Raw genomic sequence first — 57671 nt, 5'->3', positions numbered from 1 at the left:
CGTGGTGCAGCGCGTTGATCCGATACGCGCGCAGCACGTCCGCATCCCGGATCGGGGCGTTGCGCCACCGATAGTAGGGCTGGCGAGCGAGCTTCAGAACCCGGCACGACACCGAGACGGGGATGCCGTCCGCGGCGAGCTCAGATACGAGCGGGTACGTCATTTTGGGGAGCCACCGAGTTTCAGGTTCGCCTGCGACAGATACGCCGCCGCCCGCCGGAGAACCTCGTTCTCCTGCTCGAGCAACCGGACCCGCTTCTTCAACTCGCGAGCCTCGGCAGTGTCCGCAGCCGTCTGACCGGGACGGTTGCCGTCCTCGACGTCTGCTTGGCGGAGCCAGTTCTGCAGGGTTGCTTCGCTGATGCCGAAGTCGACGGCGATCTGTTTGATGGTGACGCCGCTTTCGCGGCTACGAGCGACCGCGACGACATCCTCGCGGAACTCTCTGGGATAGGGACCGGGCATGATGACATCCTCCCCGTCAGCGCCTCGCGGCGCTAACGATCAGTTGTCACCGATCCGTTCCTCACGCCCAGTAGCGGTGGTGTCCGGTGAGGGCTCCCCTTACGGGCATGCGATCTGGGCTGACGCCTGTGACCGAGTGTTCAGTGCCTGCTGTATAGTTCAGTCCATGCTGACTATTGCTTCGCGTCTCGACGTGATGAACCGCCTGGGTCGCGCACTGGCCGACCCCACTCGATCCCGGATCATCTTGACCCTGCTCGACCATCCCGCTTACCCGGCGGAACTGGCCCGAGATCTGGACCTGACACGCCCGAACGTGTCCAACCACCTGGCATGCCTGCGCGATTGCGGGATCGTCGTCTCCGAGCCCGAGGGTCGTCGGACACGATATGAGATCGCCGATTCACACCTGGCGCAGGCGCTGACGGCACTGGTCGATGCCATCCTGGCAGTGGACGAAGACGCCCCGTGCATCGATCCCGCCGGCTCGCTTCCCGGATGCGACGCAGCTGGGGAGGGCGCATGATCCTCACCTCGGTCTTGCAGGCGATGGGCCTGTTCGTAGCGACCAACATCGACGACATCATCGTGCTCTCCCTCTTCTTCGCTCGAGGGGCCGGCCAGCGCGGTACTACCGCCCGTATTCTGGCCGGGCAGTACCTCGGGTTCGCCGGCATCCTCGGTGCCGCGGTCCTGGTGACCATCGGCGCCGGAGCCTTCCTGCCCTCGGCAGCCATCCCGTACTTCGGTCTCATCCCTCTGGGCCTCGGCCTCTGGGCCGCATGGCAGGCCTGGCGCGGAGACGATGACGACGATGACGACGAGGCCAAGGTTGCCGGCAAGAAGGTCGGCGTGTGGACAGTCGCAGGCGTCACCCTTGCCAACGGCGGCGACAACATCGGCGTCTACACCCCTGTCTTCCTCAGCGTGGAACCTCTCGCAGTAGTCGCCTACTGCATCGTCTTCCTCGCGCTCGTCGCGGTCCTGGTGGCCCTGGCAAAGTTCGTCGCCACCCGCCCCCCGATCGCCGAAGTGCTCGAACGCTGGGAGCACATCCTCTTCCCCATCGTTCTCATCGGCCTCGGCATCGTGATCCTCGTCAGCGGCGGAGCCTTCGGACTCTGACGTAGCGGCAGCGATCCAAACGGCCCCGACCGGGCGCACCCCTCTCGGTTCAGACCGCGACACCCCCGGTTTTCCAGCTGTTGCCTAAGTAGTAGACAGGTTCTACTCAGGCGTTCCCGACTAGTCCTTCCGATGAGTAGCCATGCCCAGGATTGCGGGAGAGATGTCAGGGAGAGGCTTCCTGGCCTCTTGTGCGTAGGCGGTAATGGCGTATCCCGGGAGCCCTCTCGTGTAGCTGGAGGCTGAGAGGAGCCGCTGTGCATCCGGCACGGAGGTGCCGGGGTAGGCCATCTGAGCGAACCATGTAAGCCGTTCTGCCGTGTTGGGGCGCTTCCAGATTTTCGCAGTGTTCTTCCCAATGGCACGCCTACGTTCTGCGAGTGCGTGCCGCGGACTGCGTAGCTCACTGTTGACGCGCTCGCCGTCACGCCTCTTGTTCACTGCTGAGCTGACTGGCTCTAGGTGTGTGGGCAGGATGCAGAAGCGGGAACCGCAGAGGTGGTCAAGCTCCAGGCCTGCATCTACGTAGTCCACCAGGGCCGTATAGGTGAATCGATAGGGGAGCCATGAGTAGCCGTAGTTGATCTTCCCGCGCCACTTACGCTTACCCTGTTCCTCTTTGGTGAGTTGCCACTCCAGGCATCCTCCGGTGGGCCTCACATTCTCAGCCGCCTTGAGGAGTAGTCTCTCCAGCTCCTCCGGTTCGCTCCACAGGTAATCGCGTTCATGCCTACGGCAGTAGCCGCGCCTATTGATTATCAGCTTGTTCCACTGACGGAGATTCCGGCACCCCTCCCAGGAGCATTCAAAGGCTTGCCCGCGTCTCTTCTGCTCATAGTGAGGGTGGCACAGTGTGGGCGGGTTTGGATGCTTCTTTGTCGGCTTGTGAGCGCGAGTCCGGCCGGGCCTGCCGCAGTCGGGCATCTCGCATTGCTCGGCTAGAGCCTTCGGCCTGCCCCGCGATTAGTCATGTATGCACAAAACCTCCAAGATGGAATCCGTCATATGCAGGTGATATAATACGCCGCCCCTCGTTTTCGGGGATCGTATTATATGCACTTGCCTATTCAGTGTCAAATTGGGTCCTGGTGTTCCCACACTGAGACCTCCGCCATCCCTCAGTTCTATGCCGGGTAATATGAGTAATCCGTGTACACCGACTACCCGTTCTACGAGGGCTGAGCGGGCCGCTTCTCCCCCGCCCCGCTCCGTCCCACCCACGTTGCTTGGGCGAAGAATTGCCGTCCCAGCGCCTTTAGCACGCTCATACGGCAATTCTTCGCCCAAACAACTACGGGATCAGCTCAGCTGACCGCCACCAGGCTGATCCCGACGACGACCACCGCCGCCCCGGCGACGCGTCGCACCGGGTCCGGCTCCCTGAACAGCCACCAGGCCAGCAGCGCCCCGATGACGATCGAGGATTCGCGCACCGGCGCCACCACGGCCACCGACGTAGTGGTCATCGCATAGAGCACCAGCACATAGGCCAGCGGCGACAGGGTAGCGATGATCCCCACCTGCCGCCGGTCCGACCACCAGGTCGGCCCGATCTGCGCCCGCTTGCGGATCACCCAGGGCAGCATGACCAGGCTCTGCACCGCGCCGCTGAGCCCGAAGTAGAGGATCGGTTCGATGGCCAGGTCATTGACCGAATAGTTGTCCCACAGCGTGTAGGCGGCGATGGCCGCACCGGTGGCCGACCCGTAGAGCATCCCGGTGCCCAGGCCTGAGGCCCGCTGGAAGAGCCTGCGGCCGGTGACGATCAGGATCCCGCCGATGATCACCAGCCCGCCCACCAGCGCCAGCGTCTCCGGACGCTCTCCCAGCAGCGCGACGGCGACGACGACGGTCAGCACCGGCCCCACCCCGCGGGCCACCGGGTAGACCACGCCCAGATCCGCCTTGCGGTAGCCCGTCTGCAGCAGCATCGCGTAGGTGATGTGAAGCAGCGCGGTGATCGCTGCCGCATAGAGCAGCTCCCAGCCGTAGCTGTCCCCGCGCATGATCAGCAGCGTCAGCCCCACCGGCAGGCACAGCACCGCACCAGCGCTGTAGTACATCCACACGAAGACCGTGGTGTCCCCGCTGGAGCTCTTCGCGGCGATGTTCCACAGCGCGTGGGCCACGGCCGCACCGAGGACCATCAGAAGTGCCAGCGTGCTCACTGGGCATCTCCGTCCAGCGTCAGCGCCGCACAGAGCATGTCGACCACGGCCAGATGGGCGATCCGACTGGAGGACTCCACCAGGTGCTGGGCCGCCGAGACTCCCATGGCGACCAGCGGCACATCCGCCACCTTGGCCAGCGTGGAGCTGCCGAAGCTGGTGATCGCGATGACCTGCGCGCCGCTGCCCTGGGCGGCCTGGACGGTCTCCAGCGTCTGGCGGGTCTCACCGGAGTGGCTGACGGCGAGGACCGCATCCTCGGCGTCGAGCTGTCCGGCCAGCAGGACCGCGGAGTAGCTGTCGGCCGAGTGCTGGACGGTGAGCCCGTTGAGGGTGAGCCGGAAGGCGGCGTCGGCGGCCACGGCCAGCGAGGTCCCGGAGGATGCGAGCAGCACCCGCCTCGCCCCGGTGAGCAGAGTCCCGGCGCGCTCGATGTCGGCAGGCTCCAGTGTGGAACGGGCGGCCTGGAGGCTGCGGATATGGCTGGCACTGATCAGGTCGATGACCTCCTGAGCGGAGCCGGCCCGACTGATCTGGGCCTCGGGCTGCTCGTCTGCCGCCGAGGACCGCGCCAGCGCCAGACGCAGGTGGGGCAGCCCGGTGAAGCCGGCCGCACGGGACGCGCGGACCACGGTTGCCGCGGAGACATCAGCGCGGGCGGCCACCTGCTGGGCATTGGCGTTGAGCACGAAGCTGGGGTCCTCGAGGCACAGTTCGAGGACGCGCTGATGAGCGGGTTTCAGCCCGGGGAGTTGGGAGCGCAGCTGCAGGAGGAAGGAGTCGCCGTCGGCCATGTTTCAGATCATATCAGCGACACTGCAACGTCGTTTCGAGCCGTCGGAGACCCTCGTCACCAAACATTACATATGTATAGTTTGGTGCTAGGCTGGTGCCCACCCGGAACCCTCCGGATAGGACGGCTCGCTGCCGATATGTCCCAGGCAGCCGGTTCTTCTCCTCGGCCGCACTGCGCCCCACCGTCCCGCGCGGCTGGCCGAGAAAGGTAGAGGCGACGATGTCTTCGCAGTCCACCGACTCTGTCCAACAGCCCTCAGCACAGCCGACACCCCAGCCCGACGCCGAGCAGTCCCGGCCGCTGCGCCGCAGCGGCATCAAGCCCTGGTTGGGCCTGGCCACACTGGTGCTGCCGGTGCTGCTGATCTCCATCGACATGACGGTGCTGGGCTTCGCCGTGCCGTATCTGAGCGAATCCCTCTCCCCCACCGGCAATCAGCTGCTGTGGATCGTGGACATCTACGGGTTCATGATCGCCGGCCTGCTGGTGACCATGGGTTCCCTCGGTGACCGGATCGGCCGGCGTCGTCTGCTGATGATCGGCTCCGCAGCCTTCGGGGCCGCCTCGGCCGTGGCCGCCTTCAGCGTCTCCGCGGAGATGCTCATCCTGGCCCGTGCCCTGCTGGGCGTGGCCGGTGCGACGCTGATGCCCTCGACGCTCTCGCTGATCCGTCACCTGTTCCCGGACCAGCGGCAGCGGATGATCGCCGTGGCCGTCTGGGCCTCGGCCTTCTCCGCCGGCGCGGCCTTCGGCCCGATCCTGGGCGGCCTGCTTCTGGAGCACTTCTTCTGGGGCTCGGTCTTCCTGATCAACCTGCCGGTGATGGCGCTGATCCTGGTCTGCGTGCCGCTGCTGATCAGCGAGTCCAGGGACCCCAACCCGGGCCGCATCGATGCACTCAGCGTGCTGCTCTCTCTGGCGGCGATGCTGCTGAGCGTCTACGGCATCAAGAAGCTGGCCGAGGGTGATCTGGCCGCCGTGACCTGGGCCTCCCTGATCATCGGCCTGCTGGCCGGCGCGCTCTTCGTGCAGCGCCAGCGCCGGTTGGCCCACCCGCTGATCGACCTGAGCCTCTTCGCCGTGCGCAGATTCCGTGCCGCGATCACCGCGAACTTCATGCTGGTCTTCGCCATGGTGGGATCGCTGTTCTTCCTCTCCCAGCTGCTGCAGCTGGGGTACGGGATGAGCCCCTTCGACGCCGGCCTGGCGCTGGTGCCCGGACTGGTCATCTCTGTGCTGGCCAGCTTTGTGGTCATCCCCATCGCCAAGCGCTGCTCGCTGCGGGCAGTGATCAGCACCGGCATCGTGATCGCGATGTCCGGATTCCTGGTGCTCACCCAGATCCCGACCACCGACGGGATCCTGCTGGTGCTCATCGCCTTCGCGCTGCTGGGGCTGGGCATGGGCCTGGCTGAGACGCTGACCAACGACGCCGTGCTCACCGCCGCTCCCCCGCAGCGAGCCGGTGCAGCCTCCGCGATCTCTGAGACCGGCTACGAGCTGGGCGGCGCGCTGGGAGTCGCCGTACTGGGCAGCGTGCTGACTCTCGGTTACCGCACCGGAGTGCAGAACGCCGAGCTGGACGGAGTCAGCGGATCCGCCGTCGAGGCCGCCTCCGAGACTCTGGGCACTGCCACCGCCACAGCGCAGGGACTGGAGCCGGGACCCGGCGAGGCACTGCTGGCCGCCGCACAGTCTGCCTTCGTGGACGGGGTCCAACTGACCAGCGCCATCGCGGCGGGCATCATGGCCCTGGCGGCGGTCACTGTATTCGTGCTGCTGCGTGGAGACCGTGGACGGGCTTCGGCGCCTGCAGAGTGACGAGGCCGTGGGCCGCAGATCGGCCCGGGGTAGGTTGAGCGGTAAGGGCCGGAAGTGCCCTTCCCGCCCCGTTCCATGACCGGAAGGATCGCTATGTCTGCCGTCGTCGTCACCGCCGTGTTCCACCCCAGAGAAGGCCGGAAGCAGGAGCTGGCCGACGCCATGCGCCGCGGCATCGAAACCGTCCACACCGAGTCCGGCTGCGAGCTCTACTCCATCCACGACGCTGAGGACGGCACGATCACCATGATCGAGAAGTGGTCCTCGGTCGAGGAGCTGGACGCCCACGGCGACGGCGAACCGGTGAAGACCCTGCTGGCCGACATCGAAGAGCTCGTCGAGAGCGGCCCCACTGTGACCCGCATGTACCCGCTGCCCCGCGGCGCTGCAGAACAGGGAGCTCTCTGAGCCTCTCCCCCTGTGGTGGATCTCCCTGTGGCGGAGTCCGCACACAAAACCGGCCCCCGGTCTCGCAGTGAGCGAGTCCGGGGGCCGGTCTGTGTCGGTTCAGACAGAACCCACGAGCTCCGGGTCCAGCGGGACCGCTGGTTCGCCGGGCTCGGAAAGCCTAGAAGACTTACAGGGGGGTGACGTTCTCAGCCTGCAGACCCTTGGGGCCGCGGGCGGTCTCGAACTCAACCTGCTGGTTCTCCTCGAGGGAGCGGAAGCCGGAGGAGTTGATCGCGCTGAAGTGCACGAACACGTCGTCGGAGCCGTCCTGGGGGGCGATGAAGCCGTAGCCCTTTTCAGCGTTGAACCATTTAACGGTGCCAGTGGCCATGATGTTTCCTTACTATTACTTGCTACGCACCGATCTCACGATGCTTATTCTGTGCCTGACCTGGCCGGGCAGGCACAGAGTTCTGTGCGGCCACTCACCTGAAGAGGGCGGAACCCTCTGAAGCGTCATGACGTACAAGCTTCATCCTACGCTACTGACCCCGGGTCACATAACCCTCTTCCGCCAAGAATTCCCAGGCGACGTCCGCCGGCTCCTCAGCGACCGACTGCACCGATAACCTTCACAGGCGGTCAGCGGCCGGGTCAGACCTCAGGAACGACCACTTGGAACGCCTCAGACCGCAACCGCTGACTCCAGGCCCTGCTCCTCCTCGTCACGGGCCTCCTCCGAGGCGGGCTCGAACCGGACCATCATGGCCTTGAAGCCCGGAGTGTTGGACTCGCGGGCCACCAGGTCACGGTGGACCAGGGCGTTGGCCTCCGGGTAGTAGGCGGCCACGCAGCCGCGCGCCGTCGGGTAGGCCACCAGACGGAATCGTTCTGCCCGGCGCTCCTCCCCGCGGAACATGGAGACCACATCGACCACGTCACGATCGGAGAAGCCGGTCTGGGCCAAGTCGTCCGGGTGGATGAGGATGACCCGGCGGCCGCCCGAGATGCCGCGGTAGCGGTCGTCCAGACCGTAGAAGGTGGTGTTGTACTGGTCATGCGACCGCATCGTCTGCAGGACCAGGTACCCCTCCGGCGGGGTCAGGTACTCCAGCTCGCGCACGGTGAAGCCGGCCTTGCCGTCCGCTGTGGCGAAGGAGCGCTGATCCCGCGGCGGGTTGGGCAGCACAAAGCCGTACTTGTCCCGGACCCGCTCATTGAAGTTCTCAGTGCCGGGAACCACCCGGGAGGCGTGATCACGGATGACGTCGTAGTCGTCGGCCATCGCTTTCCAGCCCACCGCATGATCCGGGCCCAGCGCGGCCTCGGCCATGCGGGCGAGGATCACCGGCTCAGCCAGCAGGTGATCAGAGATCGGCTCCAACCGGCCCTGGGTGGAGCTGACCACGGACATCGAGTTCTCCACGGAGAGGAACTGCGCTCCGCCGGGGTGCTTGTCATCCTTGTCCGAGCGTCCCAGCGTGGGCAGGATGATGGAGGTCTTCCCATGGACCACGTGAGAGCGGTTGGGCTTGGTGGAGATGTGCACGGTCAGGCCAGTCTTCTTCAGCCCGGATTCCATCAGGGCGGTGTCCGAGTTGGCCATGGCCAGGTTTCCGCCCAGGGAGACGAAGACATCGATGTTGTCATCGGCCATCTGGTACATGGATTCGGTGGAGTCGTAGCCGTGCTCGCGCGGGGACTCGATCCCGAACTCGGCGTCGAGCTTCTCCAGGAACCCTTCGGTGGGCTTCTCCCAGATGCCGAAGGTGCGGTCGCCCTGAACATTGGAGTGGCCGCGGACCGGGCAGGCGCCGGCTCCGGGCTTTCCGAAGTTGCCCTGCAGCAGAAGCAGGTTGATGATCTCCTTGATGGTGTCCACCGAATGCGGCTGCTGGGTGATCCCCAGGGCCCAGCAGAAGATGGTGGCCTTGGACTTCGCCAGCAGCTCACCGATCTCCTCGATCTCGGCACGCTGCAGGCCGGTGGCCTGCTCGATCTCGTCCCAGTCCAGCTGGGCCCGGGCGGCCCGGTACTCTTCGAAGCCCTTGGTGGAGGATTCCACGAACGCGCGGTCGACCACGCTGCCGGGGTTCTCCTCCTCCTTGCGCAGCAGGATGTGGCCCAGCGCCTGGAACAGCGCCTGATCTCCACCGACCTTGATCTGCAGGTATTCGTCGGAGATCCGGTCCCCCTTGATCATGCCCTGCGGGGTCTGCGGGTCCTTGAAGCGCATCAGCCCGGCCTCCGGCAGCGGGTTGACCGCCACCACCTTGCCGCCGTTCTTGCGTGCCTCGGCCAGAGATCCGAGCATGCGCGGGTGGTTGGTGCCTGGGTTCTGCCCGACGACGAAGATCAGCTCGGAGTTCTCGATGTCCTCCAGAGAGACAGTCCCCTTGCCGATCCCGATGGTCGGGTTCAGGGCTGACCCGGAGGATTCGTGGCACATGTTCGAGCAGTCCGGCAGGTTGTTGGTGCCCAGGCTGCGGGCGAAGAGCTGGTACATGAACGCCGTCTCGTTCGCGGTCCGGCCCGAGGTGTAGAAGGTGCAGCGGTCAGCGGTGGTGGCCCGGATGTGCTCGCCGATGGTCTCGAACGCCTCGGTCCAGCTGATCGGGGTGTAGTGAGTCTCGCCCTCGCGCACGATCATCGGATGGGTGATCCGGCCGGACTGGCCCAGCCAGTACTCGGTCTTCTGCTCCAGCTCGGCGATCGAGTGCTGGGCCCACCACTCGGGGGTGGCCACTCGTTTGGTGTTCTCCTCGGCGAGCGCCTTGGCGCCGTTCTCACAGAACTCGACCTTCTTGCGGTCTCCGGTGACAGACTCCGGCCAGGCGCAGCCGGGGCAGTCCACGCCGCGGTCCTGATTCACGCGGAACATGGAGCGCACCGTCCTGCTGAGCCCGCCCTGGGTGAGGCCCCGCTGGAAGGAGACCTTCACAGCTTTGATCCCGGCCGCATAGTCCTTGGGGCCGCTGACCTTCAGCTTCCGCTCATCGATGTCTTCAAGCTCAACAGTGTGTCCGCGCACGTCATCGTGGCTGCGTCCCTGGTCATCCATACCGAGATTCTAGCGCCCGGCGATCCCTTGGAGGGAAGCATCCTGCTCACAGACACGGTGGGCGTGGGTGTAGAGGTTCACGCTGCGGCCGCGGGAGAAGCCAGCCAGGGTCAGCCCGGAGCGCTCAGCCAGATCAGCGGCCAACGACGACGGCGCCCCCACCGCGCTGAGCATCTCGATGCCGGCCAGCGCGGCCTTCTGCACCAGCTCGAAGGAAGCCCGCCCACTGACCTGCAGGACAGTTCCGCTCAGCGGCAGCTCACCGGCGGTGAGCGCCCAGCCCACCACTTTGTCCACGGCGTTGTGCCGGCCCACGTCCTCCCGCAGGCAGAGCAGCCGGCCGTCGCCGTCGAACAGCCCGGCGGCGTGGACTCCTCCGGTCTTCTCGAAGATGTTCTGGCTCTCCCGCAGCGTGTCCGGCAGCTGCAGCAGCGTCTCAGCGCTGATGTTCAGCGAGGGCCCCTCGGGCGGGCCTGGGGGAAGAGTCTTCTCCACAGCGTCGATGCTGGTGGTCCCGCAGATGCCGCAGGCCGAGGTGGTGACCACGTTGCGCCGCTCGCGGATCGAGGTGCGCATGGAGACCAACAGAGGGTCCAGGTCGGCGTCGAGGACGTTATAGGTCTGGTTGCCCTGCTCGTCGGTGCCCGCGCAGTAGCGCAGCCCCCGCAGCTCCTCGGGGCTGCGCACGATCCCCTCGGAGACGAGGAAGCCTGCGGCCAGCTCGAAGTCATGGCCGGGGGTCCGCATGGTGACGGAGAAGGGCTCTCCGCCCAGACGGATCTCCAGGGGCTCCTCGGCGGCCAACGTATCCGCGCGGGTGCGCGTGGTGACGGCACCTGTCTCCTGGTCCCGCAGCAGGCGGGTGACCTTCCTGCGCTGTGTGAGGCGTCCCATCAGCTTCTCCTCTTCGGCGGGCCGCCCTGCGGCGGCTGACTACTCCTGTCGGAACGGCCCGGCACCTTCAGGCATTCCACCTGGTCTCCGACGGCCAGGCCCTCAGCGGGCACCACGACGAGGACCTCAGCCTGGGCCAGGCCGCGCATCATATGAGCCTGGGCATGCTCCAGCGGGTGCACCAGAGGCTCCTCGTCACCGACGCCGAGCCGGGCGGGCACCAACCGCACTCCCCCACGCCCGCGTCGGGCCGCCCCGGAGATCTCCGCCGCGGCCTGAGCCCACAGCGGCTCAGCCTGGGACCGGGCCGCCAAGGCCGCGATCAGGGGCAGCCCCAGCACGGTCAGTGCGGCGAAGCCGGCCAGCGGGTTGCCCGGCAGTCCCAGGACGTAGGTGTGGCGCTGATCTGCAGGTCGCTGTTCTGCAGGTTGCTGTTCTGCAGGTCGTTGGTCTGCGGGGATCCGGGCGAACAGCGCCGGGTGGCCCGGCCGCATGTCCACGTGACTGACCAGGATCTCGGCCTCCAGCTCGGTGAGCACCGGGCGGAGGGTATCGGCACGGGAGGCGGCCGTGCCTCCGGTCGTGATGATCAGATCGGGTGCCGGTTCGGCAGCGGGCTCAAGGTCGAGGAGCCGACGCAGCTCCGCCGGGTCGTCGTCGATCCGGTGCATGCTCTCCAGCTGCGCCCCGGCCTCATGCAGCATCGACGGCAGGGCCAGTCCGAAGACGTCGCGCACCTGCCCCGGCCCCGGGAGCCCCGAGGTGATGACTTCGGAGCCGGTGAGGATGAGTCGCACCCGCGGGCGCGGCACCACGCGGAGCGCGTCATAGCCGGCGACGGCGGCCGCTGCGGTCCCCGCCGCACTGAGCTCCTCGCCGGAGTCCAGGAGCAGATCCCCCGCGGCGGCCTCCGCCGCGACGGGACGGATATTGCGGCCGGGTTCCAGGTCCGGGGTCTGCTGGGCGAGGCTGAGCCTCCCAGCATCCAGACGAGCATGCTCCGAGCGCAGCACAGAGACGGTCCCCTCAGGCACGGGGGACCCGGTGACGACGCCGACTGCCTCCCCCGCCGCCAAGGGCGCCAACAGGGTGCTGGGCCCCTCTGCCCCCTGGGAGCGGGCCCGCCAGCAGGGGTCTTCCGCGTCCGGCACCGGCAGCGGTGCGGCCAGGGCCCACCCGTCCATGGCCGAGGTGGCCACATGGGGCACATCCAGCTGGGCGCGGAGCGGCTCGGCGAGCACACAGCCGAGAGCCTCCTGCAGCGGCACGGTCCGGGCCGGAAGGGCGGGCGAGGAGGCTGCAGTGCTGCGCGCGTGATCGAAGGAGGCCATCAGAGGACCCGCAGACGGCGTCGGAGGCTCATCCCACAGCCTGCGAGCGGCGCTCCAGCAGCTGCTCAGCCACACGGGAGGCCGCGCGGACCGCCTTGTCGTAGTCAGCCTGGCCGGAGGCCTCAGCCAGCCCGGTCACGTAGCCCACCAGGAAGGTGGTGATGGGGGCCGAGGGGCGCACGATGGTGTGGGCGGCCTGTCCGGCGAGCTTCAGGAGCGCATCGATGTCGATCTCGACGTCGTCGATCTCCAGGTGGTGCGTCAGCTCTCTGACCCACAGTTCGATCGCCTCGCGGGTCGCGTCCGGGGTGCTCTCAGCCATCGTCAGTCTCCTCACAGGGGGTCTCGAGAGGGTTCCGCACCAGGTTCTCACAGGTCGGCAGGCCGGAGCGGCCCGCAGAGGACAGTGCTAGCGCTGTGGCGCTACTCACCGCCTCAACCCAGGAGGAGAGGACTCATGTCCGCAGCGGCACCAGCGCGCTCTGCTCCCATGCAGAAGATCACCGCCGGCCCGAGCTTCAACAGGTGGCTGATCCCGCCTGCGGCTCTGGCCATCCACATGTGCATCGGTCAGGTCTACGGCGCCTCGGTCTATCGCGACGCGATCCAGCTCCACTTCGGTGCCAGCCATACCGCGATCGGCATCATCTTCTCTCTGGCCATCGTGATGTTGGGCCTCTCCGCCGCGCTCTTCGGCAGCTGGGTGGATCGCAACGGTCCGCGGCGGGCCGTCCTGGCCTCCACCGCCTGCTGGGTCTCCGGCTTCGTCATCGGCTCCGTCGGCATCTTCACCGAGCAACTGTGGCTGCTCTACCTGGGCTACGGCGTCGTCGGAGGAATCGGCCTGGGCATCGGCTACATCGCACCGGTCTCTACGCTGATGAAGTGGTTCCCGGACCGTCCCGGCATGGGCACCGGGATGGCCATCATGGGCTTCGGCGTCGGTGCGATGATCGCCACGCCGCTCTCCAGCTTCTTCATGAACCTCTACAACGGTGGGGCTCCCGCCGACGGTGAGGTCCACTCCGGGTCCTCGGTCGGCCTGCTGTTCCTGACACTGGCCGCCCTGTATCTGTGCATGATGCTCTTCTCGGCCTGGATCGTGCGGGTCCCCGCCCCCGATTGGACGCCGGAGGGCTTCGACCCCTCCCAGCGGAAGCAGAAGAAGAACGTCTCCCAGAACAACGTGCGGGTCAACACTGCCATGAAGACTCCTCAGTTCTGGCTGCTCTGGGTGATGCTGTTCGTCAACGTCACCGCAGGCATCGGCATCCTGGAGCAGGCCAACGCCTTTGTGCGTGACTTCTTCCGCGACGGCGACGGCAACTCCGCTGTGGCGCTGGCCGCGGCCGCCGGCTTCGTCGCCTTCCTGTCCCTGACCAACACACTGGGCCGGTTCGTCTGGGCCTCCACCTCGGACAAGATCGGACGCAAACCGATCTATACGATCTACCTGGGCCTGGGCGCGCTGCTGTACTTCTCCCTGGCCACCTGGGGCAACAGCTCCATGGCGCTGTTCATCGTGCTGGCCGGCATCATCCTGTCCTTCTACGGGGGCGGGTTCTCCACCGCCCCGGCCTACCTGCGCGACCTCTTCGGGACCTTCCAGGTGGGTGCCATCCACGGCCGTCTGCTGACTGCCTGGGCCGCCGCCGGAGTGGCCGGCCCGCTCATCGTCAACGCGTTCCTCGACGCCGCAGGCGGCGAGCCCGGCACCCTGACCGCAGGCGACTACCGGCCGGCCCTCTACACGATGGTCGCCCTGCTGGTGGTCGGGTTCATCGCCAACCTGCTGGTCCGCCCGGTGGCATCCAAGCACCACGTGGAGAATGAGCCCGAGGGGGCCGCGCAGCAGTCCGACGCCGAGGACTCGGAGAAGGCCAGTGCGCGTACCTCCGTGGAGCCTGCCGGCAAGCCGGCAGTCCCTGTACCGGTGGCATGGATCGTGGTGGGGATCCCGATCCTCTACGGCCTGACGTACACCTTCATCAACGGCATCGAGCTCTTCCTGAACTGAGCTCAGCTCCGTGCCCAGGGGCCGGAGTCTCTGTCAGCTGCCTGCCCTGCACAGGGCACAGCGCTGCAGAGGCTTCGGCCTCATCTGTGTCCGTGGACGTCCAGGCGATATGCGTCCTCAGGTGTGTCTACGTCGGCGCCGAGTCCCTCAGGCATCTGCGGATGCGCAGCCTCGATGCCCTCGAGCATGATGCGCAGCGGCCGGCCCTCGGTCTGGGCCGCAGTGATCTCGTGGGCTCGGGCCCGCAGCGCCCGTTCCGGGATGAGCGAGGCCAGCAGCTGCAGCCGACCGGTGCCGTCCTGCGGGATCACCGCCCGGTGGCCGGCCTGGCCCAGCTGGGGCAGGAGCCAGTCCAGCAGCGGCCCGGGATCCACGACGTCGACAGCGGCCAGCAGGATCCTCGGCGTTGCGGCTGATCCGGCCGCAGTCGGCCTGGTCTCAGCCGATCCGGCCTCGATCGGTCCGGTTTCGATCGGCTCGGTCTCGATCGGCTCGGTCTCGATCGGCTCAGCCCCGCTGAGCCGCCCTGCCTGCTCCAGAGCGAGCATCCCGGCCCGCACTGCCGCAGCCGGCCCGCCCAGCGGCGGGTCCTCCCGGGTCAGCAGCACCTGCGGGGGCAGGTCTGCACGCAGCTCCTCGGGGCCCACCACCACCGCGGGGATGTCCCGGCGGAGCAGTTCAGCGGTCCAGTGGTCGAGCAGAGTACGCTCTCCGCGGCGCAGACGGGCCTTGTCCACCCCGCCGAGGCGCCGGCCCCCGCCTCCGGCCAGGAGCACAGCCCGCAGATGCCGCGGAACGTCGGCCGAAGCTTCCTGAGCAGCCTGATCAGAGAGTGGCTGTGCTGGTCCCGAAGGCGGTGTGGTCAATGAAGGGCCTCCACGATTCGTAGGGTGCATCGAGCTCCTGCGGAAGCCACATGTGCTGGGTGGGTGCGGTCGGCGTGGTGGTGAGCTTCCAACCGAGCTGGTCGAGGGTCTTATCGCCCTTCTTCACGTTGCAGGGGCTGCAGCAGGCCACCAGGTTCTCCCAGCTGGACTGGCCTCCCCGGGCGCGCGGGACCACGTGGTCCACTGTGCCGGCCGGGCGTGAGCAGTAGACGCAGAGCCGACGGTCCCGCCGCAGGACGCCGCGGCGCGATGGTGAGCTGGGCCGATGGCGGGCCACCCGCACATAGCGATGGAGCAGGATCACCGCCGGCCGTGGGATGAGAGCCGAAGGAGAGACGATCGGCGTGCCCTCCTCTGCGAGCACACTGGCTTTGCCGCGCATCACCAAAAGGGCGGCGCGGCGTGAAGACACGACGCTCAGCGGCTCGTAGCCGGCGTTGAGCACCAATGCACGCATGTCCGGTCCTCCCTGACATGGGAGCCAGAACCAGCCGGAACCCTCAGCCGAGACCGAGGATGGGGCCGGTGCGGCGCCCTCCGTCATTCTGGACTAAGGATAGGACGAAATCGTCCACAGCCAAATTCGCACGACGCCGCCAGCATGGCGGAACATCTGTCCGGACACAGAAGAAGCCGCGAGCCCGGCTCCCGGAGGAACCAGGCTCGCGGCCCGAAATCTTCAGTTATGCGCTGCTGCGCGGAGCGGCTGGCCGCTCAGGCGCGGTAGTAGCCGCTCGGGCTGTGCCAGCTCTCGTGCAGGCCGTGCAGTCGCACGCCGCCGGAGGAGGTGGCGGAGATGACCTGGCCGTTGCCGACGTAGATGCCACCGTGACCGTTACCGTTCGCGAGCACGATGTCGCCGGGCTCCGGGCTGCTGACGGAGGTCAGCGAAGCGGCCATCCCGTGGGTGGTGCGCGGAACGCTCTTGCCAGCCTGGTTGTAGGCCCAGTTGATGAGGCCGGAGCAGTCGAAGCCTGCAGTGGTGGTGCCGCCCCAGGAGTAGGGGGTACCCACGCCTGCGTAGGCTGCGGAGACGATGGAGCCGCCGCCGGCCGGAGCGGATGCCGGCTCGGGCTCGGGCTGGGTCTCAGCTGCAGGCTCAGCCTGCTGGGCGGGAGCCTGCTCAGCCTGCTGGCCGCCCTGGGCCTGCTGGGCGGGAGCCTGCTCAGCCTGCTGGGCGGGAGCCTGCTCAGCCTGCTGGGCGGGAGCCTGCTCAGCCTGCTGGGCGGGAGCCTGCTCAGCCTGCTGGCCGCCCTGGGCCTGCTGGGCGGGAGCCTGCTCAGCCTGCTGGCCGCCCTGGGCCTGCTGGGCGGGAGCCTGCTCAGCCTGCTGGCCGCCCTGGGCCTGCTGGGCGGGAGCCTGCTCAGCCTGCTGTGCCGGGGCCTGCTGTGCCGGGGCCTGCTGAGCGGGAGCCTCCTGCTGGACAGGAGCCTCCTCCTGCTGCGTGGCGGGCTGCGGGGCGACCGGCTCCGGCTCGGGCTCCGGCTCAGGTGCCGGAGTGGAGGAGACCACCGGGCGGTCGAAGGTCAGCTCGGCACCCTGGGACGCGGTGACCGCGACGTTGGAGCTGCTGCTGGCGCGCTCCACGGACAGGTCGGACTGTGCGACCTGGAGCGTGGTGACCTCGCGCCCCTGAGAGTCATCAGCTGCGGCGTTGGCTGCGGCGCCGGAGGTGATCACCAGGCCGGAGGTGGCCATAGCCACGGCTGCGCCACGGCCGACGGTGCCGGCGTTGTTGGCCACAGCGCGTGCGATGGACGGCTTGGCCTGACGGCGGCGCTCACGGCGCGAGACGAAAGTCTGAGTGTCTGTCACTTCTGGAAACCTCTCCCTGTTCGGACGAAGCTGCTGGCGTGGAGTTCCAAGCTGGGATGCTTGTCTGCTCCAGGTCCTGTCATGACCGCTGGCTTCGCCCCCTGCCTTGCGGTAGTTGCGAACGACCCCGATCGGCGGCAGGTGGCAAGTCCCGACCGGAGGAGCTCAGGCACCATGTCTGTCCTGAGCACGAAAACGACTGTATAACGGATCGATATAAATGTCACGCTGAGGTCACGACGCGTGTCTCACAACCGTCTCCCCCAGCAGGGAACACCACTCGAGGCACTTCTGACCTGGGGTTTTGGCAGCCACAGGCCAGATAACAGTTCGTTACAGAAGGGCCCAGCACTCCGCCGCACGGCCGTCCTGGCTCATTTTCGTACGGCGCATCGCACCCCAGAACGGCGATAATCACAGACAAGTCACAGCTCCGGCCGGCCGCCGGAGGGAACGTCACACCTGAGGCTCGGCGCGCTGCTCCGCGACGAAGATGTGCTGAGCGACCTCCAACGGCAGCTCGACCTCCAAAGCTTCCGTGTCCCCACCGTTCTCTGCCGGGGTGACGACCAGAGTCACGTAGGCCTCTGAGAGCTCGCCCACCTCCACCTGGGCACCGGGGCGCAGGCCGGCGTCGAGCAGCTGCTCCAGGACCTCAGGCTCCACCTGGATGGACTCGGCCAGGCGCTGCACGGCCCACAGTCGTCCTCCTCCGTGGCCGCTGTCCTCAGCCGCCTGGCGCAGCGTGGTCAGCGCCAGACCGGCGACGTCGGCGCTGCGCGGCAGGCCCAGCTTCTCCAGCCCCGGGATCGGATTGCCGTAGGGGGACTCCACCGGGCTGTCCAGGATCTCCACCAGACAGCGCTCCACCCGCTCGGACATCACGTGCTCCCAGCGGCAGGCCTCCTCGTGGATATAGGGCCAGTCCAGACCGATCACATCGGAGAGCAGACGCTCGGCCAGGCGGTGCTTGCGCATCACCTGCACGGCCAGATCACGGCCGGTCTCGGTGAGCTCCAGGCGCCGCTCCTCGGTCAGCTGCAGCAGCCCGTCGCGCTCCATGCGGGCGACGGTCTGGGAGACGGTCGGACCGGAGTGCTCCAGGCGCTCCGCGATCCGCGCACGCAGGGGCACGATGCCCTCCTCCTCGAGATCGAGGATCGTGCGCAGGTACATCTCCGTAGTATCGATAAGATCGGTCACGAGACCAGCATATATATAAGGAGTATCGATGCCTGCTGAGCGGGTCACCATCCCGAGCGAACTGCTTCCCTCCGACGGACGCTTCGGCGCCGGTCCCTCCAAGGTCCGGCCCGAGCAGGTGCAGGCGCTGAACGACGCCGGCCGCACCCTGCTCGGCACCTCTCACCGTCAGGCCCCGGTGAAGAACCTGGTGGGCGAGGTCCGTGAGGGACTCCACACCTTCTTCCAGGCGCCCGAGGGCTACGAGGTGGTGCTCGGCGTCGGCGGCTCCACCGCCTTCTGGGACATCGCCGGATTCGGCCTGGTCGAACAGAAGGCCCAGCACCTCTCCTTCGGCGAGTTCGGGTCCAAGTTCGCCAAGGCCACCGATGAGGCCCCTCACCTGTCGGACTCCAGCATCCTGAAGGCCGAGCCGGGGACTCGTCCGCAGCCCCAGGCGGAGTCCGGAGTGGACGTCTACGCCTGGCCGCACAACGAGACCTCCACCGGTGTGGCCGCAGAGGTCGCCCGAGTCCAGGGCGCCGACGCCGGCTCGCTGGTCCTGGTGGACGGCACCTCCGCCGCCGGCGGACTGGCGGTGGACGTCAGCCAGACCGACGCCTACTACTTCGCCCCGCAGAAGAACTTCGCCTCCGACGGCGGACTGTGGCTGGCCATGATGTCTCCGGCAGCCCTGGAGCGGGCCGAGAAGCTCGCCGCCGAGCGCTGGATCCCTGACTTCCTGAGCCTGACCACGGCGATCGACAACTCGAGGAAGAACCAGACCTACAACACCCCGGCCCTGACCACTCTGGTGACCCTGGCCGAGCAGGTCCGCTGGCTCAACACCTCCGGGGGCATGGACTTCGCCGCGGCACGCACCGCGGACTCCGCCGGTCGGGTCTACGCCTGGGCCGAGGCACACGAGCTGGCCACGCCCTTCGTCCGGAAGACCGAGGACCGCTCGAACGTCATCGTGACCGTGGACTTCGACGACCGCGTCGACGCCGCCGAGATCGCCTCCACCCTGCGCGCCAACGGGATCGTCGACGTCGAGCCCTACCGCAAGCTGGGGCGCAATCAGCTGCGCATCGCCACCTTCGTCAGCATCGAGCCCGAGGACGTCTCTCAGCTGCTGAAGGCGATCGACTACGTGCTGGAGCAGCAGCGCTGACCTGCTGAGACCTTCCAGCCCTCGGCCGCGAACCTGGGCCCTGAGGTTTGATCAGATAGTGTCGCCACAATCCCTGTCTCGCCGGGAATGACGGCCCTATCTGATCAAACTTCGCGCGCAGGCGAGGAGCTAGGCAGAAGCCGGCTCGGCGTCGGGCACGACGTCGCCCAGCGCCTCCTTCTCCTTCTCGTTCATCCGCTCGGCCCACGGGACCCACGGGGGCGCCAGCAGCGCGTCCTCGCCCGGCAGCAGCCCCAGTTCGCAGACCGTGACCTTCTTGGTGCGCGGAGCCCTCGCCACGGTCACGTACCACTCCCAGCCGCGGTAGCCGGGCTTATCGGCGGCGAACCGGTGGGTCAGCAGCCGGTCCTCCTCCGGCACGGCGGACACATGCGGGCCGATCTGCTCGATCGGCGCGATCTCCTTCAGCGCCTCCAGCGCCAGCTGGGTGGCTTCGGCGAGGACGGCGTCCTTCTTCGGCTTGGGCATGAGGTTCCTTCAGCGCTCAGGCGTCGAAGTCGTCAGCGACGCGGCGGAGCATCGCTGCGATCTTCTTCGACTGCGCGGACTGGGGGTAATGGCCGTTGCGGAGCTGGCCGGTGGTGTTGTCGAGGAGGGTCACCAGGTCCTGGACCAAGGTGGCCATGTCTTCTGCGGGGGTCCGCTTGGCCCGCGCCACAGAGGGACCGTTGTCGAGGACCCGTACCGAGAGGGCCTGCTTGCCGCGACGGCCGTCGGCGATGCCGTACTCCATGCGGGTCCCAGCCTTGACGGTGACACCGGCAGGCAGGGCCGAAGAGTGCAGGAAGACTTCCTGCCCGTCGTCGGAGGTCAGGAATCCGAAGCCCTTCTCGGCGTCGAACCACTTCACTTTTCCGGTCGGCACGTTCGTTCTACCTCGTTCTGGTCGGTCTCCCGCCACGGTGACGGGGATGATGGTGGAGCTTCAAGACTACCGCCGCGGCGCCTCAGGGATAGAATCGGGGCATGTCCCGTTCTGCCCGTGCACTGCTCCTGGCCGGTGTGGCCATCACCGCGGCCTCCCTCCTGGCCCTGGTGGCGATCCTGGGGCTCTACTTCGCTGAGGCCGACCCACATCCCGGCCTCTACTTCACAGCGCTGTGGGGCTTCCCCCTGGGCTTCACCCTGATGATCGCCTACATGCTGATGGCGATGAGCCGGCGCCGCCGTCGCCGCACCGCTCTTGGATGAGTCGCACCACCACTTTCGGTCTGACCGAGCTGACCGCCCACTGTGCTCGCCTGGACGACGCCGGGCTGGCCGATCTGCTCAGGGCGCGCCCGGATCTGCTGAACCCCACTCCGGCGGATATGACCAGCCTCGCCGCCCGCGCCCAGTCGGAGATGAGTCTGCGGCATCTGGTCCAGCACCTCGACGCCGGGACCCTGCACCTGCTCCAGGCGCTGAACCGCGGAGAGTCTGCGGCCGCTGAGGCCGACTCTGACTCCGCCGCCTTCCTGCGGCGCGCCGGAGTCCTGCTGGAGGTCGGGGGCGAGCTCGCCCTTCCGGCGAATCTCCCCCACGTCTTGGAGAACGTCCCCGCCGGCCCCTCTGCCGCGCCGCAGCCGGGGTCGAGGCCGGTGATGGCCGCCCTGGTGGAGAACGCCTCCCTCGCGGCGATCTCTGAGCTGCTCAGCGAGGTCGAAGACCTCCTGACGGCTCTGGAGGAGAGCGCGGCGGCCACGCTGCGCACCGGCGGCGTCGGCATGCGGGAGCTCAAGCGCCTGACCGTGGCCCGCCGCGGGGAAGGCACCCCCAAGGACCCGGAGGTGGGTGAGACCGGCTGGCTGATCGAGCTGGCTGCCGCGGCCGGGCTGATCGAGCCCGACGCCGACTCCGGACGGTGGGCCCCCACGCGTCTGGCCGCCCAGTGGCGCCGCGCAGGCCGTCATCACCGTCTGCAGCTGCTGGTCTCGGGATGGCTGCTGGCTCCGCGGTCCCCGCTGCTGCTGCGCGGCCCGCACCCCTCAGCCCGATTGGCCCCGGTTCTCACCCCGGAGCGCCAGCGCGGCGACGCCCCGGCCCTGCGGGATCGGCTGCTGCGCACTGCCGAGGAGCTGACCGACCCCAAGCCTGCCGAGCTCTACACCCTGAACTGGCCGGATGAGACCGAACCCGGCCCACGCGCCTTCTCCGGACCCCTGCTGGAGCAGCTGGCCTGGGACCGACCGCTGCTGACCGCCCGGACCCAGCATGTCCTGCTGCCTATGGTGCGGGAGGCCGAGCGGCTGGGCCTGCTGGCGATGGGCGCGCTGACGGCCGCAGGTCGCGCCGCGCTGGAGGATGCCGATCGGCTGGCCGCCGGGGAACCGCCGTCGTCGTTGAGCGCCCACCTGGAAGCCGCCCTGCCGCCGCTGGTGGAGACCGTGCACCTGCAGTCGGATCTGACCGCGGTGGCCACCGGCACGCTCTCCCCCGGAACCGCACAGGCCTTGGGCCAGCTCGCCCGGAAGGAGACCCGCGGCGGAGTGCCGACCTACCGCTTCAGCGCCGATTCGGTGCGCGGAGCCTTGGAGGGCGGGTGGAGCCCCGAGGACATCCGGGACTTTCTGACCAGCCACAGTCTCAGCGAGATGCCCTCGCCGCTGAGCACCCTGATCGACGACGCCGCCCGCACCACACCCAGCGTGCGGATGGGTGCCGCGGGGGCCTGGGTCGTGGAGCCGGACCCCCAGCTGCGGGCCGCACTGCTGGCCCAGCCGGAGCTCAGCGCCCTGGGTCTGCGGCATCTCAGCGGAGAGGTCCTGGTCTGCGAGGCCTCCGCGGAGCGGCTGCGCAGCGCCCTGCGCCGGGCCGGGATCCGCACCTCCGAACCCGAGAACGCCCCTGCTGTGACCGCCCCGGGAACCCTCTCCGCGCGAGCTGCCGCCGGTGGTGAGGCGAGCGCGGCCGAGCCGACCGGCACCGGCTCCTCCCCCGCCTCCGCGGCGGCCTGGCAGCTGACCGCCTCACCCTGGCAGCAGTCCCCGGTCCGTACGGTGACCCCGCAGATGCTCGCCCGGAACCCGGAGGTGATCGAGCGCGCTCTGGCCGCTCTGCGCTCCGACGGATCCAGGACTCGGGTCTCGGAGCTGGGGAATGACTCAGCTCTGGCCGGCGCTGATGTGGTGGGCACCCTGCGCGAGGCCATCCGCCGGCGTCGCAGGGTCCGGATCACCCGGGCAGGCAGCGGCGGAGGCGAACACACCGTGGTCGGGATCCCCACGGCGATGAACGCCGGGCGGCTCCGCCTGCGCCACGAGGGCCGGGAGGAAGAGTCCCTGCTGCTGATCCACCGCATCACCGCCGTCACGGAGAAGGAGCCCAGTTCGCGATGAACGACGGACCGCTGATCGTCCAATCGGATAAGACGGTGCTGCTGGAGGTCGACCACGAGCGGGCTGACGCCGCGCGCCGGGCCGTAGCCGCCTTCGCGGATCTGGAGCGGGCCCCCGAGCATGTGCACACCTACCGGATCACCCCGCTGGGGCTGTGGAACGCCCGGGCCGCCGGCTTCGACGCCGAGTATGTGGTGGACACGCTGCTGAACCACTCGCGGTTCCCGGTCCCCAACTCCCTGCTGATCGACATCGCGGACACGATGAGCCGCTACGGTCGGCTGCGGCTGGAGAAGGACGAGGTCCACGGCCTGGTGCTGCGCACCGCTGAGACGGAGGACGGGGAGGCCGTGCTGGAGGAGATCCTGCACGCTGAACCCGTCGTCCCGCTGCTGGGCCCCCGGCTGGATGAGCGCACCGTGGCCGTCCACGGACAGGCCCGCGGAGAGCTGAAGCAGGAACTGGTGAAGCTGGGCTGGCCCGCCGAGGATCTGGCCGGCTACGTGGACGGAACGCCCCATCCCATCGACCTGGACCAGCAGGACTGGAGCCTGCGGGAGTACCAGAAGCAGGCGGTGGACACCTTCTGGGCCTCCGGCTCCGGCGTCGTCGTGCTGCCCTGCGGCGCAGGCAAGACGCTGGTGGGGGCCGGGGTGATGGCCACCAGCGCCACGATCACCCTGATCCTGGTGAACTCCACGGTCTCAGCCCGGCAGTGGAAGCAGGAGCTGCTGCGGCGGACCTCGCTGACCGAGGAGGAGATCGGCGAGTACTCCGGCGACCGCAAGGAGGTCCGCCCGGTCACCATCGCCACCTACCAGGTGCTGGCCGTCAAGCGTGGGGAGCTCCACCCCCATCTGGAGCTGCTCAACGAACACGACTGGGGCCTGATCATCTACGACGAGGTCCACCTGCTGCCGGCCCCGGTGTTCCGTATGACGGCGGACCTGCAGGCCCGACGCCGACTCGGCCTGACCGCCACACTGGTCCGGGAGGACGGCCGCGAGCGCGAGGTGTTCTCGCTCATCGGGCCCAAGCGCTTCGACACTCCGTGGAAACAGATGGAGGCTCAGGGGTGGATCGCTCCGGCCCAGTGCATCGAGGTGCGCACGGACCTGCCCCGCGGGGTGCGGATGGAGTACGCCGCAGCGCCGGACCGGGAGAAGCACCGGTTGGCCGCCGGTTCCGAGGTGAAGGACGACCTGGTGAAGCGCCTGGTGGCCCGGCATCGCCATGACCACGACGAGGCCAAAGGTGAGCAGATCCTGGTGATCGGTCAGTTCGTGGAGCAGCTGGAGCGCCTCGGAGAGGCTCTCGATGCCCCCGTGCTGACCGGTCAGACCTCCACGGCCAAACGGCAGGAGCACTTCGAGCGGTTCCGCCGCGGCGAACTGGACGTCCTGGTGGTCTCGAAGATCGCGAACTTCTCCATCGATCTGCCGCAGGCCTCCGTGGCCATCCAGGTCTCGGGGACCTTCGGCTCCCGGCAGGAGGAGGCTCAGCGCCTGGGCCGGATGCTGCGTCCGGACACCGAGTCCGAACAGAAGCGGGCCCACTTCTACAGCGTGGTCACCCGGGACACGGTGGATATGGACTATGCCGCCAAGCGCCAGCGGTTCCTCTCCGAGCAGGGCTACGGCTATACGATCCTCAGCGATGAGGACATCGTCTGATCGACGAGGGAAGTCGGAGACATTTCTGCCCGACTGATCAGGGGCGTCCCGGCTCATCCCACCCCGTTCAGAGCATCTGTCCAGGAAACACCCAGGATACGGAGGGACACTGGCGCCGTGACTGACAAGACTCCGGAAGCCAAGCTGCTCGTCGTCGACGATGAACCCAACATCCGTGAACTCCTGGCCACCTCCCTGCGCTTCGCAGGCTTCGAGGTCGCCGCGGCCTCCAACGGCCGTGAGGCCCTGGACACTGCCGAGACGTTCCAGCCGGATCTCGCCGTGCTGGACGTCATGCTGCCCGATATGGACGGCTTCTCCGTGACGCGGAAGCTGCGGGCCGCCGGTAAGCACTTCCCGGTGCTGTTCCTGACAGCTCGCGATGACACGGAGGACAAGGTCACCGGCCTGACCGTCGGCGGCGACGACTACGTGACCAAACCGTTCTCCCTCGACGAGGTGGTGGCCCGCATCAAGGCCGTCCTGCGCCGCACCGCGCCGTATGAGGACGAGGACGCCGTCGTGCGGATCGACAACCTGGAGATCGACGACGATGCCCACGAGGTCCGCCGCGACGGTGAGGTCGTCGACCTCTCCCCCACAGAGTTCAAGCTGCTGCGCTACCTGATGATGAACCCCAACCGGGTGCTGTCGAAGCAGCAGATCCTGGACCATGTGTGGGAGTACAACTTCAACGGGGACGCCTCCATCGTGGAGTCCTACATCTCCTACCTGCGCCGGAAGATCGACTCCGGCGCAGAGGGCGCCCCGATGATCCAGACCAAGCGAGGCGTCGGCTACGTGCTGCAGACCTGGGAGCGCCGCCAGCGCGCCCAGGGACTCTGAGGCCTCGGCGTGCTCCACGTGGCACGGCCGCATCCGCGTGACGCCGGCTCTGCCTCAGCCGTGCCCTCGCCCGTATCCTGGGTCCGATGAGCTTCAGCCCGTTCCGCTCCCTCTCCCGCGCCTGGAGAGTGGCCAGCCTGCGCACCCAGCTGGTGGTGATCATCTCCGGACTGCTGCTGCTGACCCTGGCGGTGACCACCTTCGTCTCCGCCTCGCTGTTCCGTCAGGAGCTGATCCGGAACCTCGATGAGGACCTGATCACCAATCGCAACAACGTCTCCATCTACCTGACCCAGCGTCAGCCGGTGGAGGACTACGGCAACGAGCTGGCCATCGTGCGCTTCTACGGCGTCATCCTGGACAACGAGGGCTACCCCTCCCAGGACGAGGACGGCGGACTGCGGGCCACCCACTTCCCGTTCGAGGGCCAGGACCTGCCCGACATCGAACCGATCCCGGCCGATGAGGCCATGGAGCGGGCTGGCGAGTCCTTCGACGTCCCCGGCACCGCAGAGAACTCCCGCGGCTGGAGGGCCCAGGTCTACCGGCTGGAGTCGGGGGAAGGCTCCCTGGTCATCGCCCTGCCCATGGAGCAGGTGGAGACCTCCGTGGAGCGGGCCACCTTCCTGGTGGCCACCATCGGCCTGCTGGCCACCCTGGGGGCCTCCACCATCGCCTATGCCGTGGTGACCCGGGCCTTCCGCCCGCTGTTCCGCGTGGAGAAGACCGCCGGCCAGATCGCCGGCGGGGACTTCTCCCAACGTGTGGAGACCTCTGCTCCCCCGGAGACGGAGATCGGACGCCTCTCCTCCTCGCTGAACGTGATGCTGGAGCATATCGAGCAGGCCTTCTCCGAGAAGGAGGCCTCGGAGCAGAAGATGCGCCGATTCATCCAGGACGCCTCCCACGAGCTGCGGACCCCGCTGGTGACGGTCCGCGGCTTCGCCGAGCTCTACCGCCAGGGCGGGGTCAGCGACAACCCTGAGGCCGTGGGCGCGGCCATGGACCGCATCGAGTCCGAGGCCAAACGGATGGGCAACCTCGTGGAGGACATGCTCACCCTGGCCCGCCTCGATGAGCAGCGCCCGCTGCAGCTGGCCCCGGTGGATCTGAACCTGATCGCCCATGACACAGCCATGGACATGAGCGTCAACGCCCCGGACCGCGAGGTGCGGGTCATCGGCCTCGACGGCGGCAGCCCCCGCCCGGCTCCCACAGTGGGCGATGAGGGCAAGATCCGCCAGATCGTGACGAACCTGGTCACCAATGCCCTGCGCTACACCCCTGAGGGCAGCCCCATCGATCTGGCCGTGGGCACCGATTCGCTGATCGAAGGACGGCCGGACTCTGTGCTGGAGGTCCGTGACCACGGAGACGGCATCCCTGAGGAGGATGTCGAGAAGATCTTCCAGCGCTTCTATCGCGCGGACAAGGCTCGCGATCGGGGCACCGGAGGCACAGGACTGGGCCTGGCCATCTGCGCGGCCATCGCCTCCCAGCATGACGGGACCATCCGGCATCGGGAGACTGAGGGCGGCGGAGCCACGATGGTGGTGCGGCTGCCGATGGTCGAACCCAGCGACCAGTCCGATCATGAGTCGGAGGCCGATGAGGAGGACTGCGGCGGCGCGGCGGAGGACCCCGGCGCCTCCGGAGAACAGCCCGCCTGATCCTCAGCCGACCCGCTGGCGAGGGACGCCGAGCAGGGCAGACTTCCACGTTCACACCGCGGCCGCAGACTCCTCCCGACGGCGGCTCCAGATCCTCCTGCCGGTGGAGACGAGCATCATCACCAGAAGCAGCACCCCCACGTACCCGTTGATCACATAGACGATGTTGACCATCTGGGAGAAGGGCAGGTTGAGGCCGATCAGGATCCCCGCTCCGGCCAGGACGAGGGTCGAGTACCTGAACCCGGGAGTCCGGTCCTCGAAGAAGCGGGAGGAGACGGTCCAGAGCAGCGGGATCGCCGTGGTGTAGATCCCGATGAGGATCATCACCGAGATCCCCGCCGCGAGCACCGGACTGATCTCCCCAGCCAGGAACAGCATGGGGATCTCAGTTCCCGCCACCCCTTCGATGTTCGCCAGCAGACCCAGCCCGACGATCATGCAGGCCAGGGAGAAGGCCACACCGCCCAGCAGCCCACCGGCTGCGGCCTCCCGCTGGCTGCGCGCGGTCCGGCCCAGGGCGGTGACGAAGGCCGCCAGCCACAGCATGCAGAACCCGACGTAGGACAACCCTGCGAGGAACCAGTTGGAGGAGGCGTGGGTGAGTTCCAGAGTGGGCAATACCCAGATGTTTCCTCCACATGTCTGCTGTCCGCTTCTGTGCCGCGCGCAGGACTCCACAGAAGCGCGACCGTTCCCGCCCGACCGCCCCGGACTCCGTAGCGTCGCAGGTGTCCTACCGCAGGACCTTCGACACGACTAAGGAGCAGAATCATGCCGGTTCTTCAGATCGACACCGCTGACCTGATGGCCAAGAGCCAGACGGTGGAGGCCACGATCGGACGCATCCAGTCCGATGTGAACTCTATGGAGGCGCAGCTGCGCCAGCTGCAGGACTCGTGGAAGGGCTCAGCCGGCAACGCCTTCCAGGAGGTGCTCACCCAGTGGCGCTCCACCCAGGTCCAGGTGGAGCAGTCTCTGATGAGCGTCCGCCAGGCCATGGCCCAGGCCTCCTCACAGTACGAGGAGACCGAGACTGCCGCCGCAGCCATGTTCAACCGCTGACACCCTCGTTTTACCAAAGCGTTTTCAGATGACCCCCACGTATACGGGCAAGCAGAACGAAGGTCGCTTGGTAAAACGAGCGGGAAGACGCAGAGAGCCCCCGCAGCCGTTGTGCTGCGGGGGCTCTCTGTCTGCCGCGTGGGCGAAGTGATCAGAAGATCACATCATGCCGCCCATGCCGCCCATCGGGTCCATGCCCTCGGCGCCGGCACCGGCCGGGTTCTTCTCCGGCTTATCGGCGACGACGGCCTCAGTGGTGAGGAACAGGGAGGCGATGGAGGCCGCGTTCTGCAGCGCAGAGCGGGTGACCTTGACCGGATCGTTGACGCCGGCCTCCAGCAGGTCCTCGTAGTCGCCGGTGGCGGCGTTGAGGCCGTGGCCGTCCTGCAGGCCCTTGACCTTCTCCGCCACGACGCCGGCCTCCTGGCCTGCGTTGATCGCGATCTGCTTCAGCGGTGCCTCCACAGCGAACTTCACGATCTTCGCACCGGTGGCCTCGTCGCCCTCGAGCTTCAGGGACTCGAAGGCGCGGGCACCGGCCTGGATCAGGGCCACGCCGCCGCCGGCGACGATGCCCTCGTCCACAGCTGCCTTGGCGTTGCGCACGGCGTCCTCGATCCGGTGCTTGCGCTCCTTGAGCTCCACCTCGGTGGCTGCGCCGGCCTTGATGACGGCCACGCCGCCGGCCAGCTTGGCCAGGCGCTCCTGGAGCTTCTCGCGGTCATAGTCGGAGTCGGAGTTCTCGATCTCAGCCTTGATCTGCTGGACGCGGCCCTCGATCTCGGACTCCTCGCCGGCACCTTCGACGATGGTGGTCTCGTCCTTGGTGACGACCACCTTGCGGGCGGTGCCCAGCAGGTCGAGAGTGGCGTTCTCCAGCTTGAGGCCGACCTCCTCGGCGATGACCTGGCCACCGGTGAGGATGGCGATGTCGGCCAGCATGGCCTTGCGGCGGTCGCCGAAGCCGGGAGCCTTCACAGCCACGGACTTGAAGGTGCCCTTGAGCTTGTTGACCACCAGAGCGGCCAGTGCCTCGCCCTCGACGTCCTCTGCGATGACCAGCAGCGGCTTGCCGGACTGCATGACCTGCTCCAGGATGCCGACGACATCCTTCACAGAGGAGATCTTGGAGTTGGCGATCAGGATGTAGGGATCCTCGAGGACTGCTTCCTGACGCTCTGCGTCGGTGACGAAGTAGCCGGAGAGGTAGCCCTTGTCGAAGCGCATACCCTCGGTGAGCTCGAGCTCCAGACCGAAGGTGTTGGACTCCTCGACGGTGATGACGCCTTCCTTGCCGACCTTGTCCAGCGCCTCGGCGATGAGCTCGCCGATCTGCTTGTCAGCGGCGGAGATGGAGGCGGTCGCTGCGATCTGCTCCTTGGTCTCCACCTCCTTGGCGGACTTGAAGAGCTCGGCGGTGACGGCGTCCACAGCCTTGTCGATGCCGCGCTTGAGACCCATCGGGTCAGCACCGGCGGCCACGTTGCGCAGGCCCTCCTTGACCAGGGCCTGGGCGAGGACGGTGGCCGTAGTGGTGCCGTCGCCTGCGACGTCGTCGGTCTTCTTGGCGACCTCCTTGACCAGCTCGGCGCCGATCTTCTCGTAGGCGTCCTCCAGCTCGATCTCCTTGGCGATGGAGACACCGTCGTTGGTGATGGTGGGGGCGCCCCAGGACTTCTCGAGCACAACGTTGCGGCCGCGGGGGCCCAAGGTGACCTTGACCGCGTCGGCGAGGCTGTTCAGGCCCCGCTCAAGGCCGCGGCGGGCCTCTTCATCGAATGCAATAGTCTTTGCCATGGTGGCACGTGTCCTTCCTGGACTCGGCTTGTCGATAAACCGTGATGGATGACTCGTAGGTGCCCGCGACGGACGGCCCACCCCGCGTCACCGGGGCGTTGTGGCCTCACCTGCTGAGGTTCTCAGTCCACCCTCTGCTGGCAGTCATGCCAGGAGAGTGCTAATCAATATTTAGCACTCTGCCCAGGAGAGTGCAAGAGAGAGCAGGGGCCCGCACCGCACAGACGGCGCGGGCCCCTGCCTGAAGGACGGAGCGTCCGACTCACTGACCGGGGGCATACTCCTCGCCCACGACCACGGCCAGCGTGGTGAAGCTTCCGCTGGACTGGACGGTGTCGATGCCCATGTCGGCGGCGAGCTGCTGGGCGAACTCCTCCTGATCGGCCGGGTAGTAGATGGCCGGAGTCGGTGTATCGCCCCAACCGCCCTCCCAGTTGTTCAGCGCGGTGACGTTATAGCCCTGCTCCTCCAGCTGGGTCTGAGCGTTGGCGGCGGTTCCGTTGGGACCCGCGTAGTTGAAGACCTGGACGGGGGTCTCCATATCGACCTCAGCCTCTTCCTCATCCTGGCCCTGGGCAGCCTCGTCCTGACCGTCTTCGCCTTGGCCGCCCTCATCCTGGCCGCCCTCATCCTGAGCGGCCTCGTCCTGACCGTCGCCCTCACCGCCGTCGTCGTCCTGAGCGGCGTCCTCCTGCTCCTCGGTCGCGTCCTGGTCACCGGCAGTGGTCTCGGCGTCGTCGTCATCACCGAAGACCAGCCAGGAGAACAGACCCACCACCAGCACGACGACGGCCAACAGTCCGATCCACTTCAGCCCACCGCTACGGCCGGCTGCGCCGCCGGAGGCCCCGGGCGCCCGGTGCTTGCCCGCCTCACCGGACTGGTAGGGCGGGACGTCATCGAACTCGTCATGCGGGTGCTGGCTCATGGTTTCATCCTCCTCGCGCGCTGCCTGGCATCACGCTGACGGCGCAGCCGCTTGACCAGCATGGGGTCATGCGCCAGCGCCTCTTCGGTGTCGATCAGGCGATTCAGTGTCTGGTAGTACGCCACGGAGGTCATGCCGAGCTGGTCGCGGATGGCCTGGTCCTTCGCCCCGGCGTATTTCCACCACTGGCGCTCCAGCGCCAGAATCTTCTCCTCCTCAGCGGAGAGTCCACTACGTACGTCCACGGTGCCATCCTACGGGGAGCCGGGAGCGTTCTCCGCCATCTGCCCGGCGGTGTTTTTGCCGGCTCATCCCAATCGGGGGTGTAGGAGTTGGGGTCTGAAGCCGCCGGTCTCGAGCAGGCTTCGGGCGATGTAGTTGGTCAGGTTGCGGAACCCGAGTGCGGAGCCGCGCAGGTGTTCGAGCCGTCCGTTGCCTGCCTCGGTCGGCCCGTTGCTGGTGCCGGGTCGTTCGAAGTAGGCGAGCACGTCGGCGGCTCGCTTCTTCAGGGTCCGGCCCAGAGTGGTGAGCTCGGTGAGCACCTTGGGGACGCCGGCGCTGAGGTCGGTGATCAGCTTCTCCATGAGCTCGCGGCCACGTTGCCGGTCCTCGTGGCGATAGGCGGCGATCATGCGCTGGTAGACACCCCAGGTCGCCTCGACCTCGACGTGAGCGTCATCAACGAACAGCGCGCGTAGCCTGTCGCTCTGCTTGTCGGTGAGCAGGTCCGCGCCGGTGTGCAGCGTGCGCCGCGACTTGTAGAGCGGGTCGTCCCTGAACCCACGGTGCCCGTGGATCGCGAGTTGGACCCGGCGCCGGCACCTGTCGAGGGCGTCACCGGCCAGGCGCACGACGTGGAAGGGATCCATCACCGTGACCGCGTCCGGGATCTCCTCTGCAGCGGCGGTCTTGAACCCGGTGAAGCCGTCCATCGCGACCACCTCGACCGCGTCACGGAAGGCGTCGTCGCGGTCGGCGAGCCAGGTCTTGAACGCCGCCTTCGACCGGCCCTCGACCATGTCCAGCAGCCTTGCTGGGCCGGCGCCATCGCGGACCGGGGTGAGGTCGATGATCACGGTGACGTACTTGTCGCCACGCCTGGTGTGGCGCCAGACGTGCTCATCGACGCCAATGACCTTCACGCCCTCGAACCGCGTGGGGTCGCTGATCAGCAGCCGCTTGCCTTCGGCCAGGGCCGCGTTGTTGGCGGTGTCCCACGCGACCCCGAGTCCCTCGGCGACACGTGCGACGGTGAGGTGTGCGACCACGATCCCTTCCAGCGCCCACCGCAGCCCGGCGCGCGAGAGCTTCGCGCGTGGCTCCGCCGCGGCGCTGGTGTCTTGGCGCCACACGTGTCCGCAGTCGGCACAGCGGTAGCGGCGCACTACAACTTCCAGCACGGTCGGTCGCCAGCCCAGCGGCTCGTGGGCCAACCGCCGGATCACGGTGTCACGAGCAGCGCCTTCGCTGCCGCACCGTCGGCACCACTGATCTGGTTCCACCACGCGGCACGCGAGGACCGCACGATCCGGTTCAAGTCGTTGTCCGGTCACGCTCAGACCGAGGCCGTCGAGTCGAGCGAAGGCGGTCAGGTCAGGGCGGCCGAAGCCGGCCGGCGGGGTAGCGTCGGACACGTCGAGGTCTTTCGAACGGATGGCGTAGGAACCTCCGCCGTCGGGAGACCTCGACGTCTATCTGCGGACCGACGCGCCCGGCCGACCTACACCCTCATCTGGGAAGACCCCTGAAACGTCTTCGACGACGACGGGACCGGCTAGGAGGAGGGCGCGGTGAGCTAAAAGAATGGAGCTTGCTCGGCTTCGACGCCGCCGCAAGCTCCGGTGAAACGGTCGGTACTGGTCAGTCGTCGTCGGTCACCACCGGATGGCGGCGCCCTCCACGCTCGGCGTTCGCGCAGGTCAGCGGCTCGTTCGCCCAGTGGGCGCATCAAGCGATAGACGCAAAGCCGACGTGATTAGGTCGTCGGTTCGATTCCGACAGGCGGCTCTGGCGAACAGCCCCTGACCTGCGGAAACGCAGGGCAGGGGCGGTTCGGTTCTGGTGGTCGCGCGATGCGCTGGCCTCACGGCTCTGCCCGACACCGACGTCGCTCTCCTCTGCGACGGACCCCTCGCCGGCCGAGCGCTCGCAGCCGGCATCCTGTCCGTGTGCCGATAGGCCTCGCTCCGCTCGGCAACGCGGCGTGGCGTTGCGTCGCGACCTGGCGACGGCTCGGCGGGGCGCGATCGTCTCGTGCGTTGGCGGACTACGGGAGCTTGGACGCGAGGACGTCGGCCGCCAGGATCTCGGGTGCTGCGCCGAGGAGGTGCTGGTTGGCCTTCAGGGCTGCGACGATGGCGCCGTTGGCGTGGGCGTCGCGAGCGGCTTCGTCGGGGAATGCATCGAAGATCCAGAAGGTGTCGGCGTGGGTCCTGACCGCGAACCAGACAATCGTTCCTACTTCTTCGTTGGCGAGTGCGACAGCGCCGGCGAGCAGATCGGCGACCGCGTCGTGCTGTCCATCGGCCGCGACGATCTTGGCGACGAAGGCATACGGAAGTGATGCGGGTGTGGACATGAGGGACTCTCCTTGACGTCGGGGTTCTTCGTGGGACGAGTTCAGCGTATGACGAGCGAGGGCCGGTGGGGAGTGGCGTATACGGCAGTATTGCTATTGTTTACGTCATGCGTATCGGACTGATCGCGATCGACGGCTGCTTCGGTTCGGCTGTCGCGTCGGTCATCGACATCCTGCGGGTGGCCGACGGAGCCCGCGGCGATGTCGATCCGCGGATCGACCCGATCGAACTCGCCATCCTCGGAACGAAACGGCGAGTGACCACGACCGCATCGATGAGCCTGTCAGTGGACCACCCGCTGTCGGAGTCCGGAGAGTTCGACGTGGTCGTCGTCCCTGCGCTTGGAACCCTCACGCCCGCCGCTACCAACGACGCCCTCCAGAGCCGAGATGCTCGTTCGGTCATCGCCTCGCTCGAGCGCCTCGACGAGGCGACCACCCGGATCGCCGCGGCGTGCACCGGCGTGTTCGCCGTCGCCGAGACCGGACGGATGCATCATCGGCGGGCGACGACCAGCTGGTTCCTGGGGCCGGAGTTCCTGAAGCGCTATCCGACCGTCGCCCTCGATCTCGACACCATGGTCGTGGTCGACGGGAACCTCGTCACCGCCGGCGCCGCGTTCGCCCACATCGACCTCGCGCTCTCACTCGTGCGATCGATCAGCCCCGACCTGGCCCGACATGTCTCCAAGCTCCTCATCATCGACGAGCGTCCGTCGCAGGCGGCCTTCGTCGCCTACGAACATCTCCGGCACGAGGATCCGATCGTCGTCGAGTTCGAACGCTTCGTGCGCGCCCGCCTGGACGAACCGTTCAACGTCGCCTTCGTCGCGCAGTCGCTCGGCACCAGCCGGCGCACCCTCGAACGACGAGTCCGTGCGGCGCTCAACCTCACTCCGCTCGGCTTCGTCCAACGGCTTCGCATCGAACGAGCTCGGCACCTCTCAGCAACCACGGACCTCACCTCCGCCGAGATCGCGCTACGGGTCGGCTACGCGAACGCCGAGACTCTGCGCTCCCTACTGCGCAGGGAGCGACGCCGTTCCTGACCTATCGCCATGCCTGTAGCCGGTGTCCTAGCGCTCGGTGGGAACCACCTCTCAGCACGTCGCGTCGACGCTCCTGCGTCGCCCCTGGACTACCCACTCGACACGCCCGCAGCACAGCCCATGTGACGTGCCCCGGCTTCCCGGACGGTCGGGGTTGGGTGGCTGTGATGTCGCTGCGTTCTCGTCGAGAGGGTCAGCAGACCCGATCAGAGCCGATTGGGATGAGACGCGAAGGCGGTTAGGTCAGGGCGGCCGAGGCCGGCCGGCGGGGTAGCGTCGGTCACGTCGAGGTCTTTCGGACGGATGGCGTAGGAACCTCCGTCGTCGGGAGACCTCGACGTCTATCTGCGGACCGACGCGCCCGGCCGACCTACACCCTCATCTGGGAAGAGCCTTTTTGCCGACTGTGGGACAGTCGCTAGGCTGAAGACAGAGGCATGAGGGTCCTACGACCTCACACATGCAGCTATGGACGAGAACGCAGCCGGAGAGATCATGATGAGCAGTTCGGAGCAGGAGCAGGAGCTCTCCCCCTCGCTGGTGGCACCCTTGGAGCCGGCCTGGGAGCAGGCACTGTCCTCCCAGGCCGAGCGCTTCGCCTCCATCCGCGAGGAGCTCACCCGACGCCGCGAGCTGGGCGAGGACATCCTCCCGGCCCCGACCCGCGTGCTGCGCGCCTTCCGTCAGCCCTTCGACCGGGTCAAGGTCATCATCCTGGGACAGGACCCCTACCCGACCCCCGGGCACCCGATCGGCATGTCCTTCGCCGTGGCCCCCGACGTGCGGCCGCTGCCACGCAGCCTGCAGAACATCTTCAAGGAGCGTCAGGACGATCTCGGCCTGGCCCCCTCCGAGCACGGGGACCTGAGCACCTGGGCCCACCAGGGGGTGCTGATGCTCAACCGTGTGCTGACCGTCAGCGCCGGCAGCCCCGGCTCGCACCGAGGGATCGGCTGGGAGGAGATCACCCGGACCGCCCTGGAGGCCCTGGTGGAGCGCGGCACCCCGCTGGTCTCCATCCTCTGGGGCGCCGATGCGCGCAAGATGGCGCCGCTGCTGGATCAGGGCGAGCACACGGCCGTGATCACCAGCCCCCACCCGTCTCCGCTCTCTGCCCGGCGAGGCTTCTTCGGCTCGAAGCCCTTCTCCCGGGCCAACCAGGAGCTGGAACGTCTGGGCGCCGAGCCCATCGACTGGCAGCTGCGCTGAGTCCGACGCCGGCCACCCAGCACAGCTCGCGACCTCAGCGGTTGCGGGTGCGCGAGCGCTCGTTGGACTGCAGGCTGGAGGTCAGCGGACGCATGGACACGTCGCCGAGCACGATCCCGGAGGCGATGGCCAGAATGATGATCAGCGCGTTGAACAGCTCGGCCAGGCCGCCCATCATCGACATGACCATCGTGGTCTCGGGGTTCTCGATCGCGATCTGGTACATGCCGCGGAAGACCATGAGGCCGGGCAGCATGAACATCATGGCCGGCACTGCGACCACCAGCTGCGGTGCACCCATGCGCAGCGCCACCACGCGGCCCAGCGCACCCACGATGGTCGCGCCGATGATCGGGGTGATCCGCTCCCCCAGGCCGATCAGCTCCGCGGCGTAGAAGCCGGCGAAGCCCAGCGCGGAGACCGCCCCGATGGGCAGGATCATCCGCAGGCGCGCCTGCTCCACGATGGCCGCGCAGGAGCCGGCGAAGAACACCAGCACGATCAGCACCGGCGCCGGATAGATGCGCGTCAGACCATCGGCGATGACGATGTGCGGGGCGCCCATCAGGTCCCAGATCACCACTGCGGCCATAATCCCGGAGGTCATGCCGGCGAAGGCGATCATCGAGGAGAGCAGACGGCCGGCCGCGGTGATCGGGAAGCCGTTGATCGCATCCTGGATGGCTGAGACCACTCGCGCCGAAGGGAGCAGGATCATCAGGGATCCGGCCACCACCATGGACGGGGTGATGTCCACGCCCATCGTGAAGGCACCCATGGCGAGGAAGGACGCGACGAATCCGCCGGCCGCCAGGCCGAAGTATTCGGGCACCCGCCAGGTGGTCAGCTGCCGGGTCAGCCACAGCACGATCAGCGTGCCGAAGAAGCCCAGCGTGGCATCCAGCAGGGGCGCACCCAGGAAGCTGGCGAAGAAGCTGGCGAAGAAGCCGCCGGCCACCGTGACCACCCAGCGCGGGAACGGCTTGGGCTCCCGAGTGATCTCCTCCAGCCGCTGTGCGGCGTCGCTGCGGGTCATCCGTCCGGCGACGATGTCGGCCACCAGCTGGTGGACCGCCGCCAAAGCCTTATAGTTCCCGGACCAGGAGCGCACCACACGGACCCGCGAATAGGGGATCTTCCCCTCAGGCGCCCAGTTGAGGCTGATGGACTGGTTGGTGATGTCCACATCGGTGTTCTTCATCCCGAAGGCCGCAGTGGTGGCGATGATGGAGGTCTCCACCTCCAGAGCACCGGCACCGTAGCGGAAGAGGGTCTCCCCGAGGTCCAGGACGAAGGCGATGGTGGCCGGCTCCTCCGACTCCACCGGGGCCTCGGCCTGCTGCGGGTTCGCGAAGGGCGTCCCCTCCAGCCGGTCGAGGATCGGCATGGCGGAGGTCATCGGCGCCTCCGGACGCATGATCCTCCGGAACGCCTGCTGGACCTGCTGGGGCTTGAGCTTCTGGTCGAAGACGGTGCGGTCGAAGATCGGCGCACCCTTCAGGCGCTGCGGGCCGATCTTGTCGCGGATTCGGCTGGGCCGCAGGACGGAGCGGCGGCGCAGCGGTGCGGCTTCCAGCGGGGTGGAGGGCAGGTTGCCGATCGAGGAGGTGAAGGACAGGTCCAGAACTCCCGACGCCGACGTCGGCTCCCCCTCCTGCTGGCTGCGGGCGGCCTCGGCGGCGCGCTGCTCCCAGGGGGAGACGGCCTCAGTGTTGCCGGTGGTGGGGATCTGCGGACCCAGCGCCTCGGTGTGGGACCAGTCTCCGGTGCTGGGGAAGGACTCCCAGTAGTCCCGCGCTCCGCCCTGGATGGGGTCGGAGGCGTAGCGGTTGGGCTCCATCGTCTGCGGAGCCTCAACCTCGGGATAGGCGTAGGTGTGCAGGTGGTGGTCCAGATCCTCGGTGGAGGGGGCGGAGACTGCGGAGTTCACCGCCGTGTAGGTCCGCTGGAACTCGGGATCCGGGGTGAACTCGTGGCGCGAGCCGGAATCGTCCTCGCGCTCCTCGACCGCGCGGTCGGCGGCCTCGGCGTCGTACTCCTCCCATTCCAGGGCGGCCTCAGCCTCAGTGGAGGCCTGCCAGGAGGAGGCGATGGAGGAGGTCAGGGACTTCACGAAACCGCCGGAGGACTCCTCCTCGGCCTCATCGTCGGATGCCGCGGAGGAACGCACCACAGGAATCGCGGAGACATCTGCTGTGGGCGCGGAGATCATCGGATCGATGGCCTCCGGCTCGTAGCTCTCATCGCGATCTGACGACAAAGCCCCTCCCTTCCTGCAATACAACCACAAAATGACCCGGGATCTCCCGGGTCATTGTGGTGAAGTCGATCGGTGGTGCCTGATGAGTTCAGGCCAGAAGTTGTGGTGGATCTGAATGGACTCGAACCATCGACCTCACGCGTGTGAAGCGTGCGCTCTAACCAACTGAGCTACAGATCCTCGGTGCACCACTGCGCATCGCGCCTGAGTGCCATAGAAGATTAGCACCTCGAGGGGCCGGAGATGAAATTCCCAGCCCCTCGAGGCGCTGATCGGCTGAAAGCCTTCAGCGGATGGCCTCCTCCAGCGGAGTCTCGCCGTCGAAGAAGTTCACCGTCTGCTTCACCGCGACACGCTCACTGAGCACATGGGCGATGACTTCGGCCACGTTCTCCCGGGAGGTGTGGGTGACCCCCTCGCCGCCTTCCTCCTTAGCCACGGCGGCGCCGTCGGCGTCGAGGATCTGCAGCTTCCGGGAGGCGGGATCCAGGGTCAGACGGCCGGGCCCGAGGATGGTGTAGTCCAGCTCGGTGCCGCGCAGGTAGTTGTCGGCGTGGTGCTTGGCCGCCGCATAGGGATAGAAGGAGTTCTCCGGTTCCAGCGTGTGGATGTCGGTCTCCGCGCGGGCGTAGGAGACCATCACATAGCGGCTGACTCCGGCCTGGGCCGCGGCATCCATGGTGCGCATGGCCGCGTCCTGGTCCACTGCCTTGGTGCGGGCGGGGCTGCCTCCGCCGGCGCCGGCGGAGAAGACCACAGCCTCGGCTCCGGCGAAGGCCTCGGCGAGGGTCTCGACGTCGGCCTGCTCCACGTCCAGCACCACCGGGTTCACACCGACGGCGGAGACATCCTCGGCATGCTCAGGGTTGCGGATCACCGAGTCCACCGAATAGCCGGCCTGGGTGAGCTTCGGGGCGGCGAGCAGGGCGATCTTGCCGTGCCCGCCGATGATGACCACTCGCTTGTCAGACATGGGAACCTCTCTTCGTCGTCGTATCCACCCGGGACAACACAGCCCCCTGAGCAGAAATTTCAGAGATTTCGCAAAATAGGGCTTGCGTATTAATTATGGCGCCCGTAAGGTAGTACTCACTTGGGTGCGACAGGGGCCCGCCTGGTGCGGGCGGGCCCCGCTTCCAAGAAGAGGTCCGCAGGGGCTTCTGAGCCAGACTTCCTCTCCACCAGAACTGAACACTCAGAAGGGCTCGGCGGGATGATCAGTGCATCCCACCGGGCCCTTCGCCGTGGTGTTCTGTTGTGGCGCTCGGACCGGCCGGCCCGACCTGTCGGCCGCTGAGCCGGGTCAGCGGCCGACGCCGATCAGGAGGGCTCCTTCTCCGGAGCCTCCTCGATCACGACCTCCTCGGCATCCTCATCGCCGTCCTCAGCCTGGGTGGCCCGCAGCGTGGCGCCCAGGATCAGCGTGCCGATGCTCAGCACAGCCGCTGTGCGGAACGCGGTGCGGAAGCCCTCGAGCTCGGCCTCGGCCGCCGTCGCACCCTGGGAGACGGCTATGGCGGCGCCGATGCCCATCACGGCCACCAGTGCGGCGGTGCCGATGGCGGCGGCCAGCTGCTGCAGCGTGTTCAGCGCGGCCGAGCCGTGGGAGTACAGCGGCTGCGGCAGCGGGTTCATCGCCGTGGTGAAGCCCGGGGTGAACAGCAGCGCCAGTCCGGAGGAGAGCACCACGTGTAGGGCCAGGACCATCGCGATCGGCGTATCTGGGGCCAGCATGCTCATCGCCAGCAGGGACAGGATCAGGATGCTCGCACCGGGGATGACCAGAGGCTTGGGCCCCACCTTGTCGTAGAGCCGGCCCACCGGCGGGGCCATCAGCGCCATGAGCACACCGCCGGGCAGCATGAGCAGACCGGTCTCCAGCGTGCCCAGACCGCGGGCCTGCTGCAGGAACATCGGCAGGATGATGAGCGCGCCGAACAGGGCGATCATCATCAGCAGCATCATCGCCAGGGCCCGGGTGTACATCGTGTATTTGAAGGGCTTGAGGTTCAACAGAGCGGACTCGGACTTCTGCAGACGGATCTGCAGCAGCACGAAGCCGGCCAGGCACAGCAGGCCCACGCCGAGGACGATCAGCGCCACCGGGTCCACGCCGCCCTCGGCGCCGGCGTCGAGGTCCTCGGTGCCGTGGCCACCGCCGATCTGGCTGATGCCGTAGACCAGGCCGCCGAAGCCGGGGACGGCCAGCAGCAGCGAGGGGATGTTGAGCGGCTTGCCCACAGTGCCCGGCGTCGGGTCCAGACGCGGGCGGCCCAGCAGCAGGGCGATCACGGCGATCGGCAGGATGGTCAGGAACATCCAGCGCCAGTCGGCCAGGTACAGGATGAGCCCGGAGAGCGCCGGGCCGGTGGCCGGGGCCACGGAGATGACGATGGCGATGTTGCCCATGACCACGCCGCGGCGGCGCAGCGGGACCAGGGTCAGCACCGTGGTCATCATCAGCGGCAGCATGATGGCGGTGCCGGCGGCCTGGACCACACGGCCTGCCACCAGGAACTCGAATCCGGGGGCCGCCGCACACAGAGCGGTGCCGGCGATGAACAGGGACATCGCGGCGCTGAACACCCCGCGCAGGCTGAAGCGCTGGATGATGAAGCCGGTGGTCGGGATGACCACGGCCAAGGTCAGCATGAACGCAGTGGTCAGCCACTGGATGGTGGTCTCGGTGACCTGGAACTCCTCCTGCAGAGGAGTCAGCGCGACGTTCATGATGGTTTCGTTGAGGATCATCACGAACGCTGCGACCAGCAGCGCGCCGATCGTGAGCTTATGGGCCCGCGGCATCCTCTCCTCGGTGAGGGCCGGCGGGGCGTCGGTGGTGGTGTCAGACAATCTGGAGCCTCCATCAGCCCTGACGCTCAGCACAGTCCACAGGCTGAGGATCAGGGGGCATTACGTCCTGCGGGACGGGAATCCTCCGTCGATGGAGCCGGCCGGGGTGGACGCCACCGGGCAGGCCGACCGGTGCGAGACTCAGGAGGACGAACCACAGATGCACATGCGAACGCCCGGAAGTGCTCTGGCATTCCGGGCGTTCATGAAACAGAGCCCCCTGCCGGGTTCGAACCGACGACCTGCTGATTACAAATCAGCTGCTCTACCAGCTGAGCTAAGGAGGCGTGGGCCGCAGCGGCCTGCGGAGCTGACCGTCTAGCTGACGGGGCAGCTGGCAGAAGACTGCGGCGCCGACTGAAGAGTCTATCACTCAGACTGAGCGGGGTCCTCCTCCTGAGCACCCTCCTCGGAGGCGTCCTCCGAACCGTCCTCCTGCGAGGCATCGTCCCCGGCGTCGCCGCCGTTCTCCTCGATCGCGGAGTTCACCGCCTCAGCGAAGGCGCCCTCCTGCCAGCCTTCGATCTGCTCACCGTCCACGAAGATGGTGGGCGTGCCCTGAATCTCCTGGGCCTGCGCCTGAGCGGTGGTGTAGCCGGTGAAGGCATAGTACTCGTTGTCGTCCATGCACTGGGAGATGTCCGCGCCCAGACCGTCGGCGGCGCTGACCAGCTCATCCACCGACTGGTCCGGGTTCACCGTGGCCTGCCCGAGGAAGTCGTAGAAGTGTTCCGGGGACTCCTCGGCCACGCAGGCGATCGCACCGTTGGCGCGCTGGGCGTACTGGCCCACAAAGTTCACCGAGCGATACTCCACGGTGATCTGGCCGGCGTCGAGCCATTCACCGATCTGCTCGTGGTTCTCCGCCTCGAACTGCTGACAGGACGGGCAGGAGGGATCGGTGTAGATGACCACATGGGGGACCTCGCCCTCCTCGGTCTCCACACCGCCGGGCACCGCACCGTCGCTGCCGGGGACGTCGTCGCTGGAGACCTCACCCAGATCATCGCCGTCGGCCAGCTCCGTGGTGGAGGTCAGCGTGATGCCGCCCTCCTCGTTGGCCACCGAGGGGGCCGCGCCGGTGGTGTACTGACCGCCGCCGTCGCCTCCGCCGCGGTTGACCACATAGAAGGTCAGTCCGACGACGACGGCGACTGCCACAGCCACCACGCCGAGCCGGAGCAGCAGCGAGCGCATGCGTTCCTTGCGCTCCTGCTCCTGCTGCATCTTCCGCGCCTGCTCACGGGCGCTGCCGTTCTGCGAAGTCCGAGCCATGGAAATCTCCGATATGCACTAGATGAAGAGCTGGAAAAGCCTCATCCAGGGTAGCTCCTCCGCATGGAGCACGCGCATCTGCACCCGGACGAAGGCTGAACGGTCCAGGTAGGCTTACAGCAGCGACCGGCGTCGTCGCCGTCGTCTTCCCCGCTGTTCAGGACGAAAGGGTGCATGGCATTGGCTGAAGGCATGACGAAGAAAGACGGGTACGACTTCGTGGTGGTGGCCAATCGGCTGGCCGTCAACCGAGTCACCCAGGAGGACGGAAGCATCGGGTGGCAGCGCTCTCCCGGCGGCCTGGTCACCGCACTGGCGCCGCTGATGGCCTCCTCCGACGGGGCCTGGGTCGGGTGGCACGGCGCTCCGGACGAGGTCCTCGACGCCTTCGACCACGAGGATATGCACCTGGTGCCGGTGCCGCTGAGCGCCCAAGAGCTCGAAGACTATTACGAAGGCTTCTCCAACGGCACGCTCTGGCCGCTCTACCACGACGTGATTGCCCGACCGGAGTTCCACCGGCACTGGTTCGAGGCCTACCGGAGGGTCAACCGACGGTTCGCAGAGAACGCCGCATCCGTGGCCGCCGAAGGCGCCGTGGTCTGGGTCCAGGACTATCAGCTCCAGCTGGTCCCGGCGATGCTGCGGGAGCTGCGCCCGGATGTGAAGATCGGCTTCTTCAACCACATCCCCTTCCCTCCCCCGGGACTGTTCTCCCAGCTGCCCTGGCGCCACTCGGTGCTGCGGGGCCTGCTCGGCGCAGATCTGATCGGCTTCCAGCGCAGCTCCGATGCCACCAACTTCCAGCGCGCAGTGCGCAACCGGTTGGGCTACTACGTGGAGGAGGACCGCATCCACGTACCCACCGAGTCCAAGGCTCATGACGAGGGTTCCCCGCTGGCCGGCTTCGACGCCGACGCCGACCGCGGCACCGCGGCCCGCCAGGAGGCCGCCCCGGACATCGGCAGCGCGCGGGTGGTGGAGGCCAGATCCTTCCCCATCTCCATCGACACTGAGACCATCACCGAGCTGGCCCAGCGTGAGGACATCATCGCCCGGGCCGCGCAGATCCGTGAGGAGCTCGGCAGCCCGGAGACGGTGCTGCTGGGTGTGGACCGGCTGGACTACACCAAGGGCATCCGGCACCGGATGAAGGCCTACGAGGAGCTGCTCCAGGACAAGCGGCTCACCGTGGGCGAGGCCTGCCTGGTCCAGGTGGCCAGCCCCTCCCGCGAGGGCGTGGAGTCCTATCAGCTGCTCAGGGAGGAGATCGAGCAGACGGTGGGACGGGTCAACGGTGAGTTCGACACGATGGGCCACACCGCCATCCGCTATCTGCACCACTCCTACCCGATCGAAGAGATGGTGGCGCTGTACCTGGCGGCCGACGTCATGCTGGTGACCGCGCTGCGGGACGGCATGAACCTGGTGGCCAAGGAGTATGTGGCGGCCCGGCAGGGCGACGACGGCGTGCTGGTGCTCTCCGAGTTCACTGGCGCCGCAGATGAGCTGCGCCAGGCCCTGCTGATCAACCCCCATGACATCGACGAGCTCAAGGCCGCGATCGTCAAGGCGGTCAAGATGGACAGCGAGGACGCCCGGACCCGTATGGAGGTCCTGCGCCGTCAGGTGGTCTCGCACAACGTCAAGCGCTGGGCCCGCGACTTCTTGGACCGTCTGGAGGAGCTGTGAGCACAGAGCCCTCTGCAGATCCCCAGCTCAGCGCCGCCCTGGAGCGGCTGGCCTCCTATGAGACCGTGCTGGTCGCACTGGACTTCGACGGCTGTGTCGCTGAGCTGGTGTCCGAGGCCGACGCCGCCCGCCCCGTGCCGGCCAATGCTGCGGCCATCGAGCAGTTGGCCCAAGCCCGGGGGGTGACGCTGGCCTATGTCTCCGGCCGCCCCCTGGAGACGCTGCGTCGGCTGGCCTCCCCGCCCGAGGGCACGCTGCTGATCGGCTCTCATGGCGCCGAGCGCTATCTGGGCCCCGACTCCCCCGGTCTGGTCCTCAGCGCCCAGGAGGAGATCGCCCGGACTGCGATCATCGAGGCTCTGGAGCAGGTCGCCACCACCGCCGAAGGCGCCTGGGTGGAGCATAAGCCCGCAGGAGCCGCCCTCCACGTCCGCCGTGTGGAGGACCCCGAAGTCGCCCAGAAGGTCCTGGAGGAGGCCCGGACGGCGCTGGCCATGGTGGACGGCGCCCATGTGAAGGAGGGCAAGGCGGTGGTCGAGTCGGTGGTGGTGCTCTCCACCAAGGGCGAGGCGCTGACCGATCTGCGGTCCCACGTGCGCCCTGGGGCAGTGCTCTTCGCCGGCGACGACGTCACCGATGAACATGGCTTCGCCGTGTTGGAGGGCGACGACGTCGGCATCAAGGTCGGCTCAGGCAGCACCGCCGCCGGGCACCGCATCGGTGCTCCGGCAGATCTGGCCGATGTGCTCGAGACTCTCCGGCGCTTCCGCAGCTGAGCAGGCCTGAGCAGGCCTGAGCAGGGCTGGGTTGAGCAGGGCTGGGCTGGACAGGTTTCGACAGCCCCTGACGGAATGCCGCGGGTTTTCCGCATCGCCGCGCGTCATATCTCGCGGCAGCGCGGAGAGCTCGCGGCATTCTGTGTCCGGGCCCCTCCTCCGGACCTCCGGGCTTCTCTTCCGGCCCGGGCCCTCTAGGAGGGCAGCCCGCCGCGTCCCTGGTGGTGCTCGAACACCATGTTGGTCTCGGTCAGCGCCACCGAAGGATTGCTGGAGAGGTTGTCCAGGACGAATTGACGGACGTGGTCGGCGTCGCGCACCTGCACATGGATCAGGAAGTCCTCCGTCCCGCCCAGCACGAACAGCTGTGAGACCTCAGGCAGCGCGCGCAGCTCCTCGGTGATCTGCCCCATCATGTGCCGGGCACCCGGACGGATGCGTACGTTGACCAGGGCTTGGAAGGTGTAGCCCAGAGCCCGCGGGCTGACGGTCGTGGTGAATCCGGTGATGACCCCGCTCTGCCGCAGTCGGCGGATCCGCGCCAGACAGGCGCTCGGCGAGAGGCCGACGGCTCGGGCGAGATCCGAGTTGGCCGTGCGCGCGTTCTCGCTGAGACGCCGCAGCAGCTCCATGTCGACCTCGTCCAAAGCCGCAGAAGAATCGTTGGCATGATGCGGCATAGTAAACCCCTGTCAGAACGTCGGCGGCAGAACGTGCCTCATCGCAGAATTCTATGCGGCAGATCTCGACCAGTACGAAAGAGTGAGGGATATTGAAGGTGACCTGCTGCTGATCGTTCGGAGGCACGAATGCGCGTCGGAATCCCCGCTGAAGTGAAGAACCACGAGTACCGGGTCTCGCTGACCCCTGCCGGGGCGGCCGCGCTCACGACCGCGGGGCACTCGGTGCTCGTCCAGACCGGGGCGGGGGCGGCGTCGGGATTCCAGGACGCTGACTACGCGCAGGTGGGCGCGGAGATCGTCTCCTCGGCCGCGGAGGCCTGGGGTGCCGAGATGGTGCTCAAAGTCAAGGAACCGGTGCCGGAGGAGTACGGCTTCCTGCGCGAGGACCTGGTGCTCTTCACCTACCTGCACCTGGCCGCGGACCGCGGGCTCACCGAGGCGCTGATGCAGGCGGGGACCACGTCGATCGCCTATGAGACCGTCCAGCTGGCCGACGGCTCACTGCCCCTGCTGACGCCGATGAGCGAGGTGGCCGGCCGCCTCTCCGTACTGGAGGGAGCCTCCCATCTGCGCGCCCACGCCGGCGGGGCCGGAGTGCTGCTGCCGGGGGTCCCCGGCACCCGCAACGGTCAGGTGCTGGTGATCGGCGGCGGTGTCGCCGGCGTCAACGCCGCCCGGGTAGCCCAGGGCCTGGGCGCCGACGTGACAGTCATGGACATCTCGCTGCCCCGGCTGCGACAGGTGGATGAGGCCTTCCGCGGCAGCATCCGCACTCTGGCCTCCACCCCCTATGAGATCGCCCAGCAGGTGGCGCAGTCGGATCTGGTGGTCGGGGCCGTGCTGGTGCCCGGGGCGGCTGCGCCCAAAGTGGTCACCGATGAGATGGTGGCCGCGGCCCGGCCCGGAACTGTGTTCGTGGACATCGCCGTGGATCAGGGCGGCTGCTTCGAGGGATCCCGGCCGACCACCCACCACGAGCCCACCTTCTCAGTCCACGATGCGCTCTTCTATTGCGTGGCGAATATGCCCGGCGCCGTGCCCGCCACCTCCACGCCGGCGCTGACCAACGCCACACTCCCCTATGTGCTCAAGCTCGCCGACGCCGGCTGGGAGGCCGCACTGGACGCCGACGCCGCCCTGGCGGACGGGCTGAGCACCTCGGCAGGCCAGCTGCATCACCCCTCCGTGGCCCAGGCACACGGACTGCCGCTGACCGAGCTCAGCCGCGGCTGAACTTCCGCCCGATCTCTGCGGCGATGCGCTTCATCAGCGGCACCGCATGCCGGACGAAGGCGTCGTCGACCCGTGCAGTGGGCCCGGAGACCGACAGCGCCATCCGAGTGGGCCCCTGAGGCACCGGAACGGCCAGGCAGCGCACGCCGAGCTCCTGCTCCTCGTCGTCGAGGGCATAGCCCTGCTGCGCGATGACCGGCAGCTGCTCCAGCAGCGACTCCGGCCGGGTCAGCGTCTTGGCCGTGCGTGCCGGCATCCCCGTGGAGGCCACGACCTCCCGGACCCGGGACGGATCCATCGTGCAGAGCATGGCCTTGCCCACCGCGGTGGAATGCATGGGGGCCCGACGGCCGACTTCGGTGAACATGCGCATGGACTGGGGCGAAGGCACCTGGGCGATGTAGACGACCATCTCTGACTCCATCGCGGCCATGTTCACGCTCTCTCCGAGCTCTCCCACCAGGGACTGCATCTGCGGGACGGCCAGACCGCCCATCTGCCGCGTGGCGGCCTCGCCCAGCGGGACCAGGTTGGCACCCAGGGCATAGCTGCGGTCTGGCAGCTGATGCACCAGGCCTCGGCTGATGAGAGTGTGCAGGATACGGTGGACCGTCGGCCCTGCCAGTCCGGTCTCCGCCTTGAGCTGGCCCGCGCTGCCGCTGCCGCCGAGCGCCACCAGGGCGTTGAGCAGGTCGAAGGCGCGCTCCACCACTTGGACCCGCTGAGGCTCCGAGCGCTTGGTGGAACTGGGCTCCTCCCCCGCCGGAGCTGGCCGGCCTGTCGTCACAGACGACTCTGAGTCCGCGATGTGGAATTCATCTTCCATAATCCGAATCGTAGGCCAAGGATGGAACAGTCACCAGAACCGATGACCTGCGAAGGAGCAGTCAGCATGACCATCACCGTGAAGGAGCCCTACGAGGTTCCCGGCTCCGAGTCGATCCTCACCGAGGACGCCCTGGCATTCATCGAGGAGCTGCACGCCGAGTTCGGCGGCACCCGCAACGAGCTCCTGGAGGCCCGCAAGACCGCTCAGGCCGAGGCCGCGAAGACCGGCACTCTGGAGTTCCCGCCGGAGACCGCCGAGGTCCGGGCGGGCGATTGGACCGTGGCTGAGCAGCCGGAGTCGCTGAAGGACCGCCGCGTGGAGGTCACCGGCCCCGCCGCCCCGGCCAAGATGGCGATCAACGCGCTGAACTCCGGCGCCAAGGTGTGGCTGGCCTGCATCGAGGATGCCCTGTCCCCGAACTGGTTCAACCTGATCGACGCCCAGAAGAACCTCTACGGCGCGGCCCGCAGGAACCTCTCCTTCACCTCCGCGGAGGGCAAGGAGTACACGCTGCGCGATGACGTCACCCTGCCGACTGTGGTCATGCGCCCGCGCGGCTGGCACCTGCCGGAGAAGCACATCGAGATCGACGGCAAGCCTGCCATCGGCGGCCTGGTGGACTTCGGCCTGCACTTCTTCCACAACGCAAAGGTGCTGGCCGAGAGCGGCGAGGGCCCGTTCTACTACCTGGCCAAGCTGGAGCACTACCGCGAGGCCCGGCTGTGGAACGACATCTTCACCTTCGCCGAGAAGAAGCTGGGGATCCCCCACGGTACCGTCCGCGCCACCGTCCTGATCGAAACCCTGCCCGCGGCCTTCCAGATGGACGAGATCCTCTACGAGCTGCGCGATCACGCCTCCGGGCTCAACGCCGGCCGCTGGGACTACCTGTTCTCCCTGATCAAGTACTTCCGCAGCTCCGGCGATCAGTGGGTTCTGCCCGACCGCGCCCAGGTGGGCATGACCCAGCCCTTCATGCGGGCCTACACCGAGCTGCTGGTCAAGACCTGCCACAAGCGCAACGCCTTCGCCATGGGCGGCATGGCGGCCTTCATCCCCAACCGCCGCGAGCCGGAGGTCACCGCCAAGGCCATCGAGAAGGTCCGCGACGATAAGTCCCGCGAGGCCAACGACGGCTACGACGGCTCCTGGGTGGCCCACCCCGACCTGGTGGAGCTCTGCGCCGAGGAGTTCACCAAGGTGCTGGGCGACAGGCCCAACCAGATCGACCGCAGGCGCGACGACGTGGAGGTCGGCCCCGCCGACCTGCTGAACACGGAGGCCGCGGAGGGCGACGTCACCGAGGCAGGAGTGCGGGGCAACCTCTACGTGGCGATCTACTACACCGCGGTCTGGCTCTCCGGGAACGGGGCGGTGGCCATCCACAACCTGATGGAGGACGCGGCCACTGCGGAGATCTCCCGCTCTCAGGTGTGGCAGCAGATCCACAACGGCACCGTGGCCTCGGACACCGGCCGGACGATCACACGCGAGCTGGTGGAGAGCCTGTTGGATGAGGAGCTCGAGCGCCTTCGCGAGGAGATCTCCGACGCCGACACCTTCAGTGCATACTTCGAGCCCGCCGCCGACGTGGTCCGGAAGCTGGTCCTGCACGAGGAGTACCTGGACTTCCTCACTCTGCCGGCCTACGAGTACATGGACTGAGCTGAGGACATCCAGCGATCGGTCGGCTCAGGCAGCCTGAGCGAGCAGGGAGCGCAGACCGTAGGCATAGAGATCTGCGCTCTCTGCCGCCGGGGCGGCGCTCAGGGCTGTACCGGCTGCGTTCTGGGCTGACTGGGGGTGACCGGGCGACGTGGCAGGCTGGACGGCGTTCTGCGACCCGCTGAGCAGCGAGATGTTCTGCTCGGCAGCGACGGCGCCCAAGGCGAAGCGCATGAGGACAGCGCTGTGCCGCCTGGCCGCGTCGGCGCCGAGCCCTGCGGCCTGCAGCGATTCCTCCAGGGCGGGCACCGGCGGGATGCGCTGGTCCAGCCCGTAGGCGATCAGCAGCAGGTCTCCCCCGTCGCGCAGCGGCAGAACGGTGTCCCGGAACTGCAGCATCAGCTCTACGGGATCAGCATCGGGCTTCTGCAGCGGGGCCAGAAGCTGGTGCGCCACTCGCCTGAGCAGCTCCTGCTTATGGGGCACGTGGTAATAGAGGGCGCCTGGGCGCACACTGAGCTCGGAGGCCAGACGACGCATGGTCACATCATGGAGCCCGTACTCGGTGAGCAGACCCACGGCGGTCTCGACGATCCGCTCAGAACTCAGAGACATGGCCGTTTCCCCGCAGACCTGTCACAGCCCCTGATCACGGAACCGCTGTACGTCGGCCTCGCCGAGCGACTCCTCCAGCAGCCAGCGGTTGGCGCGCAGCGCCTGCAGATCCTGGCGGACCACACGGTCCCTCGTCTTGGCCACAGCTTCGGCCAACAGGCTGACCTGGGCCTTGAACTCTGCGGCATGATCGGGTTTGGCCGCGTCGGGCAGCTGCAGGAAGATCTCCAGCGTGTGCGGAAGGTGGTACTCCACCGTCCGGCGCACGCCCTCCTGATGTTCGGGCACCCGGTCCAACGAGGACCAGCGCTCCACGATCTCCTCCAGGCCGACCACCATCATCCGCAGCTGGCCCTGAGTCGACGGCGGAAGCTGCTGAGATCTTCCCCGGATAGTCTGTTCCAGGGCCTGGAGCTGCTTCTGCAGGTCCTGCTGCTCGGAGCGGACCTCAGTGGCCCGACGCTGAACGGACAGTTCCCGACCGTGCATGAGCCCGTAGGTACCGGCACCCCCGGCCGCGCCCACCGCGACGCCGGCCGCGATGGCCCACGGGTTGGGCAGCAGGAGCAGGGTCAGGCCGAGGCAGAGGATCACGAACGCCGCTCCGGAGACGAGGAGCTTCAGGTAGTGCTGTTGAGGGCGTTCGTTCATGCCCATAAGACTATCGCCGAAACCTCAGTGAGAGCATGACAGCCGGGGCCACCCTCGTTTTGCCTCAGCGCCGGGGATGTCGCTAGTATTGAGTTCTGCGATTCGTAGCCCTTGGGCCATATCGCAGGCCACGGGGTGTGGCGCAGTTTGGTAGCGCGCCTCGTTCGGGACGAGGAGGTCGTAGGTTCAAATCCTGTCACCCCGACCGTGAACCTGATCCATCAGGGATGAAGCCCGGCACCAGTTATTCTGGTGCCGGGCTTCTCTGTTCTGTGGGCCTTCCGGCCTGTGGACTCTCCTGATCTGTGAGCACCCGCCGCCCCGCCCGCGGCAGGGGCGAGAGATCAGTCGTGCCCGAGGGAGTGAGAGTCCCCTCGCCGCCAGTTCACCACGGCCGCGACCAATACGACTGATGCCGCAAGCGCCGGAGCGAGCAGCGCCGGCCCGGTGCCCAGGCGCTCACCGATCTGGCCGACCAGTGCCGACGCAGCGGACTGTCCGACGACGATTCCGGTGGTCGCGACCGTCATGGCCGTCGCGGCACGACCCCGAGGACTGCGTGCTGAGACCAGGCTGAACACAGTCACCAAGGTGGGGCCGAGTCCGATGCCGAGAAGGGCCAGCGCAGCGATCATGCCGACCAAGCCGGTGACGAACGGCAGAACGACGGCGCCGGCGACCATGAGCGCCGCGAAGATCAGCCAGCGCGCCCACAGGGAGAAGCGCTCTGGGAAGAGCCCCGCCGCCAGCGCGAAGACCGCCGAGCCGATCCCCATCACGCCGTAGGCCAGACCGGCGCTCTCTGCGTGACCGGCGTCGGTCATGAAGGAGGTCAGGGAGGTCAGCACCGCGCCGAAGAGCAGGCCGATGCCCAGTGCACCGACCAGAACGGTCACCAGGGAGCCGCGGAAGAGCTCTCGCACAGGGGCCGCGGAATCGCGGTCGCTCGCGGAGGGTGCGACTTCACGGACGCTGCCGTGCAGAGCGAAGGCGGTCACGAACACCACGGTGAGCAGGGCCGCCGCGACCACCGGGGCTGCCGGACTCACCAGAGCGGCCAACAGCCCGACGATGACAGGCCCGAAGACGAAGGTCATCTCGTCAGCAGCGGACTCGTAGGCCATCGTGCGGCTCAGCGTGCGGTTGCGACGAGCCTCCGGCAGCCGGCGCAGGATGATGCTCACCAGCCGGGTGCGCGACATCGGAGGGATCTGCGGAGTGCACGCTCCGATCAGCAGGGCCGAGACCAGCACGGCCCAGTCGGGCAGCGGCGAGTAGGCCACCCAGGCCATGGCCAACAGTGTGACCGTGCTGGCCAGGCCGACCACGAGCACCACAAGACGTTGTCCCCAACGGTCCGCAGCGGCACCCACCAGTGGCGCGCAGAGGGCGGTGCCCAACCCCACCATTGCCGAGGTCAGACCACCGAGTCCCAATGACCCGCGGGCGGAGACCACCAGGGTGAGCACCCCGACCACCATCATGGCGTAGGGGATGCGCGCCACCAGGGCGATCGGGAAATAGGTAAACCCCGCGGCGCGGACCAGAGTGGGGTCCTCTGACGATGAGATCACCGGGGCCCCGCCTGTGGGAGCCTCTGTGGGGACACCGTCTCCGCGGTCAGAGCCGAAAGCAGTCATCGTCTCGCGCACCTCCTGCAGCGCGCACATGGATAAGTGCCGCCTTGACGGGCTCCTCCACGGGCCAGTCAGGTAGATACACAGGGTGATTCATATCAGGGCCGGCCGAGCATTCCGCCCGGGCCGACAGAGCAGTCTACAGGACCGCCCTCAGCAGCGGAGCCTCCGGGACGACTCTGCTGATCGTCAGCGGCTCCCCCGATCAGACCTGCTGACTGCCGGGGTGAAGCGCTGTTAACGCAGTCGACGCCCGGCCAAGAGCTCCATTGCTCTCGATCCGGGCGTCGACTCTAATGTGTGTTCGGCGGCGACCTACTCTCCCACACTCTTACGGGTGCAGTACCATCGGCGCTGTAGGGCTTAGCTTCCGGGTTCGGAATGGGATCCGGGCGTTTCCCCTACGCTATGACCGCCGTAACCCTCTCAACCACAACACCCCACCAAACCGGGGCGCTGGGTAAACCTAACGGGTCACAACAAACGGTGACACTATTCAACTATCCCTGAACCCACCAACACACAACAGTGCCGGGGTTTGTTGACAGGGGACCGCCTAGTGGACGCAAGCACACAACTCTTCTAACAACACCCCACAAACAAGGGGATGATGATGGTGTAAGTGATCGGCTTATTAGTACCAGTCAGCTTCACGTGTTACCACGCTTCCACATCTGGCCTATCAACCCAGTGGTCTAGCTGGGAGCCTTCACACCTCAAAGGGTGACGGAGATCTCATCTTGAAGCCGGCTTCCCGCTTAGATGCTTTCAGCGGTTATCCATCCCGAACGTAGCTAATCAGCGGTGCACTTGGCAGTACAACTGACACACCAGAGGTTCGTCCGTCCCGGTCCTCTCGTACTAAGGACAGACCTTCTCAAATCTCCTACGCGCGCAGCGGATAGGGACCGAACTGTCTCACGACGTTCTAAACCCAGCTCGCGTGCCTCTTTAATGGGCGAACAGCCCAACCCTTGGGACCAACTCCAGCCCCAGGATGAGACGAGCCGACATCGAGGTGCCAAACCATCCCGTCGATATGAACTCTTGGGGAGGATCAGCCTGTTATCCCCGAGGTACCTTTTATCCGTTGAGCGACGGCCCTTCCACACGGTGCCGCCGGATCACTAGTCCCAACTTTCGTTCCTGCTCGACATGCCTGTCTCACAGTCAAGCTCCCTTGTGCACTTACACTCAACACCTGATTGCCAACCAGGCTGAGGGAACCTTTGGGCGCCTCCGTTACTCTTTGGGAGGCAACCGCCCCAGTTAAACTACCCACCAGGCACTGTCCCTGGACCCGATCAGGGCCCGAAGTTAGATGCCTAACAACACCAGAGTGGTATTTCAACAACGACTCCACGATCACTGGCGTGACCGCTTCAACGTCTCCCACCTATCCTACACAAGTGATGTCAAACACCAATACCAAGCTATAGTAAAGGTCTCGGGGTCTTTCCGTCCTGCTGCGCGTAACGAGCATCTTTACTCGTATTGCAATTTCGCCGAGTTCACGGTTGAGACAGCGGGGGTCTCGTTACTCCATTCGTGCAGGTCGGAACTTACCCGACAAGGAATTTCGCTACCTTAGGATGGTTATAGTTACCACCGCCGTTTACTGGGGCTTAAATTCAGAGCTTCACCCCCGAAAGGGTTAACTCCTCCTCGTAACCTTCCAGCACCGGGCAGGAGTCAGTCCGTATACATCGTCTTACGACTTCGCACGGACCTGTGTTTTTAGTAAACAGTCGGACCCCCCTGGTCTCTGCGGCCACCACACGCCCGTCACAGCGAATGCGCGTCACGTGGATGGCCCCCCTTCTCCCGAAGTTACGGGGGCATTTTGCCGAGTTCCTTAACCGTGATTCTCCCGAACGCCTTGGTATTCTCTACCTGACTACCTGTGTTGGTTTAGGGTACGGGCGGCTTGAACCTCGCGTCGATGCTTTTCTCGGCAGCATAGGACCACCGGATCCCTCACTATGTGAGGGCCCATCAAATCTCAGCCTCACGACTCCCGGATTTGCCTAAGAGTCAGCCTACATTTTTAGACCCGGACAACCATCGCCGGGCCCGGCTACCTTCCTGCGTCACACCTGTTAATACGCTCGCTAGACCGCTTCAGGTCCCACGCTACGCCCACCACACACCCCGAAGGGTGCTCAGGTGGGTTTCGGGTGGTTAGTATCAGCGGGTTCGCGTGGGCGGTTCTTCGCCGGTACGGGAATATCAACCCGTTATCCATCGACTACGCCTGTCGGCCTCGCCTTAGGTCCCGACTAACCCAGGGCAGATTAGCTTGACCCTGGAACCCTTAGTCATTCGGCGGACACGTTTCTCACGTGTCTTTCGCTACTCATGCCTGCATTCTCACTCCCATAGGTTCCACCACTAGCTTCCGCTGCGGCTTCACCACCTATGGGACGCTCCCCTACCCATCCAACAAACGTTGAATGCCACGGTTTCGGCGGTGTGCTTGAGCCCCGCTACATTGTCGGCGCGGAATCACTTGACCAGTGAGCTATTACGCACTCTTTCAAGGATGGCTGCTTCTAAGCCAACCTCCTGGTTGTCTAAGCAACTCCACATCCTTTCCCACTTAGCACACGCTTAGGGGCCTTAACCGGTGGTCTGGGCTGTTTCCCTCTCGACCATGAAGCTTATCCCCCACAGTCTCACTGCTGAGCTCTCACATCACTGGCATTCGGAGTTTAGCTGACGTCAGTAACCTTGTAGGGCCCATCGGCCATCCAGTAGCTCTACCTCCAGGATGAAACACTCAACGCTGCACCTAAATGCATTTCGGGGAGAACCAGCTATCACAGAGTTTGATTGGCCTTTCACCCCTACCCACAGCTCATCCCCCCAGTTTTCAACCTAGGTGGGTTCGGTCCTCCACGCGCTCTTACACGCGCTTCAACCTGGCCATGGGTAGATCACTCCGCTTCGGGTCTAGACCCAGCGACTCAAAACGCCCTATTCAGACTCGCTTTCGCTACGGCTGCCCCACACGGGTTAACCTCGCCACTGAGCACTAACTCGCAGGCTCATTCTTCAAAAGGCACGCCATCACACACCCGCAGGCATGCTTTGACGGATTGTAGGCACATGGTTTCAGGTACTATTTCACTCCCCTCCCGGGGTGCTTTTCACCATTCCCTCACGGTACTGATTCACTATCGGTCAGCAGGGAGTATTCAGGCTTACCAGGTGGTCCTGGCAGATTCACACACGATTCCTCGAGCCGCGTGCTACTCGAGAACACCAGATCGGCCGGCGGAACGCATTCCAACTACGGGACTCACACCCTCTACGGTCAAGGACTCAACCTTGTTCGTCTATACGCCCGCACCTCAACCGCCAAGACTGGTAGATCTTGGACACTGGGTCTCACAACCCCAACCACGCAACCCCTACCAGGTATCACACGTGATTGGTTTAGCCCCATCCGCTTTCGCTCGCCACTACTCACAGAATCACTTACTTGTTTTCTCTTCCTACCGGTACTGAGATGTTTCACTTCCCGGCGTTCCCTCCAACACGCCTATACATTCAGCGTGTGGTCACACACCACAACAGCATGCGGGGTTTCCCCATTCGGAAATCCTGGCCTCAACGCTCGGTTATCAGCTCCACCAGGCTTATCGCAGATTCCCACGTCCTTCATCGGCTCCTGCTACCAAGGCATCCACCATGCGCCCTTTAACACTTACACGTTCACAAAATTGCTAAAGAACAAAAGATGCTCGCGTCCACTATGCAGTTCCCAAACAACAACCCCCACCCCCATCACCACCACCCACAAACGGGAACAGCAGCTACCTGAAGCAGAGGGTCCAGTCACACGGGCTTATTACCCGAGGACCCAACAGCGCACCAAACACCACACCACAACACCCACCAGAAGCGTTCCAACCACAACCACCCGTAAACGAGCAGCACACGGCGTACTAACCACCAGCAGGTGCCAAGCATGATGAACCCCAACAAAAAGGGGTTATTCGTTGATATTCCACCCATGAGCAAACCACCAGCCACACATTCGGCAGCTCAAGTGGCGCACCCGACTCGGGTGCAGCTCCTTAGAAAGGAGGTGATCCAGCCGCACCTTCCGGTACGGCTACCTTGTTACGACTTAGTCCCAATCGCTCGTCCCACCTTCGACGGCTCCCCCCACAAGGGTTGGGCCACCGGCTTCGGGTGTTACCAACTTTCGTGACTTGACGGGCGGTGTGTACAAGGCCCGGGAACGTATTCACCGCAGCATTGCTGATCTGCGATTACTAGCGACTCCAACTTCACGAAGTCGAGTTGCAGACTTCGATCCGAACTGAGACCGGCTTTTAGGGATTAGCTCCACTTCACAGTATCGCAACCCACTGTACCGGCCATTGTAGCATGCGTGAAGCCCAAGACATAAGGGGCATGATGATTTGACGTCATCCCCACCTTCCTCCGAGTTGACCCCGGCAGTCTCCCATGAGTCCCCACCATTACGTGCTGGCAACATAGGACAAGGGTTGCGCTCGTTGCGGGACTTAACCCAACATCTCACGACACGAGCTGACGACAACCATGCACCACCTGTACACCAGCCCCGAAGGGAAACCCTATCTCTAGGGCGGTCCGGTGTATGTCAAGCCTTGGTAAGGTTCTTCGCGTTGCATCGAATTAATCCGCATGCTCCGCCGCTTGTGCGGGCCCCCGTCAATTCCTTTGAGTTTTAGCCTTGCGGCCGTACTCCCCAGGCGGGGCACTTAATGCGTTAGCTACGGCGCGGAAAACGTGGAATGTCCCCCACACCTAGTGCCCAACGTTTACGGCATGGACTACCAGGGTATCTAATCCTGTTCGCTCCCCATGCTTTCGCTCCTCAGCGTCAGTAACAGCCCAGAGACCTGCCTTCGCCATCGGTGTTCCTCCTGATATCTGCGCATTTCACCGCTACACCAGGAATTCCAGTCTCCCCTACTGCACTCTAGTCTGCCCGTACCCACTGCACACCCGGGGTTAAGCCCCGGGCTTTCACAGCAGACGCGACAAACCGCCTACGAGCTCTTTACGCCCAATAATTCCGGATAACGCTCGCGCCCTACGTATTACCGCGGCTGCTGGCACGTAGTTAGCCGGCGCTTCTTCTGCAGGTACCGTCACAAAAAGCTTCTTCCCTGCTGAAAGTGGTTTACAACCCGAAGGCCGTCATCCCACACGCGGCGTCGCTGCATCAGGCTTTCGCCCATTGTGCAATATTCCCCACTGCTGCCTCCCGTAGGAGTCTGGGCCGTGTCTCAGTCCCAGTGTGGCCGGTCACCCTCTCAGGCCGGCTACCCGTCATCGCCACAGTGAGCCATTACCTCACCGTCTAGCTGATAGGCCGCGAGTCCATCCAAAACCGCTAAAGCTTTCCACCAGCACACCATGCGGTGACTGGTCGTATCCGGTATTAGACCCAGTTTCCCAGGCTTATCCCAGAGTCAAGGGCAGGTTACTCACGTGATACTCACCCGTTCGCCACTAATCCACCCGGTGCAAGCACCAGGCTTCATCGTTCGACTTGCATGTGTTAAGCACGCCGCCAGCGTTCATCCTGAGCCAGGATCAAACTCTCCATTAAAAAACAGAGAAAAACCCGACCAGACACCAGTCATCCAAGCCCTGCCGGAAAAACAGGACCCTCACGAACAACCAGTACACAAGCCGGATCGTTGATCAATGGCTATACACAATCCACACCACGGGGGTGGTAGGATCATGTCAACCAAACAATAAATAATTTGGTATCAACAAACTTGGCACGCTATTGAGTTCTCAAGCAACAAGCACACTCGGCACCACCAGAAACAAGCTCTCGTTTCCGGATCGCTCCGAAGCAACTTTACTATCTTACCTTGTGTCTCTCACGCTGTCAACTCCGTGGCCCCGGAGGGCGTCAGCAGCGTTTTCGGCGCGATCAACAACTCTAGTCCATCCTGACCAGCTCGTCAAATCAGCGTTTCCGCAGTGATTCATCCGAACCAGCCGGCTGCATAACCTTACCAGAGAAACCAGAACAATCAAATCCCGGTTCATCCCGTCATGCAGGACCAGATATATATCTTATAAGAAAGAACAAACGCAGCAAAACTGCTGCTGAATCGTACCAGGAAAGCTGATCAGTCCGCATTTCGCTTTTCCGACCGGCCTGGCCTCTCAGCCATGCGCCCTGGGCACGGATGAATACTTT

Annotated in this window: 49 protein-coding genes, 3 tRNA genes and 3 rRNA genes (1 of these 55 running past the window's edge); 19 read left to right on the top strand and 36 right to left on the bottom strand. The window is 66.4% G+C overall.

Features of this window, described 5'->3' with window-relative positions:
* Positions 1-163, bottom strand: partial view of a DDE-type integrase/transposase/recombinase gene (locus JOF45_RS00275; protein ID WP_210047263.1) — the beginning only. The gene continues 554 nt to the left of window position 1, outside the view; only the first 163 of its 717 coding nucleotides appear in the window; it begins with the start codon at positions 161-163; the stop codon falls past the left edge of the window.
* The gene (locus JOF45_RS00270) at positions 160-465 is read right to left on the bottom strand and encodes a transposase (RefSeq protein WP_210047262.1); all 306 of its coding nucleotides are present in this window, start codon (positions 463-465) and stop codon (positions 160-162) included. Before JOF45_RS00270 ends, JOF45_RS00275 begins: the two co-directional genes overlap by 4 nt.
* 166 nt (positions 466-631) lie before the next feature.
* Between JOF45_RS00270 and cmtR the strand changes: the two genes are divergently transcribed.
* Together cmtR and JOF45_RS00260 are read left to right on the top strand one after the other, a co-directional pair.
* Positions 632-991, top strand: a complete 360-nt coding sequence (cmtR, locus tag JOF45_RS00265) for a Cd(II)/Pb(II)-sensing metalloregulatory transcriptional regulator CmtR (protein WP_210047261.1) — start codon at positions 632-634, stop codon at positions 989-991.
* A complete protein-coding gene (locus tag JOF45_RS00260) occupies positions 988-1590 on the top strand; it encodes a cadmium resistance transporter (protein WP_210047260.1) in 603 nt (200 codons plus the stop codon). Before cmtR ends, JOF45_RS00260 begins: the two co-directional genes overlap by 4 nt.
* 120 nt (positions 1591-1710) lie before the next feature.
* On the opposite strand, the gene JOF45_RS00255 is transcribed toward JOF45_RS00260, so the two are convergent.
* From JOF45_RS00255 to JOF45_RS00245, 3 genes are all read right to left on the bottom strand, one after another.
* Complete coding sequence (locus tag JOF45_RS00255; RefSeq protein ID WP_210047259.1) at positions 1711-2514, bottom strand: hypothetical protein; 804 nt, start codon at positions 2512-2514, stop codon at positions 1711-1713.
* 380 nt (positions 2515-2894) lie between these two features.
* Complete coding sequence (locus JOF45_RS00250; RefSeq protein WP_210047258.1) at positions 2895-3758, bottom strand: EamA family transporter; 864 nt, start codon at positions 3756-3758, stop codon at positions 2895-2897.
* Positions 3755-4552, bottom strand: coding sequence for a MurR/RpiR family transcriptional regulator (locus tag JOF45_RS00245; RefSeq protein WP_210047257.1), 798 nt, complete (start codon positions 4550-4552; stop codon positions 3755-3757). Before JOF45_RS00245 ends, JOF45_RS00250 begins: the two co-directional genes overlap by 4 nt.
* A gap of 221 nt (positions 4553-4773) precedes the next feature.
* On the opposite strand from JOF45_RS00245, the gene JOF45_RS00240 reads away from it, so the two are divergent.
* Positions 4774-6375, top strand: a complete 1602-nt coding sequence (locus tag JOF45_RS00240; RefSeq protein ID WP_210047256.1) for an MFS transporter — start codon at positions 4774-4776, stop codon at positions 6373-6375.
* A 93-nt stretch (positions 6376-6468) separates the two neighbouring features.
* The gene (locus tag JOF45_RS00235; protein ID WP_210047255.1) at positions 6469-6783 is read left to right on the top strand and encodes a putative quinol monooxygenase; all 315 of its coding nucleotides are present in this window, start codon (positions 6469-6471) and stop codon (positions 6781-6783) included.
* 169 nt (positions 6784-6952) lie between these two features.
* Here JOF45_RS00235 and JOF45_RS00230 read toward each other — a convergent pair whose 3' ends face one another.
* The 5 genes from JOF45_RS00230 to JOF45_RS00210 form a co-directional block, all read right to left on the bottom strand.
* Positions 6953-7156, bottom strand: coding sequence for a cold-shock protein (locus JOF45_RS00230; RefSeq protein WP_210047254.1), 204 nt, complete (start codon positions 7154-7156; stop codon positions 6953-6955).
* Between the two features lie 294 nt (positions 7157-7450).
* Entirely contained in the window at positions 7451-9826 is a 2376-nt protein-coding gene (locus tag JOF45_RS00225; RefSeq protein WP_210047253.1) for an FdhF/YdeP family oxidoreductase, read from the bottom strand.
* A 9-nt stretch (positions 9827-9835) separates the two neighbouring features.
* Positions 9836-10720 (bottom strand): formate dehydrogenase accessory sulfurtransferase FdhD, encoded by an 885-nt coding sequence (gene fdhD / locus JOF45_RS00220; RefSeq protein WP_210047252.1) that lies wholly within the window; start codon positions 10718-10720, stop codon positions 9836-9838.
* Positions 10720-12051, bottom strand: coding sequence for a molybdopterin molybdotransferase MoeA (locus JOF45_RS00215; RefSeq protein WP_210047251.1), 1332 nt, complete (start codon positions 12049-12051; stop codon positions 10720-10722). Before JOF45_RS00215 ends, fdhD begins: the two co-directional genes overlap by 1 nt.
* Before the next feature lie 28 nt (positions 12052-12079).
* The gene (locus JOF45_RS00210) at positions 12080-12373 is read right to left on the bottom strand and encodes a DUF6457 domain-containing protein (protein ID WP_245324089.1); all 294 of its coding nucleotides are present in this window, start codon (positions 12371-12373) and stop codon (positions 12080-12082) included.
* A 135-nt stretch (positions 12374-12508) separates the two neighbouring features.
* Between JOF45_RS00210 and JOF45_RS00205 the strand changes: the two genes are divergently transcribed.
* Positions 12509-14068: an OFA family MFS transporter gene (locus JOF45_RS00205; protein ID WP_245324088.1), complete on the top strand. Its 1560-nt coding sequence runs from the start codon at positions 12509-12511 to the stop codon at positions 14066-14068.
* A gap of 80 nt (positions 14069-14148) precedes the next feature.
* Here the strand turns inward: JOF45_RS00205 and mobA are convergent, their stop codons facing one another.
* The 4 genes from mobA to JOF45_RS00185 all read right to left on the bottom strand — a co-directional run bounded on the left by mobA (position 14149) and on the right by JOF45_RS00185 (position 17973).
* A complete protein-coding gene (gene mobA / locus JOF45_RS00200; protein ID WP_210047250.1) occupies positions 14149-14934 on the bottom strand; it encodes a molybdenum cofactor guanylyltransferase in 786 nt (261 codons plus the stop codon).
* Entirely contained in the window at positions 14894-15412 is a 519-nt protein-coding gene (locus JOF45_RS00195; RefSeq protein WP_210047249.1) for an HNH endonuclease, read from the bottom strand. Before JOF45_RS00195 ends, mobA begins: the two co-directional genes overlap by 41 nt.
* Positions 15413-15669: 257 nt before the next feature.
* A complete protein-coding gene (locus tag JOF45_RS00190; RefSeq protein WP_210047248.1) occupies positions 15670-16770 on the bottom strand; it encodes a C40 family peptidase in 1101 nt (366 codons plus the stop codon).
* Between the two features lie 456 nt (positions 16771-17226).
* The gene (locus tag JOF45_RS00185; protein WP_210047247.1) at positions 17227-17973 is read right to left on the bottom strand and encodes an iron-dependent transcriptional repressor DtxR; all 747 of its coding nucleotides are present in this window, start codon (positions 17971-17973) and stop codon (positions 17227-17229) included.
* Positions 17974-18001: 28 nt separating this feature from the next.
* Between JOF45_RS00185 and serC the strand changes: the two genes are divergently transcribed.
* Positions 18002-19126, top strand: a complete 1125-nt coding sequence (serC, locus tag JOF45_RS00180; protein WP_210047246.1) for a phosphoserine transaminase — start codon at positions 18002-18004, stop codon at positions 19124-19126.
* 129 nt (positions 19127-19255) lie between these two features.
* Here serC and JOF45_RS00175 read toward each other — a convergent pair whose 3' ends face one another.
* Together JOF45_RS00175 and JOF45_RS00170 are read right to left on the bottom strand one after the other, a co-directional pair.
* Positions 19256-19615 (bottom strand): DUF3027 domain-containing protein, encoded by a 360-nt coding sequence (locus tag JOF45_RS00175; protein WP_210047245.1) that lies wholly within the window; start codon positions 19613-19615, stop codon positions 19256-19258.
* Positions 19616-19631: 16 nt separating this feature from the next.
* Positions 19632-20012 carry a cold-shock protein gene (locus JOF45_RS00170; protein WP_210047244.1) on the bottom strand — a complete coding sequence of 127 codons (381 nt, stop codon included), beginning with the start codon at positions 20010-20012 and terminating at the stop codon, positions 19632-19634.
* Between the two features lie 101 nt (positions 20013-20113).
* On the opposite strand from JOF45_RS00170, the gene JOF45_RS00165 reads away from it, so the two are divergent.
* The 5 genes from JOF45_RS00165 to JOF45_RS00145 all read left to right on the top strand — a co-directional run bounded on the left by JOF45_RS00165 (position 20114) and on the right by JOF45_RS00145 (position 26653).
* Entirely contained in the window at positions 20114-20338 is a 225-nt protein-coding gene (locus JOF45_RS00165) for a hypothetical protein (protein ID WP_210047243.1), read from the top strand.
* Entirely contained in the window at positions 20335-22464 is a 2130-nt protein-coding gene (locus JOF45_RS00160; protein WP_210047242.1) for a helicase-associated domain-containing protein, read from the top strand. The genes JOF45_RS00165 and JOF45_RS00160 overlap by 4 nt, the downstream gene beginning before the upstream one ends.
* Positions 22461-24137, top strand: a complete 1677-nt coding sequence (locus tag JOF45_RS00155) for a DNA repair helicase XPB (protein ID WP_210047241.1) — start codon at positions 22461-22463, stop codon at positions 24135-24137. Before JOF45_RS00160 ends, JOF45_RS00155 begins: the two co-directional genes overlap by 4 nt.
* A gap of 117 nt (positions 24138-24254) precedes the next feature.
* A complete protein-coding gene (locus tag JOF45_RS00150; protein ID WP_210047240.1) occupies positions 24255-24983 on the top strand; it encodes a response regulator transcription factor in 729 nt (242 codons plus the stop codon).
* Positions 24984-25069: 86 nt separating this feature from the next.
* Complete coding sequence (locus JOF45_RS00145; RefSeq protein ID WP_210047239.1) at positions 25070-26653, top strand: sensor histidine kinase; 1584 nt, start codon at positions 25070-25072, stop codon at positions 26651-26653.
* 51 nt (positions 26654-26704) lie between these two features.
* Here the strand turns inward: JOF45_RS00145 and JOF45_RS00140 are convergent, their stop codons facing one another.
* Entirely contained in the window at positions 26705-27274 is a 570-nt protein-coding gene (locus JOF45_RS00140) for a hypothetical protein (RefSeq protein WP_245324087.1), read from the bottom strand.
* A gap of 153 nt (positions 27275-27427) precedes the next feature.
* Between JOF45_RS00140 and JOF45_RS00135 the strand changes: the two genes are divergently transcribed.
* Complete coding sequence (locus tag JOF45_RS00135; protein ID WP_210047238.1) at positions 27428-27718, top strand: WXG100 family type VII secretion target; 291 nt, start codon at positions 27428-27430, stop codon at positions 27716-27718.
* A 159-nt stretch (positions 27719-27877) separates the two neighbouring features.
* On the opposite strand, the gene groL is transcribed toward JOF45_RS00135, so the two are convergent.
* The 5 genes from groL to JOF45_RS00110 all read right to left on the bottom strand — a co-directional run bounded on the left by groL (position 27878) and on the right by JOF45_RS00110 (position 33021).
* The gene (gene groL / locus JOF45_RS00130; protein WP_210047237.1) at positions 27878-29515 is read right to left on the bottom strand and encodes a chaperonin GroEL; all 1638 of its coding nucleotides are present in this window, start codon (positions 29513-29515) and stop codon (positions 27878-27880) included.
* A 262-nt stretch (positions 29516-29777) separates the two neighbouring features.
* Positions 29778-30443 (bottom strand): LytR C-terminal domain-containing protein, encoded by a 666-nt coding sequence (locus tag JOF45_RS00125; RefSeq protein WP_210047236.1) that lies wholly within the window; start codon positions 30441-30443, stop codon positions 29778-29780.
* Positions 30440-30688, bottom strand: coding sequence for a DUF3263 domain-containing protein (locus JOF45_RS00120; RefSeq protein WP_188685535.1), 249 nt, complete (start codon positions 30686-30688; stop codon positions 30440-30442). Before JOF45_RS00120 ends, JOF45_RS00125 begins: the two co-directional genes overlap by 4 nt.
* A gap of 63 nt (positions 30689-30751) precedes the next feature.
* Positions 30752-32077, bottom strand: a complete 1326-nt coding sequence (locus JOF45_RS00115) for an ISL3-like element ISPfr2 family transposase (RefSeq protein WP_210047235.1) — start codon at positions 32075-32077, stop codon at positions 30752-30754.
* A gap of 632 nt (positions 32078-32709) precedes the next feature.
* Positions 32710-33021, bottom strand: a complete 312-nt coding sequence (locus tag JOF45_RS00110) for a putative quinol monooxygenase (protein WP_210047234.1) — start codon at positions 33019-33021, stop codon at positions 32710-32712.
* Positions 33022-33128: 107 nt separating this feature from the next.
* On the opposite strand from JOF45_RS00110, the gene JOF45_RS00105 reads away from it, so the two are divergent.
* Both JOF45_RS00105 and JOF45_RS00100 read left to right on the top strand, forming a co-directional pair.
* Positions 33129-34070, top strand: a complete 942-nt coding sequence (locus JOF45_RS00105) for a GlxA family transcriptional regulator (protein ID WP_210047233.1) — start codon at positions 33129-33131, stop codon at positions 34068-34070.
* 498 nt (positions 34071-34568) lie between these two features.
* Positions 34569-35279 carry a uracil-DNA glycosylase gene (locus JOF45_RS00100; RefSeq protein WP_210051116.1) on the top strand — a complete coding sequence of 237 codons (711 nt, stop codon included), beginning with the start codon at positions 34569-34571 and terminating at the stop codon, positions 35277-35279.
* A gap of 34 nt (positions 35280-35313) precedes the next feature.
* Here JOF45_RS00100 and JOF45_RS00095 read toward each other — a convergent pair whose 3' ends face one another.
* The 6 genes from JOF45_RS00095 to JOF45_RS00070 all read right to left on the bottom strand — a co-directional run bounded on the left by JOF45_RS00095 (position 35314) and on the right by JOF45_RS00070 (position 41667).
* The gene (locus JOF45_RS00095; RefSeq protein WP_210047232.1) at positions 35314-37539 is read right to left on the bottom strand and encodes a threonine/serine exporter family protein; all 2226 of its coding nucleotides are present in this window, start codon (positions 37537-37539) and stop codon (positions 35314-35316) included.
* 103 nt (positions 37540-37642) lie between these two features.
* A tRNA-Val gene (locus JOF45_RS00090) sits at positions 37643-37719 on the bottom strand.
* Between the two features lie 106 nt (positions 37720-37825).
* Positions 37826-38512 (bottom strand): SDR family oxidoreductase, encoded by a 687-nt coding sequence (locus JOF45_RS00085; protein ID WP_210047231.1) that lies wholly within the window; start codon positions 38510-38512, stop codon positions 37826-37828.
* A 347-nt stretch (positions 38513-38859) separates the two neighbouring features.
* Positions 38860-40392 (bottom strand): MDR family MFS transporter, encoded by a 1533-nt coding sequence (locus JOF45_RS00080; protein WP_245324086.1) that lies wholly within the window; start codon positions 40390-40392, stop codon positions 38860-38862.
* A gap of 214 nt (positions 40393-40606) precedes the next feature.
* Positions 40607-40679, bottom strand: a tRNA-Thr gene (locus tag JOF45_RS00075).
* An 82-nt stretch (positions 40680-40761) separates the two neighbouring features.
* Entirely contained in the window at positions 40762-41667 is a 906-nt protein-coding gene (locus JOF45_RS00070) for a DsbA family protein (RefSeq protein WP_210047230.1), read from the bottom strand.
* Between the two features lie 192 nt (positions 41668-41859).
* Between JOF45_RS00070 and JOF45_RS00065 the strand changes: the two genes are divergently transcribed.
* Both JOF45_RS00065 and otsB read left to right on the top strand, forming a co-directional pair.
* The gene (locus tag JOF45_RS00065) at positions 41860-43359 is read left to right on the top strand and encodes an alpha,alpha-trehalose-phosphate synthase (UDP-forming) (protein WP_245324085.1); all 1500 of its coding nucleotides are present in this window, start codon (positions 41860-41862) and stop codon (positions 43357-43359) included.
* Positions 43356-44135 carry a trehalose-phosphatase gene (gene otsB, locus JOF45_RS00060; RefSeq protein WP_210047228.1) on the top strand — a complete coding sequence of 260 codons (780 nt, stop codon included), beginning with the start codon at positions 43356-43358 and terminating at the stop codon, positions 44133-44135. Before JOF45_RS00065 ends, otsB begins: the two co-directional genes overlap by 4 nt.
* 194 nt (positions 44136-44329) lie before the next feature.
* Here the strand turns inward: otsB and JOF45_RS00055 are convergent, their stop codons facing one another.
* Positions 44330-44815, bottom strand: coding sequence for an Lrp/AsnC family transcriptional regulator (locus tag JOF45_RS00055; protein WP_210047227.1), 486 nt, complete (start codon positions 44813-44815; stop codon positions 44330-44332).
* A 129-nt stretch (positions 44816-44944) separates the two neighbouring features.
* Between JOF45_RS00055 and ald the strand changes: the two genes are divergently transcribed.
* Positions 44945-46051 carry an alanine dehydrogenase gene (ald, locus tag JOF45_RS00050; RefSeq protein ID WP_210047226.1) on the top strand — a complete coding sequence of 369 codons (1107 nt, stop codon included), beginning with the start codon at positions 44945-44947 and terminating at the stop codon, positions 46049-46051.
* Here the strand turns inward: ald and JOF45_RS00045 are convergent.
* Positions 46038-46877, bottom strand: coding sequence for an IclR family transcriptional regulator (locus JOF45_RS00045; RefSeq protein ID WP_210047225.1), 840 nt, complete (start codon positions 46875-46877; stop codon positions 46038-46040). The genes ald and JOF45_RS00045 overlap by 14 nt on opposite strands.
* A 66-nt stretch (positions 46878-46943) precedes the next feature.
* Here JOF45_RS00045 and aceB point away from each other — a divergent pair, with 66 nt between their 5' ends.
* A complete protein-coding gene (gene aceB, locus JOF45_RS00040) occupies positions 46944-48545 on the top strand; it encodes a malate synthase A (RefSeq protein WP_210047224.1) in 1602 nt (533 codons plus the stop codon).
* 27 nt (positions 48546-48572) lie between these two features.
* Here the strand turns inward: aceB and JOF45_RS00035 are convergent, their stop codons facing one another.
* Both JOF45_RS00035 and JOF45_RS00030 read right to left on the bottom strand, forming a co-directional pair.
* Positions 48573-49160, bottom strand: a complete 588-nt coding sequence (locus JOF45_RS00035) for a TetR/AcrR family transcriptional regulator (RefSeq protein WP_210047223.1) — start codon at positions 49158-49160, stop codon at positions 48573-48575.
* 21 nt (positions 49161-49181) lie between these two features.
* Positions 49182-49811, bottom strand: coding sequence for a hypothetical protein (locus JOF45_RS00030; protein ID WP_210047222.1), 630 nt, complete (start codon positions 49809-49811; stop codon positions 49182-49184).
* A 131-nt stretch (positions 49812-49942) separates the two neighbouring features.
* Between JOF45_RS00030 and JOF45_RS00025 the strand changes: the two genes are divergently transcribed.
* Positions 49943-50016 (top strand) — tRNA-Pro (locus tag JOF45_RS00025).
* Between the two features lie 139 nt (positions 50017-50155).
* Here JOF45_RS00025 and JOF45_RS00020 read toward each other — a convergent pair.
* The 4 genes from JOF45_RS00020 to JOF45_RS00005 form a co-directional block, all read right to left on the bottom strand.
* The gene (locus JOF45_RS00020; RefSeq protein WP_342591346.1) at positions 50156-51385 is read right to left on the bottom strand and encodes an MFS transporter; all 1230 of its coding nucleotides are present in this window, start codon (positions 51383-51385) and stop codon (positions 50156-50158) included.
* 365 nt (positions 51386-51750) lie between these two features.
* Positions 51751-51868: ribosomal RNA gene (gene rrf / locus JOF45_RS00015) — 5S ribosomal RNA — on the bottom strand.
* 194 nt (positions 51869-52062) lie between these two features.
* Positions 52063-55163 (bottom strand): 23S ribosomal RNA (locus JOF45_RS00010).
* Between the two features lie 371 nt (positions 55164-55534).
* Positions 55535-57062, bottom strand: a 16S ribosomal RNA gene (locus tag JOF45_RS00005).
* The 16S, 23S and 5S rRNA genes sit together here, the layout of an rRNA operon.
* Positions 57063-57671 lie beyond the last annotated feature (609 nt).

The organism is Nesterenkonia lacusekhoensis (assembly GCF_017876395.1).
Lineage (GTDB): Bacteria > Actinomycetota > Actinomycetes > Actinomycetales > Micrococcaceae > Nesterenkonia > Nesterenkonia lacusekhoensis.
The sequence above is the reverse complement of the archived record's forward strand: the minus strand, read 5'-3'. Positions and strand labels throughout refer to the sequence as shown.

Bases quoted from the DNA above. Each gene is read 5' to 3' on its own strand.
- JOF45_RS00270 (WP_210047262.1), bottom strand. From the start codon at position 465: ATGCCCGGTCCCTATCCCAGAGAGTTCCGCGAGGATGTCGTCGCGGTC.
- cmtR (WP_210047261.1), top strand. From the start codon at position 632: ATGCTGACTATTGCTTCGCGTCTCGACGTGATGAACCGCCTGGGTCGC.
- JOF45_RS00260 (WP_210047260.1), top strand. From the start codon at position 988: ATGATCCTCACCTCGGTCTTGCAGGCGATGGGCCTGTTCGTAGCGACC.
- JOF45_RS00255 (WP_210047259.1), bottom strand. From the start codon at position 2,514: ATGCCCGACTGCGGCAGGCCCGGCCGGACTCGCGCTCACAAGCCGACA.
- JOF45_RS00245 (WP_210047257.1), bottom strand. From the start codon at position 4,552: ATGGCCGACGGCGACTCCTTCCTCCTGCAGCTGCGCTCCCAACTCCCC.
- JOF45_RS00240 (WP_210047256.1), top strand. From the start codon at position 4,774: ATGTCTTCGCAGTCCACCGACTCTGTCCAACAGCCCTCAGCACAGCCG.
- JOF45_RS00235 (WP_210047255.1), top strand. From the start codon at position 6,469: ATGTCTGCCGTCGTCGTCACCGCCGTGTTCCACCCCAGAGAAGGCCGG.
- JOF45_RS00230 (WP_210047254.1), bottom strand. From the start codon at position 7,156: ATGGCCACTGGCACCGTTAAATGGTTCAACGCTGAAAAGGGCTACGGC.
- JOF45_RS00225 (WP_210047253.1), bottom strand. From the start codon at position 9,826: ATGGATGACCAGGGACGCAGCCACGATGACGTGCGCGGACACACTGTT.
- fdhD (WP_210047252.1), bottom strand. From the start codon at position 10,720: ATGGGACGCCTCACACAGCGCAGGAAGGTCACCCGCCTGCTGCGGGAC.
- JOF45_RS00215 (WP_210047251.1), bottom strand. From the start codon at position 12,051: ATGGCCTCCTTCGATCACGCGCGCAGCACTGCAGCCTCCTCGCCCGCC.
- JOF45_RS00210 (WP_245324089.1), bottom strand. From the start codon at position 12,373: ATGGCTGAGAGCACCCCGGACGCGACCCGCGAGGCGATCGAACTGTGG.
- JOF45_RS00205 (WP_245324088.1), top strand. From the start codon at position 12,509: ATGTCCGCAGCGGCACCAGCGCGCTCTGCTCCCATGCAGAAGATCACC.
- JOF45_RS00195 (WP_210047249.1), bottom strand. From the start codon at position 15,412: ATGCGTGCATTGGTGCTCAACGCCGGCTACGAGCCGCTGAGCGTCGTG.
- serC (WP_210047246.1), top strand. From the start codon at position 18,002: ATGCCTGCTGAGCGGGTCACCATCCCGAGCGAACTGCTTCCCTCCGAC.
- JOF45_RS00175 (WP_210047245.1), bottom strand. From the start codon at position 19,615: ATGCCCAAGCCGAAGAAGGACGCCGTCCTCGCCGAAGCCACCCAGCTG.
- JOF45_RS00165 (WP_210047243.1), top strand. From the start codon at position 20,114: ATGTCCCGTTCTGCCCGTGCACTGCTCCTGGCCGGTGTGGCCATCACC.
- JOF45_RS00160 (WP_210047242.1), top strand. From the start codon at position 20,335: ATGAGTCGCACCACCACTTTCGGTCTGACCGAGCTGACCGCCCACTGT.
- JOF45_RS00155 (WP_210047241.1), top strand. From the start codon at position 22,461: ATGAACGACGGACCGCTGATCGTCCAATCGGATAAGACGGTGCTGCTG.
- JOF45_RS00145 (WP_210047239.1), top strand. From the start codon at position 25,070: ATGAGCTTCAGCCCGTTCCGCTCCCTCTCCCGCGCCTGGAGAGTGGCC.
- JOF45_RS00135 (WP_210047238.1), top strand. From the start codon at position 27,428: ATGCCGGTTCTTCAGATCGACACCGCTGACCTGATGGCCAAGAGCCAG.
- groL (WP_210047237.1), bottom strand. From the start codon at position 29,515: ATGGCAAAGACTATTGCATTCGATGAAGAGGCCCGCCGCGGCCTTGAG.
- JOF45_RS00125 (WP_210047236.1), bottom strand. From the start codon at position 30,443: ATGAGCCAGCACCCGCATGACGAGTTCGATGACGTCCCGCCCTACCAG.
- JOF45_RS00110 (WP_210047234.1), bottom strand. From the start codon at position 33,021: ATGTCCACACCCGCATCACTTCCGTATGCCTTCGTCGCCAAGATCGTC.
- JOF45_RS00105 (WP_210047233.1), top strand. From the start codon at position 33,129: ATGCGTATCGGACTGATCGCGATCGACGGCTGCTTCGGTTCGGCTGTC.
- JOF45_RS00100 (WP_210051116.1), top strand. From the start codon at position 34,569: ATGAGCAGTTCGGAGCAGGAGCAGGAGCTCTCCCCCTCGCTGGTGGCA.
- JOF45_RS00085 (WP_210047231.1), bottom strand. From the start codon at position 38,512: ATGTCTGACAAGCGAGTGGTCATCATCGGCGGGCACGGCAAGATCGCC.
- JOF45_RS00070 (WP_210047230.1), bottom strand. From the start codon at position 41,667: ATGGCTCGGACTTCGCAGAACGGCAGCGCCCGTGAGCAGGCGCGGAAG.
- JOF45_RS00065 (WP_245324085.1), top strand. From the start codon at position 41,860: ATGACGAAGAAAGACGGGTACGACTTCGTGGTGGTGGCCAATCGGCTG.
- JOF45_RS00055 (WP_210047227.1), bottom strand. From the start codon at position 44,815: ATGCCGCATCATGCCAACGATTCTTCTGCGGCTTTGGACGAGGTCGAC.
- ald (WP_210047226.1), top strand. From the start codon at position 44,945: ATGCGCGTCGGAATCCCCGCTGAAGTGAAGAACCACGAGTACCGGGTC.
- JOF45_RS00045 (WP_210047225.1), bottom strand. From the start codon at position 46,877: ATGGAAGATGAATTCCACATCGCGGACTCAGAGTCGTCTGTGACGACA.
- aceB (WP_210047224.1), top strand. From the start codon at position 46,944: ATGACCATCACCGTGAAGGAGCCCTACGAGGTTCCCGGCTCCGAGTCG.
- JOF45_RS00035 (WP_210047223.1), bottom strand. From the start codon at position 49,160: ATGTCTCTGAGTTCTGAGCGGATCGTCGAGACCGCCGTGGGTCTGCTC.
- JOF45_RS00030 (WP_210047222.1), bottom strand. From the start codon at position 49,811: ATGAACGAACGCCCTCAACAGCACTACCTGAAGCTCCTCGTCTCCGGA.